Origin of the sequence: Pseudomonas sp. dw_612 (assembly GCF_018449725.1) — a bacterium.
Taxonomy (GTDB): domain Bacteria; phylum Pseudomonadota; class Gammaproteobacteria; order Pseudomonadales; family Pseudomonadaceae; genus Aquipseudomonas.
The window spans coordinates 1-55741 of the sequence record NZ_JAAVVC010000017.1 but is presented as its reverse complement, the minus strand read 5'-3'; the positions used below and the strand labels follow the sequence as shown (position 1 = coordinate 55741).

Annotated in this window: 58 protein-coding genes and 1 pseudogene (1 of these 59 cut by a window edge); 29 read left to right on the top strand and 30 right to left on the bottom strand. The window is 59.6% G+C overall.

From position 1 onward, the window contains the following. Positions 1 to 410, top strand: the final stretch of a protein-coding gene (locus HB680_RS23005; protein WP_123409453.1) for a pyridoxal phosphate-dependent aminotransferase. It extends 802 nt beyond the left edge of the window; only the last 410 of its 1212 coding nucleotides appear in the window; its start codon lies beyond the left edge, outside the window; it ends in the stop codon at positions 408 to 410. Positions 411 to 726: 316 nt separating this feature from the next. Then, a complete protein-coding gene (gene htpX / locus HB680_RS23000) occupies positions 727 to 1614 on the top strand; it encodes a protease HtpX (protein ID WP_213940768.1) in 888 nt (295 codons plus the stop codon). 203 nt (positions 1615 to 1817) lie between these two features. Here htpX and HB680_RS22995 read toward each other — a convergent pair whose 3' ends face one another. Next, positions 1818 to 2471, bottom strand: coding sequence for a thiopurine S-methyltransferase (locus HB680_RS22995; RefSeq protein WP_213940767.1), 654 nt, complete (start codon positions 2469 to 2471; stop codon positions 1818 to 1820). A gap of 103 nt (positions 2472 to 2574) precedes the next feature. Here HB680_RS22995 and HB680_RS22990 point away from each other — a divergent pair, with 103 nt between their 5' ends. Beyond that, complete coding sequence (locus HB680_RS22990) at positions 2575 to 3342, top strand: class III extradiol ring-cleavage dioxygenase (RefSeq protein WP_213940766.1); 768 nt, start codon at positions 2575 to 2577, stop codon at positions 3340 to 3342. Positions 3343 to 3556: 214 nt separating this feature from the next. Here the strand turns inward: HB680_RS22990 and HB680_RS22985 are convergent, their stop codons facing one another. After that, a complete protein-coding gene (locus HB680_RS22985; protein ID WP_054052043.1) occupies positions 3557 to 5230 on the bottom strand; it encodes a DEAD/DEAH box helicase in 1674 nt (557 codons plus the stop codon). A 421-nt stretch (positions 5231 to 5651) separates the two neighbouring features. On the opposite strand from HB680_RS22985, the gene HB680_RS22980 reads away from it, so the two are divergent. After that, a complete protein-coding gene (locus HB680_RS22980; RefSeq protein ID WP_213940765.1) occupies positions 5652 to 6443 on the top strand; it encodes a crotonase/enoyl-CoA hydratase family protein in 792 nt (263 codons plus the stop codon). Between the two features lie 128 nt (positions 6444 to 6571). Here HB680_RS22980 and HB680_RS22975 read toward each other — a convergent pair whose 3' ends face one another. Next, the gene (locus HB680_RS22975) at positions 6572 to 7327 is read right to left on the bottom strand and encodes a spermidine synthase (protein WP_213940764.1); all 756 of its coding nucleotides are present in this window, start codon (positions 7325 to 7327) and stop codon (positions 6572 to 6574) included. 146 nt (positions 7328 to 7473) lie between these two features. On the opposite strand from HB680_RS22975, the gene HB680_RS22970 reads away from it, so the two are divergent. After that, entirely contained in the window at positions 7474 to 8820 is a 1347-nt protein-coding gene (locus tag HB680_RS22970) for a 3-deoxy-7-phosphoheptulonate synthase class II (RefSeq protein ID WP_213940763.1), read from the top strand. An 88-nt stretch (positions 8821 to 8908) separates the two neighbouring features. On the opposite strand, the gene HB680_RS22965 is transcribed toward HB680_RS22970, so the two are convergent. Next, positions 8909 to 10096 (bottom strand): winged helix-turn-helix domain-containing protein, encoded by a 1188-nt coding sequence (locus HB680_RS22965; RefSeq protein WP_256735610.1) that lies wholly within the window; start codon positions 10094 to 10096, stop codon positions 8909 to 8911. A 106-nt stretch (positions 10097 to 10202) separates the two neighbouring features. Next, positions 10203 to 10418, bottom strand: a complete 216-nt coding sequence (locus HB680_RS22960; RefSeq protein ID WP_213940849.1) for a DUF1127 domain-containing protein — start codon at positions 10416 to 10418, stop codon at positions 10203 to 10205. Positions 10419 to 10514: 96 nt separating this feature from the next. Here HB680_RS22960 and HB680_RS22955 point away from each other — a divergent pair, with 96 nt between their 5' ends. Next, positions 10515 to 11369, top strand: a complete 855-nt coding sequence (locus HB680_RS22955) for a LysR substrate-binding domain-containing protein (protein ID WP_213940762.1) — start codon at positions 10515 to 10517, stop codon at positions 11367 to 11369. Here the strand turns inward: HB680_RS22955 and HB680_RS22950 are convergent. Then, the gene (locus HB680_RS22950) at positions 11359 to 12108 is read right to left on the bottom strand and encodes a TSUP family transporter (protein ID WP_213940761.1); all 750 of its coding nucleotides are present in this window, start codon (positions 12106 to 12108) and stop codon (positions 11359 to 11361) included. The genes HB680_RS22955 and HB680_RS22950 overlap by 11 nt on opposite strands. Positions 12109 to 12218: 110 nt before the next feature. Between HB680_RS22950 and HB680_RS22945 the strand changes: the two genes are divergently transcribed. The 4 genes from HB680_RS22945 to HB680_RS22930 all read left to right on the top strand — a co-directional run bounded on the left by HB680_RS22945 (position 12219) and on the right by HB680_RS22930 (position 15512). After that, on the top strand, positions 12219 to 13175 hold the full coding sequence (locus HB680_RS22945) for a LysR family transcriptional regulator (protein WP_213940760.1): 957 nt from the start codon (positions 12219 to 12221) through the stop codon (positions 13173 to 13175). Positions 13176 to 13243: 68 nt separating this feature from the next. Beyond that, the gene (locus HB680_RS22940) at positions 13244 to 13705 is read left to right on the top strand and encodes a MarR family transcriptional regulator (protein WP_213940848.1); all 462 of its coding nucleotides are present in this window, start codon (positions 13244 to 13246) and stop codon (positions 13703 to 13705) included. 340 nt (positions 13706 to 14045) lie between these two features. Then, a complete protein-coding gene (locus HB680_RS22935; protein ID WP_213940759.1) occupies positions 14046 to 14465 on the top strand; it encodes an organic hydroperoxide resistance protein in 420 nt (139 codons plus the stop codon). A 33-nt stretch (positions 14466 to 14498) separates the two neighbouring features. Continuing rightward, entirely contained in the window at positions 14499 to 15512 is a 1014-nt protein-coding gene (locus tag HB680_RS22930; protein WP_213940758.1) for an alpha/beta hydrolase, read from the top strand. A 155-nt stretch (positions 15513 to 15667) separates the two neighbouring features. Here the strand turns inward: HB680_RS22930 and HB680_RS22925 are convergent, their stop codons facing one another. Together HB680_RS22925 and earP are read right to left on the bottom strand one after the other, a co-directional pair. After that, a complete protein-coding gene (locus HB680_RS22925; protein WP_032626910.1) occupies positions 15668 to 16237 on the bottom strand; it encodes an elongation factor P in 570 nt (189 codons plus the stop codon). A gap of 48 nt (positions 16238 to 16285) precedes the next feature. Then, entirely contained in the window at positions 16286 to 17443 is a 1158-nt protein-coding gene (gene earP, locus HB680_RS22920) for an elongation factor P maturation arginine rhamnosyltransferase EarP (protein ID WP_213940757.1), read from the bottom strand. A 124-nt stretch (positions 17444 to 17567) separates the two neighbouring features. Between earP and HB680_RS22915 the strand changes: the two genes are divergently transcribed. Together HB680_RS22915 and HB680_RS22910 are read left to right on the top strand one after the other, a co-directional pair. Further along, positions 17568 to 17975: a hypothetical protein gene (locus tag HB680_RS22915; protein WP_213940756.1), complete on the top strand. Its 408-nt coding sequence runs from the start codon at positions 17568 to 17570 to the stop codon at positions 17973 to 17975. Positions 17976 to 17989: 14 nt separating this feature from the next. Beyond that, entirely contained in the window at positions 17990 to 18472 is a 483-nt protein-coding gene (locus HB680_RS22910; RefSeq protein ID WP_213940755.1) for a GreA/GreB family elongation factor, read from the top strand. 6 nt (positions 18473 to 18478) lie between these two features. On the opposite strand, the gene cysB is transcribed toward HB680_RS22910, so the two are convergent. From cysB to HB680_RS22885, 5 genes are all read right to left on the bottom strand, one after another. After that, positions 18479 to 19453 (bottom strand): HTH-type transcriptional regulator CysB, encoded by a 975-nt coding sequence (gene cysB, locus HB680_RS22905; protein WP_054052018.1) that lies wholly within the window; start codon positions 19451 to 19453, stop codon positions 18479 to 18481. Between the two features lie 113 nt (positions 19454 to 19566). After that, positions 19567 to 20070 carry a universal stress protein gene (locus HB680_RS22900; protein WP_213940754.1) on the bottom strand — a complete coding sequence of 168 codons (504 nt, stop codon included), beginning with the start codon at positions 20068 to 20070 and terminating at the stop codon, positions 19567 to 19569. A gap of 94 nt (positions 20071 to 20164) precedes the next feature. Then, a complete protein-coding gene (locus tag HB680_RS22895; protein ID WP_213940753.1) occupies positions 20165 to 21070 on the bottom strand; it encodes a 5'-nucleotidase in 906 nt (301 codons plus the stop codon). Positions 21071 to 21094: 24 nt separating this feature from the next. After that, entirely contained in the window at positions 21095 to 22048 is a 954-nt protein-coding gene (locus HB680_RS22890; RefSeq protein WP_213940752.1) for a putative 2-dehydropantoate 2-reductase, read from the bottom strand. Further along, a complete protein-coding gene (locus HB680_RS22885) occupies positions 22045 to 22431 on the bottom strand; it encodes a thioredoxin (protein WP_213940751.1) in 387 nt (128 codons plus the stop codon). Before HB680_RS22885 ends, HB680_RS22890 begins: the two co-directional genes overlap by 4 nt. Here HB680_RS22885 and HB680_RS22880 point away from each other — a divergent pair. Both HB680_RS22880 and HB680_RS22875 read left to right on the top strand, forming a co-directional pair. Next, complete coding sequence (locus HB680_RS22880; protein ID WP_054613925.1) at positions 22430 to 22873, top strand: PilZ domain-containing protein; 444 nt, start codon at positions 22430 to 22432, stop codon at positions 22871 to 22873. The genes HB680_RS22885 and HB680_RS22880 overlap by 2 nt on opposite strands. A 129-nt stretch (positions 22874 to 23002) precedes the next feature. Next, on the top strand, positions 23003 to 24079 hold the full coding sequence (locus tag HB680_RS22875; protein ID WP_007899930.1) for a 3-deoxy-7-phosphoheptulonate synthase: 1077 nt from the start codon (positions 23003 to 23005) through the stop codon (positions 24077 to 24079). A gap of 77 nt (positions 24080 to 24156) precedes the next feature. Here the strand turns inward: HB680_RS22875 and HB680_RS22870 are convergent, their stop codons facing one another. Next, entirely contained in the window at positions 24157 to 24444 is a 288-nt protein-coding gene (locus HB680_RS22870; RefSeq protein WP_020800382.1) for a GNAT family N-acetyltransferase, read from the bottom strand. A 644-nt stretch (positions 24445 to 25088) separates the two neighbouring features. On the opposite strand from HB680_RS22870, the gene oprI reads away from it, so the two are divergent. Beyond that, positions 25089 to 25340 carry an outer membrane lipoprotei OprI gene (gene oprI / locus HB680_RS22865; RefSeq protein WP_002553018.1) on the top strand — a complete coding sequence of 84 codons (252 nt, stop codon included), beginning with the start codon at positions 25089 to 25091 and terminating at the stop codon, positions 25338 to 25340. Between the two features lie 123 nt (positions 25341 to 25463). Here the strand turns inward: oprI and HB680_RS22860 are convergent, their stop codons facing one another. The 3 genes and pseudogenes from HB680_RS22860 to HB680_RS22850 form a co-directional block, all read right to left on the bottom strand. Next, entirely contained in the window at positions 25464 to 26435 is a 972-nt protein-coding gene (locus tag HB680_RS22860; RefSeq protein ID WP_213940750.1) for a L,D-transpeptidase family protein, read from the bottom strand. A gap of 230 nt (positions 26436 to 26665) precedes the next feature. Next, positions 26666 to 26959 carry a hypothetical protein gene (locus tag HB680_RS22855; protein ID WP_054051999.1) on the bottom strand — a complete coding sequence of 98 codons (294 nt, stop codon included), beginning with the start codon at positions 26957 to 26959 and terminating at the stop codon, positions 26666 to 26668. A 56-nt stretch (positions 26960 to 27015) separates the two neighbouring features. Continuing rightward, a pseudogene (locus HB680_RS22850) lies at positions 27016 to 27180 on the bottom strand (arylesterase); the annotation flags it as partial. Between the two features lie 141 nt (positions 27181 to 27321). Here HB680_RS22850 and hxsA2 point away from each other — a divergent pair. The 4 genes from hxsA2 to hxsC are packed head-to-tail and all read left to right on the top strand — an operon-like array spanning position 27322 to position 30517. Next, positions 27322 to 27606 carry a His-Xaa-Ser repeat protein HxsA2 gene (gene hxsA2, locus HB680_RS22845; RefSeq protein ID WP_213940749.1) on the top strand — a complete coding sequence of 95 codons (285 nt, stop codon included), beginning with the start codon at positions 27322 to 27324 and terminating at the stop codon, positions 27604 to 27606. Position 27607: 1 nt separating this feature from the next. Beyond that, complete coding sequence (gene hxsD, locus HB680_RS22840) at positions 27608 to 27910, top strand: His-Xaa-Ser system protein HxsD (RefSeq protein ID WP_213940748.1); 303 nt, start codon at positions 27608 to 27610, stop codon at positions 27908 to 27910. Next, the gene (gene hxsB, locus HB680_RS22835; RefSeq protein WP_213940747.1) at positions 27903 to 29360 is read left to right on the top strand and encodes a His-Xaa-Ser system radical SAM maturase HxsB; all 1458 of its coding nucleotides are present in this window, start codon (positions 27903 to 27905) and stop codon (positions 29358 to 29360) included. The genes hxsD and hxsB overlap by 8 nt, the downstream gene beginning before the upstream one ends. Further along, positions 29354 to 30517 (top strand): His-Xaa-Ser system radical SAM maturase HxsC, encoded by a 1164-nt coding sequence (gene hxsC, locus HB680_RS22830; protein WP_213940847.1) that lies wholly within the window; start codon positions 29354 to 29356, stop codon positions 30515 to 30517. Before hxsB ends, hxsC begins: the two co-directional genes overlap by 7 nt. Positions 30518 to 30535: 18 nt before the next feature. Here the strand turns inward: hxsC and HB680_RS22825 are convergent, their stop codons facing one another. After that, positions 30536 to 31141, bottom strand: a complete 606-nt coding sequence (locus HB680_RS22825) for an arylesterase (RefSeq protein ID WP_213940746.1) — start codon at positions 31139 to 31141, stop codon at positions 30536 to 30538. Positions 31142 to 31151: 10 nt separating this feature from the next. On the opposite strand from HB680_RS22825, the gene HB680_RS22820 reads away from it, so the two are divergent. From HB680_RS22820 to HB680_RS22805, 4 genes are all read left to right on the top strand, one after another. After that, entirely contained in the window at positions 31152 to 31835 is a 684-nt protein-coding gene (locus HB680_RS22820) for an ABC transporter ATP-binding protein (protein WP_213940745.1), read from the top strand. After that, complete coding sequence (locus tag HB680_RS22815) at positions 31835 to 34339, top strand: ABC transporter permease (RefSeq protein ID WP_213940744.1); 2505 nt, start codon at positions 31835 to 31837, stop codon at positions 34337 to 34339. Before HB680_RS22820 ends, HB680_RS22815 begins: the two co-directional genes overlap by 1 nt. A gap of 34 nt (positions 34340 to 34373) precedes the next feature. After that, a complete protein-coding gene (gene greB / locus HB680_RS22810) occupies positions 34374 to 34871 on the top strand; it encodes a transcription elongation factor GreB (protein ID WP_213940743.1) in 498 nt (165 codons plus the stop codon). A 135-nt stretch (positions 34872 to 35006) separates the two neighbouring features. Further along, positions 35007 to 35873 (top strand): hypothetical protein, encoded by an 867-nt coding sequence (locus HB680_RS22805; protein ID WP_213940742.1) that lies wholly within the window; start codon positions 35007 to 35009, stop codon positions 35871 to 35873. A 19-nt stretch (positions 35874 to 35892) separates the two neighbouring features. Here HB680_RS22805 and HB680_RS22800 read toward each other — a convergent pair whose 3' ends face one another. The 3 genes from HB680_RS22800 to HB680_RS22790 all read right to left on the bottom strand — a co-directional run bounded on the left by HB680_RS22800 (position 35893) and on the right by HB680_RS22790 (position 38409). Next, complete coding sequence (locus HB680_RS22800; RefSeq protein ID WP_213940741.1) at positions 35893 to 36201, bottom strand: class I SAM-dependent methyltransferase; 309 nt, start codon at positions 36199 to 36201, stop codon at positions 35893 to 35895. A gap of 248 nt (positions 36202 to 36449) precedes the next feature. Further along, positions 36450 to 36884: a DoxX family protein gene (locus tag HB680_RS22795; protein ID WP_213940740.1), complete on the bottom strand. Its 435-nt coding sequence runs from the start codon at positions 36882 to 36884 to the stop codon at positions 36450 to 36452. 103 nt (positions 36885 to 36987) lie between these two features. After that, positions 36988 to 38409, bottom strand: coding sequence for a transglycosylase SLT domain-containing protein (locus tag HB680_RS22790; RefSeq protein WP_213940739.1), 1422 nt, complete (start codon positions 38407 to 38409; stop codon positions 36988 to 36990). A gap of 234 nt (positions 38410 to 38643) precedes the next feature. Between HB680_RS22790 and HB680_RS22785 the strand changes: the two genes are divergently transcribed. The 3 genes from HB680_RS22785 to HB680_RS22775 all read left to right on the top strand — a co-directional run bounded on the left by HB680_RS22785 (position 38644) and on the right by HB680_RS22775 (position 41752). Beyond that, positions 38644 to 39453: a TatD family hydrolase gene (locus HB680_RS22785; protein WP_213940738.1), complete on the top strand. Its 810-nt coding sequence runs from the start codon at positions 38644 to 38646 to the stop codon at positions 39451 to 39453. Between the two features lie 226 nt (positions 39454 to 39679). Beyond that, positions 39680 to 41164, top strand: coding sequence for a methyl-accepting chemotaxis protein (locus tag HB680_RS22780; protein WP_213940737.1), 1485 nt, complete (start codon positions 39680 to 39682; stop codon positions 41162 to 41164). A gap of 225 nt (positions 41165 to 41389) precedes the next feature. Beyond that, positions 41390 to 41752 carry a terminase gene (locus HB680_RS22775; RefSeq protein WP_213940736.1) on the top strand — a complete coding sequence of 121 codons (363 nt, stop codon included), beginning with the start codon at positions 41390 to 41392 and terminating at the stop codon, positions 41750 to 41752. A gap of 1 nt (position 41753) precedes the next feature. Here the strand turns inward: HB680_RS22775 and HB680_RS22770 are convergent, their stop codons facing one another. The 3 genes from HB680_RS22770 to HB680_RS22760 form a co-directional block, all read right to left on the bottom strand. Next, positions 41754 to 42551 carry an acyl-CoA thioesterase domain-containing protein gene (locus tag HB680_RS22770; RefSeq protein ID WP_213940735.1) on the bottom strand — a complete coding sequence of 266 codons (798 nt, stop codon included), beginning with the start codon at positions 42549 to 42551 and terminating at the stop codon, positions 41754 to 41756. Positions 42552 to 42783: 232 nt separating this feature from the next. Beyond that, positions 42784 to 43551, bottom strand: coding sequence for a CHAD domain-containing protein (locus HB680_RS22765; RefSeq protein WP_213940734.1), 768 nt, complete (start codon positions 43549 to 43551; stop codon positions 42784 to 42786). A gap of 89 nt (positions 43552 to 43640) precedes the next feature. Next, positions 43641 to 43919 (bottom strand): hypothetical protein, encoded by a 279-nt coding sequence (locus HB680_RS22760; protein WP_027925691.1) that lies wholly within the window; start codon positions 43917 to 43919, stop codon positions 43641 to 43643. A 222-nt stretch (positions 43920 to 44141) separates the two neighbouring features. Here HB680_RS22760 and HB680_RS22755 point away from each other — a divergent pair, with 222 nt between their 5' ends. Next, positions 44142 to 45179 carry a patatin-like phospholipase family protein gene (locus HB680_RS22755; protein WP_213940733.1) on the top strand — a complete coding sequence of 346 codons (1038 nt, stop codon included), beginning with the start codon at positions 44142 to 44144 and terminating at the stop codon, positions 45177 to 45179. 135 nt (positions 45180 to 45314) lie between these two features. Here HB680_RS22755 and HB680_RS22750 read toward each other — a convergent pair whose 3' ends face one another. The 6 genes from HB680_RS22750 to kdpF form a co-directional block, all read right to left on the bottom strand. Then, complete coding sequence (locus tag HB680_RS22750) at positions 45315 to 46013, bottom strand: response regulator (RefSeq protein ID WP_213940732.1); 699 nt, start codon at positions 46011 to 46013, stop codon at positions 45315 to 45317. 48 nt (positions 46014 to 46061) lie between these two features. After that, positions 46062 to 48713, bottom strand: coding sequence for a sensor histidine kinase KdpD (locus HB680_RS22745; RefSeq protein WP_213940731.1), 2652 nt, complete (start codon positions 48711 to 48713; stop codon positions 46062 to 46064). Positions 48714 to 48835: 122 nt separating this feature from the next. After that, a complete protein-coding gene (gene kdpC, locus HB680_RS22740; protein WP_213940730.1) occupies positions 48836 to 49381 on the bottom strand; it encodes a potassium-transporting ATPase subunit KdpC in 546 nt (181 codons plus the stop codon). Positions 49382 to 49638: 257 nt separating this feature from the next. Further along, positions 49639 to 51696 carry a potassium-transporting ATPase subunit KdpB gene (gene kdpB / locus HB680_RS22735; protein WP_213940729.1) on the bottom strand — a complete coding sequence of 686 codons (2058 nt, stop codon included), beginning with the start codon at positions 51694 to 51696 and terminating at the stop codon, positions 49639 to 49641. Between the two features lie 10 nt (positions 51697 to 51706). Beyond that, positions 51707 to 53401, bottom strand: a complete 1695-nt coding sequence (gene kdpA, locus HB680_RS22730) for a potassium-transporting ATPase subunit KdpA (RefSeq protein WP_213940728.1) — start codon at positions 53399 to 53401, stop codon at positions 51707 to 51709. A gap of 8 nt (positions 53402 to 53409) precedes the next feature. Beyond that, the gene (kdpF, locus tag HB680_RS22725) at positions 53410 to 53499 is read right to left on the bottom strand and encodes a K(+)-transporting ATPase subunit F (protein ID WP_007899818.1); all 90 of its coding nucleotides are present in this window, start codon (positions 53497 to 53499) and stop codon (positions 53410 to 53412) included. Positions 53500 to 53905: 406 nt separating this feature from the next. On the opposite strand from kdpF, the gene eat reads away from it, so the two are divergent. Both eat and HB680_RS22715 read left to right on the top strand, forming a co-directional pair. Next, positions 53906 to 55270: an ethanolamine permease gene (gene eat / locus HB680_RS22720; RefSeq protein WP_054051961.1), complete on the top strand. Its 1365-nt coding sequence runs from the start codon at positions 53906 to 53908 to the stop codon at positions 55268 to 55270. Between the two features lie 239 nt (positions 55271 to 55509). Continuing rightward, entirely contained in the window at positions 55510 to 55677 is a 168-nt protein-coding gene (locus HB680_RS22715) for a DUF2897 family protein (protein ID WP_213940727.1), read from the top strand. The last annotated feature ends 64 nt before the right edge of the window (positions 55678 to 55741 follow it).

Sequence of the window (55741 nt, the reverse complement as noted above, 5' to 3'; positions counted from 1 at the left end):
ACATGCTGGCCAACATGCGCCTGTGTGCCAACGTGCCGAGCCAACACGCGATCCAGACCGCACTCGGCGGCTATCAGAGCATCAATGATCTGGTGTTGCCTCAAGGTCGCCTGCTGGAACAACGCAATCGCACCTGGGAATTGCTCAACGACATTCCCGGCGTGAGCTGCGTCAAACCGATGGGCGCGCTGTATGCGTTCCCGCGGATCGATCCGAAGGTGTGCCCGATCCACAACGACGAGAAATTCGTGCTCGACCTGCTGCTCTCCGAGAAGCTGCTGGTGGTGCAAGGCACGGCGTTCAACTGGCCATGGCCGGATCACTTCCGCGTCGTCACCCTGCCCCGGGTCGACGAACTGGATCAGGCCATCGGCCGGATCGGCAACTTCCTCAAGACCTACCGCCAGTAAGCGGGCGGTCACCGTGCGGCGCGGGTCCGTGTCGCACGGTGATTGATTCAGCAACACATCTCTATATCTTGCCGCACCCCCCTGTTGCCGCCGCTGCCTGATGATGGTATTTGCGCTCGCGTCTAACAAAGACGGGGGCTACGCGGTTAATCGTCTGTCAAACTCTTCCTGCGTCCGCGTCGGAAACGCCCTGCACGCAGCTAAACTATTGCTGTAGGACACAGTTTGAAATAGTCACCCGGTTGAATAGCACGGTGCAGCACCTTATATACCCCGCAGTACGCTACATCTTTAGCATGAGGAGATTTCTACAACCATGATGCGCATCCTGCTGTTTTTGGCCACTAACCTGGCGGTCGTGCTGATTGCCAGCATCACCCTGAGCCTTTTCGGCTTCAACGGGTTCATGGCGGCCAACGGGGTTGATCTCAACCTCAATCAGCTGCTGATTTTCTGTGCGGTCTTTGGTTTCGCCGGTTCCCTGTTCTCGCTGTTCATCTCCAAGTGGATGGCGAAGATGAGCACCAGCACCCAAATCATCAGCCAGCCGCGCACCCGTCACGAGCAATGGCTGCTGCAAACGGTCGAGCAACTGTCCCGGGAAGCCGGGATCAAGATGCCTGAAGTCGGGATTTTCCCGGCCTACGAGGCGAACGCCTTCGCCACCGGCTGGAACAAGAACGACGCACTGGTCGCGGTCAGCCAGGGCCTGCTCGAGCGGTTCTCGCCGGATGAAGTCAAAGCCGTGCTGGCCCACGAGATCGGGCACGTAGCCAACGGCGACATGGTCACCCTGGCCCTGATCCAGGGCGTGGTGAACACCTTCGTGATGTTCTTTGCGCGGATCATCGGCAACTTTGTCGACAAGGTGATCTTCAAGAACGAAGAAGGCCAAGGCATTGCCTACTACATAGCGACGATCTTCGCCGAACTGGTGCTGGGTATCCTGGCCAGCTCGATCGTCATGTGGTTCTCGCGCAAACGCGAATTCCGCGCTGACGAAGCCGGCGCACGCCTGGCCGGCACCGGCGCAATGATCGGCGCCCTGCAACGCCTGCGGGCCGAACAAGGGCTGCCGGTGCACATGCCGGACACCTTGAACGCCTTCGGCATCAACGGTGGCGTCAAACAGGGCTTCGCCCGCATGTTCATGAGCCACCCGCCGCTGGAAGAGCGTATTGACGCGTTGCGTCGTCGGGGCTGAGTTGCTCGGCACTAAAAGAAAAGGCCCGCAGTGAATGCGGGCCTTTTTTTGTCTGCTTGTTTTGCGGTGTTCAGTCGGGCCTTATCGCGAGCAAGCTCGCTCCCACAGGTTGACCGGGTTGAATCACAATTTTGTGATCGACATCGATCCACTGTGGGAGCGAGCTTGCTCGCGATGAGGCCAGCACGACCAGCACAAATCCATCAGCTGGAAACCCGATAAACCCGCTCTTCAAGCCGCGTTACACCGCTTTCGACAAACTTCCAGCTCTCACCCAACACATCCTGGTCTTCCAGAACCTTCAACCCCCAGGCTGCACCGAACAACCGCTGCACCTCATCATCCAGCACGGCAAACGGCGGGCCGTCCTTTTGTGCCTGCTCGTAATCCAGGGTAATCAATAGCCCCAGGGAATCCTTCGGCAGGATCCGCTTCAGGTGCTCAGCGTATTGCTCGCGCATTTTCGGCGGCAAGGCTATCAGCGCCGCGCGGTCGTACAACGCGCTGCAATCAGCCACATCACCGGCGGTCAACGCGAAGAAATCGCCGCACCAGATTTCGATCGAACCCGCGCGATAGACGGTGAAGGGGCCCTGATCGCTGACGTCCGGGTCGAATTGATGCTCATGGAAAAAGTCTTCCACGGCTTTTTCCGACAATTCGACGCCCAACACCTCGTGGCCGCATTTCGCCAGCCATAGCAGGTCCAGGCTTTTCCCACAGAGTGGCACCAATACCCGCGCGCCCTCTTCCAGGCCCAGCTGCGGCCAGTACCGTTGCAGATATGGATTCACTTCAGGCAGGTGAAAGCCGATCTGATTCGACGTCCACCGCTTGTGCCAAAACTCCGGCTGCATAATTAATCCCGAAAATTCGATCAAAAGACCCTAAAACTTATATTAGATTTAGATCAATGATCTGACTGAAGATGACGCCATCTTACCCCTCAGGAGCTCTTTCATGTTCCCCAGCCTGTACATATCCCATGGTTCGCCCATGTTGGCACTGGAACCAGGCGCCAGCGGCCCGGCCTTGGCGCGTCTGGCCGCAGAAATGCCGAAGCCCAAAGCCATCGTGATTGTGTCTGCGCACTGGGAAAGCAACGAGTTGCTGGTCAGCGGCAACCCGCAACCCGAAACCTGGCACGACTTCGGCGGCTTCCCAAAAGCGTTGTTCGATGTGCAATACCCCGCGCCCGGTAATCCACAGCTGGCGACCGAGGTGGTCGAGCTGTTGAAAGTTGGTGGCCTGCCGGCGCGCATCGACGCCAAGCGGCCGTTCGATCACGGAGTCTGGGTGCCGTTGTCATTGATGTACCCGCAGGCCGACATTCCGGTGGTGCAAGTCTCACTGCCGACCCGCAGCGGCCCGGCGCTGCAAACCCGAGTCGGCCATGCGCTGGCCAGCCTGCGTGAACACGGCGTGCTGTTGATCGGCTCTGGCAGCATCACCCACAACCTGCGCGAACTGGACTGGCATGCCGGCCCGGAAAGCGTCGAGCCATGGGCCAAGGCGTTTCGCGACTGGATAATTGAAAAGCTCGCTGCCGATGACGAGGTCGCACTGCATGATTATCGTCAGCAGGCGCCGAATGCTGTGCGCAACCATCCGAGTGATGAGCATTTGCTGCCGTTGTACTTTGCTCGCGGGGCTGGAGGTGAGTTCGGGATTGCGCACCAAGGGTTCACCATGGGGGCGCTGGGGATGGATATTTACCGGTTTGGCTGACAGTCAGACCGTGTCGCGCCCTTCGCGAGCAAGCCCGCTCCCACAGGGCATCTCTGGGATGCACAGATATTGTGCTCACTGGAGATCTACTGTGGGAGCGGGCTTGCTCGCGAATGGAGGCAACTCGGTCCCCAGCCAAGCACAAACCGCAGGCAAAAAAATCCCCGAACCAGTCGGGGATTTTTTATGTGCGATCAATCAGCCCGAGAGCGGATCAATCTTCGCGATAGCGACGCAGCTTCAACTGCTTGCCAGCAACGCGAGTGTCCTTCAGTTTGGTCAGGAGTTTTTCCAGACCATCTTCCGGCAGTTCGACGAGGCTGAAGCTGTCACGCACCTGGATGCGACCGATTGCTTCGCGAGCCAGGCCGCCTTCGTTCAGGATAGCGCCCAGCAGGTTCTTGGCAGCGATGCCATCACGCGCACCCAGCGCGGTACGGCAGCGAGCACGGCCTTCAGCCAATGGAACCGGAGCACGACGCTCACGATCACCACGGTCCGGACGATCACCGGTACGCTCTGGACGATCGCCACGCGGTGCGTTGTTCGGCACCAGTGGACGTTCTTTCTCGATTGCAGCCAGGGTCAACGCCTGAGCGTTGGTGGCTTTGCGCAACAGAGCAGCGGCCAGGGCACGCGGGGTGCAACCGATGTCGGCGGTCAGGCGATCGAGCAGATCACCGTGAGTCGATTCGGCATCAGCCACCAGCGGCGACAGGCTGTTGGTCAACTTCTTGATGCGAGCATCGAGAACAGCTTGTGCGTCCGGCAGGCGAACTTCGGCAACCTTTTGACCGGTTACACGCTCGATCACTTGCAGCATGCGGCGCTCACGCGGAGTCACCAGCAGCAGCGCACGACCTTCGCGACCGGCACGGCCAGTACGGCCGATACGGTGAACGTAGGACTCTGGATCGTACGGCATATCAACGTTGAACACGTGAGTGATACGCGGGACGTCCAGGCCACGGGCAGCAACGTCGGTCGCCACAACGATGTCCAGACGGCCATCCTTGAGGGATTCGATCACGCGCTCACGTTGGTTCTGGGCAATGTCACCGTTCAGCGCAGCGGCTTTGTAGCCTTTGGCTTCCAGGGCACTGGCCAGGTCCAGGGTCGCTTGCTTGGTGCGCACGAACATGATCAGGGCGTCGAAGTCTTCAACTTCCAGCAGGCTCAATACAGCCGAGGTCTTCTGGTCAGCGTGAACCAACAGGTGAGCCTGTTCGATCGCGGTAACGGTCTGAGTCTTGGTCTGGATTTTCACGTGCTGCGGATCACGCAGGTGACGCTCGGCAATGGCACGGATCGACTGCGGCAGGGTCGCCGAGAACAATACGGTCTGACGGGTTGGCGGCAGAGCCTTGAAGATAACTTCGAGGTCGTCCATGAAACCCAGTTTGAGCATTTCGTCCGCTTCGTCGAGAACCAGGTGGTTCACGGTCGACAGGACTTTTTCGTCACGACGCAGGTGGTCGCACAGACGACCCGGAGTGGCGACAACAATCTGTGCGCCATTACGGATTGCTTTCAGTTGTGGGCCCATAGGGGCGCCGCCGTAAACGGCCACAACGGTAACGCCCGGCATTTGCTTGGCGTAGGTTTCGAAAGCGGTTGCTACTTGCAGCGCCAACTCACGGGTTGGCGCCAGGATCAGGGCTTGCGGCTCGCGCTTTGCAGGATCGATGCGATGCAGGATAGGCAGGGCGAACGCGGCGGTTTTACCGGTACCGGTTTGCGCCTGGCCAATCATGTCGTGGCCGGCCATGATGATCGGGATCGATTGCTGCTGAATAGCCGAAGGCTCTTCGTAGCCGGTCGCAATGACGGCTGCAAGAATATTCGGATTAAGATTAAAAGCGGCGAAGCCGCCGGTTTCCTGGGTCATGGGTCTGCCTCTAAGTGCATCCGCAAAGACCCATGCTCCAAAGCTGCGCATGCCGTGTAAGACTCAAGAGTCGCCCTGGCTGCTTTGTCGGCGGGGATTTGCGAAAACGAATGAATGAAAAAGATTCGTCAAGGGAGAGTCCGCTGTGCGGACGTGCAGCCGAAGCTGACTTCGGGGAATTGCGCTACCTAAACGCGGCCCGGTTAAAGGCCGGCGCGCACTATACCGGAATTCGCCCAAAAAGGGAGCATTATTTGTCGGAAAACTGACGTATATACCGTTGTGTCACAGGCTTTGCGGATAATCGTGCAACGGTCTATTTTTCAAAGGCCCGGCCCTGCTGGTGATGGCGCTAAAACGGTTCACCCTTGTGACGCAGACCTTCGGTCTGACCTCTCCTTCCCGCCCGAGGAAATGCCCCATGAATCAGACCGTTTCCAGTCGTGTCAGCCGTGAGCAGCGTGGTCATGTCCTGTTACTTGGCCTGGACCGGGTCGCCAAGCGCAACGCCTTCGACCTGGATCTGCTCAACGAACTGAGCCTGGCCTATGGCGAGTTCGAGGCCGACAGCGAGGCGCGGGTGGCGGTGGTGTTCGGCCATGGCGAGCACTTCACCGCCGGGCTCGATCTGATCAATGCCAGTGCCGCCCTCGCCGAAGGCTGGCAGGTACCGCCCGGCGGCTGTGATCCGTGGGGCGTGTTCGCCGGGCCAAGGGTCAGCAAACCGGTGATTGTTGCGGCGCAAGGTTACTGCCTGACCATCGGCATCGAGCTGATGTTGGCCGCCGACATCAACCTCTGCGCCAGCAACACCCGTTTCGCCCAGAAGGAAGTGCAGCGCGGAATCTTCCCATTCGGCGGCGCCACGTTGCGTCTGCATCAGGTCGCCGGTTGGGGCAACGCCATGCGCTGGCTGCTGACCGGCGACGAATTCGATGCCCATGACGCGCTGCGCCTGGGATTGGTACAGGAAGTCATGGCCAGTGAGGATTTACTGCCCCGGGCGATTGAACTGGCGGAGCGCATTGCCCGGCAGGCGCCGTTAGGGGTTCAGGCGACGTTGATGTCGGCGCGACAGGCGCGTTATGAAGGGGAAACCGCGGCGGCGCAGGGGTTGCCGGCGATGGTGAAGAAGTTGTTGAACAGTGAGGATGCCAAGGAAGGTGTGCGGTCGATGATCGAGAAGCGGCCCGGGGTTTTCAAAGGGGTTTGAGAGATGTATCGGCAGTTAGAAAGCCATCGCGAGCAAGCTCGCTCCCACATTGAAATGCATTCCTCTGTGAAAACACATATCCCTGTGGGAGCGAGCTTGCTCGCGATGAGGCCCTGACAGGCAACAACTTATGTCGCCGGCCGAATCGCCTTGATCAACGACAACAACGAATACCCCAACCGCGGCGCCAGCCCTTCGGCCCGGGCGACCAGGCCTTCCATGTCCAGTTCCTGATCCAGCTCCGACGGCACGATCAAAATCACGTTGCCCTCCTTCACCGGAAGTTCCCAGTAATGCCGATGATAGAGCCCGCGAAACAACGCCGCCCCCAGCGGTTTACCGTCGTCGGTGGCCCACTGATTGATCACCAGCCAGCCACCCGGATTCAGACGTTTCTGACAGTTTTCAAGAAAACTCCAGGCCAGATGCCCGACGCCCGGGCCGACGTCGGTATAGAGGTCGACGAAAATCAGGTCCGCCGGCTCTGCCGTCTCCAGCAACTCCAATGCATCGCCAACGCGGATGTACAGTCGGGGATCGTCATCCAGCCCGAGGTATTCGATGGCCAGGCGCGGTACGTCCGGGCGCAGTTCGATGGCTTCGACGTCTTCCAGCGGCAGGAACTTGAGGCAAGCCTGGGTCAACGTGCCGGCACCGAGGCCGAGGAACAGCGCGCTTTCCGGCTGTTCATGGCACAACGCACCGATCAGCATGGCGCGGGTGTAGTCGTACTCCAGCCAGCTCGGGTCGGCGGTGAACACGCAGCTTTGCTCGATGGCATCGCCAAATTCGAGAAAGCGGTAATCGGCCACTTCCAGCACGCGAATCACGCCGAACTCATCCTGTACCTCGGCGAGCAGATGCTCGACGCGCTCCTCAGTCATTTCGTCTCCAGATCGTCACCGGGCCCGGCAACCAATACACCGCAACATGAAGCGGCAAAGGCGCGATTGTCCGCGAAGCGACGGGAACAGGTCACGCACTAATTGCTGATAACATAAGCGCCCGTGCGTAAACACTAGAGACCGTGATGAGCCAACCCTGGAGCCCTGACAGCTGGCGTGCCTTGCCGATCCAGCAACAACCCCGCTACCCCGACGCTGCGCATTTGCAGCACGTCGAGCAAACCCTGGCCAGCTATCCGCCGCTGGTGTTTGCCGGTGAAGCCCGGGAATTGCGCCGTCAGTTTGCCGAAGTGACCCAGGGTCGCGCGTTTCTGCTGCAGGGCGGCGACTGCGCCGAAAGCTTCGCCGAGTTCTCCGCCGCGAAAATCCGCGACACCTTTAAAGTGCTGCTGCAAATGGCGATTGTCATGACCTTCGCCGCCGGTTGCCCGGTGGTCAAGGTCGGACGCATGGCCGGCCAGTTTGCCAAACCGCGTTCGGCCAACGACGAAACCATCGACGGCGTAACGCTGCCGGCCTACCGTGGCGACATCGTCAACGGTATCGGTTTCGACGAAAAAAGCCGCGTGCCGGATCCGGAACGCCTGCTGCAGTCCTATCACCAGTCCACCGCCACCCTGAACCTGCTGCGCGCCTTCGCCCAGGGCGGTTTTGCCGACCTGCATCAAGTGCACAAGTGGAACCTGGACTTCATCGCCAACTCGGCCCTGGCCGAGAAGTACAGCCACCTGGCTGATCGCATCGATGAAACCCTGGCGTTCATGCGCGCCTGCGGCATGGACAGCTCGCCGCAACTGCGCGAAACCAGCTTCTTCACCGCCCACGAAGCGTTGCTGCTGAACTACGAAGAAGCGTTCGTGCGCCGCGACAGCCTGACCAACGATTACTACGACTGCTCGGCCCACATGCTCTGGATCGGCGACCGCACCCGTCAGCTCGACGGCGCACACGTTGAGTTCCTGCGTGGGGTGAACAACCCGATCGGCGTGAAAGTCGGCCCGAGCATGAACCCGGAAGACCTGATTCGCCTGATTGACGTGCTCAACCCGGACAACGATCCGGGCCGCTTGAACCTGATCGCGCGGATGGGCGCGAACAAGGTCGGCGATCACCTGCCGCAGTTGATCCGCGCGGTCGAACGCGAAGGCAAGAAAGTGCTGTGGAGCTCCGACCCGATGCACGGCAACACCATCAAGGCCAGCAGCGGCTACAAGACCCGCGACTTCGCGCAGATCCTCGGCGAGGTGAAACAGTTCTTCCAGGTGCACGAAGCGGAAGGCACTTATGCCGGCGGTATCCACATCGAAATGACCGGGCAGAACGTCACCGAGTGCATTGGCGGCGCGCGGCCGATTACCGAGGATGGGTTGTCGGACCGATATCACACCCATTGCGATCCGCGGATGAATGCCGATCAGTCGCTGGAATTGGCGTTTTTGATTGCTGAGACGTTGAAGCAAGTACGGCGTTAAATCGCGTCGCGCCCTTCGCGAGCAAGCCCGCTCCCACATTTGGAATGCGTTCCCCTGTGGGAGCGGGCTTGCTCGCGAAGGCGTCCGCTCAGACACCACCCAACTGAGCAAATGCCACCCGCAACCTATCCGCACTCACCCGCTGACAATTCAACTGCACCCGCTCCAACCCCAGCCAATCCGCCATCTGCCGCAAATTCACCGCCAATGCCAGCATCCCCGCCTCGTCCAGCCCCGGCTCTTCCTCATGCACCGCGTGCACCGCCAAGCGACCCAACGCCCGTTCGGCCCGCAAATCCACTCGCGCGGCAATCCGTTGGTTGTGCAAAAACGGCAACACGTAATAGCCGTAGACCCGTTTGCCCTGCGGCGTGTAAATCTCCAGCCGATAACGGAAATCGAACAAGCGCTCAGTACGGCTGCGTTCCCAGATCAGCGAATCGAACGGCGACAGCAAGGCACTGGCCTCGACCTTGCGCGGCACCTTGGGCTCGGGCAGGCAATAGGCCGGTTGGCGCCAGCCTTCGACTTCGCAAGTCAGCAATTCACCAGCCTCGACCAATTCGGACAAACGCGGGCGGGCATCACCGGGGTTCAAACGAAAATAGTCCCGCAGGTCCTTTTCCGTCGCCACGCCCAAGGCATTCGCGGCATGCAGCAACAAACCGCGCTGGGCTTCGGCTTCCGTGAGCAAGGGCTGGTGCAGAATGGCCGAGGGAATCACTCGCTCCGGCAAATCGTAAAGTCGCTCGAAGCCGCGCCGGCCGGCGACGGTCACTTCGCCGGCGGCAAACAACCATTCCAGTGCATGCTTTTCAGCGCTCCAGTCCCACCACGGGCCGGCCCGTTCTTGACGGGTCGATAAACTGCCTGCGCCCAGCGCCCCCAGTTCCTGAACCGAAGCCAGCACCCGGCGAATTGTGTCCTGCTGTTCACGGCCAAACAGCGCCAATTGCTGATAGATGTCTTCGCCACGGGTCGCACGCTGCATGCGCCAGCGCATCAACGGGTACATGGATAACGGCAACAGCGACGCTTCATGGCCCCAATATTCGAATAATGTGCGTCGCCGGCCTTGACTCCAGGCTGCCTGGTCGAGCAAGTCGGACGAATAATTACCAAGACGGGAAAACAACGGAAGGTAGTGCGAACGCACTAATGCATTGACTGAGTCGATCTGCAAAATGCCCAGGCGTTCGATCAGCCGATTGAGTTGAACCGGTTTGATCGCCGCTGGCGGCTGGCGCCCGTTGAACCCTTGGGCAGCCAGTGCCAGACGTCAAGCCTGTTTATTGGAAAAGGACAGCGTTGCGGGCATGAGCATCTCCTTGTCTGCTCGCAACCTACCTCACCAGAGAGGGGTTTGTGTAGCAATGGACTCATCATTTATGCATCGGGTCGTCCCAGAATGGCCGGATCGATTCGTGCTCGACATCCGCACGGCTCACACCGATGTCCTTCAGCGCTTCATCGCTCAGACTCGCCAGCAGCTCGCGTTCGCGGTGAAGATCGTACCAGCGACTAAACTTGTGCAGCAGATCCGAAACCGCATGGATTGAGAATTTTTCTGACGTTACATGCTCGTGTTGACCTTTCATCATGTTGCCCTCCTTTAGGGATGGCTCAAGTCTCGCGCTGGAGCTAAGATCAATCCAACGAATGTTTCTGATGGTATACATCTCGGAGATTGATGAATGTCGGCGTTCCCCAGTATCGATACCGATGTACTGCGCACCTTTGTCGCCATCGCCGACCTGGGCGGCTTCACCCGTGCCGGCGAAATGGTCAACCGCACGCAGTCTGCGGTGAGCATGCAGATGAAACGCCTGGAAGAAGACGTGTTGCAGCGCCAGCTGTTTGAACGCGACGGACGCCAGGTCAAGCTGACCGCCGAAGGCCAGGTGCTGCTCGGCTATGCGCGGCGCATCCTCAAGCTCCACAGCGAAGTATTCAACACCCTGCGCGAGCCGCACATGGTCGGCACGGTGCGCATCGGCACGCCGGATGATTACGTGATGCGGTTTCTGCCGGGGATCCTGTCGCGCTTCGCCAAGTTCTATCCGTTGATCCAGATTGAAGTGCACTGCGAATCGACCAAGCAGTTGTTGCAGCGCCAGGACCTGGACCTGTCGATCGTCACCCGCGAACCGGGCACCGAGATTGGCCAGTTGCTGCGCAAAGAGCGTTTCGTCTGGGCCGAGGCGCAATGTTTCAGCGCCCACGAGCAGACGCCGTTGCCCCTGGCGATGTTCAACAGTGATTGTTTCTGCCGGTTGTGGGCGTGCAATGCCCTCGACGCGATGGGTCGTGATTACCGTATCGCCTACAACAGTTCGAGCTTGTCAGCGTTGATGGCGGTGGTCAGCGCCGGCCTGGCGGTGACCGCACAATTGGAAAGCCTGATCACCCCGGACCTTCGCATCCTCGGCGCCGCCGAAGACCTGCCGCTGCTGCCCGAAGCCTGCATCATGCTCGTACGCAACCTGCACAATCCGTCGCCGATCACCGAATGCCTGGCCGAGCACATCGTCGAAGGCTTCAAACTTTAGAGGCAAGAATCACGGCACAGAACACCAGGTAGCCACAGAACAGCCCGCGCAACAGGCGCTCCGACAGGGCGTGGGCGATCTTCACCCCCCAACTGATACTCATCAGACCGCCCACTGCCAAGGGCAAACCGATCATCCAGTTCACCTCGTGGTGCACCGCGTAAGTCACCAAGGTGACCCCGGTGCTCGGCAACGCCAGGGCCAGAGACAAGCCTTGGGCCACCACTTGGGTGGTGCCGAACAGGCTGGTCAACACCGGCGTCGCCACCACCGCTCCGCCTACGCCAAAAAAACCGCCAATGGAACCGGACGCCGTGCCCAACACGCCCAGCCACGGCCACGAGTAATGCATGTGCGAAGACGCTGGCGCACTGGCAGTGAACATCCGCGCCAGGTTGTAGGTCGACAGCGCCACCAGGAACACGACAAAACCTATGCGCAGGCTTTGCGGGTCAATGCCCACCGCCCAGATCGAACCGATCCAGGCGAAACAGAATCCCATCGAGGCCAAAGGTAAAGCGTGACGCAATTCGATGCGGTTGCGCTGGTGGTAGCGCCACAGCGCCAGCATCACGTTGGGCACCACCATCACCAGCGCAGTGCCTTGGGCCAGTTGCTGGTCGAGGCCGCAGAGCACGCCCAGCAACGGAATCGCCACCAGACCACCACCGATGCCGAACAAACCACCCAGGGTGCCCAAGGCCACGCCAAAAATCAGGTACAACAAAAACTCAATCACAGGCCAATTCCCTCTCGTCAGACGTTTCATCCTACGCAGTCGGCCCTAGCAGGGAAACGCACAGCAACGCACAATGGCTGTGCCGATTTCGCACAGGCGCTGGTGAAACCATGAATCCCAATCAATTGACCGACCAACTCGGACTGTTCCTTGATGTGCTGGAAACCGGAAGCTTTTCCGCCGCGTCCCGGCGTCATCCGCTGACGCCTTCGGCGGTGGCGCGGCGTATCGACAGCCTGGAAAGCGCAGTCGGCAGTCAGTTATTCCTGCGCAGCACCCACGCGGTGCGCGCGACGCCAGCGGGTTTGGCGTTTGCCGAACGTGCACGGCGGATCGTGGCCGAGTTGCGACTGGCCAGGGCTGAAGCGGTGTCCCTGAGCAGTGCGCCCGAAGGCTTGATTCGGGTGGACGCGCCCGCGGCGTTCGGCCGCCGACACCTGGCACCGGTCATTGCTGACTTTCTGATGCTGTATCCCGGCCTCGACGTGCAATTGCACTTGATCGACAGTTTTGTCGACATGCAGGGTTTGAACCTGGGCAAAGTCGACCTGGTGTTGCGCGCCGGGCAAATGGCCGATACCCGACTGGTGGCCACGCCGCTGGCGAACATGGTGCGCATCGCTTGCGCCAGCCCCGACTATTTGAAGCGCCGCGGTGTGCCGACCGATCCGTCGCAGTTGAGCGAACACGATGGCCTCGACTGGGACGGCCTGGCCCCGCCCTTCGCCTGGCGCTTTGAACAGGACGGACGCATGCAACTGCACCGCCCGGCGCGCATCCGCATGAGTGCCAACAATGCCGAAGCGCTGGTCTGCGGCGCACTGGCCGGGCTCGGTATCGCGCACTTGCCGACGTGGCTGGCCAGCGAATACCTGCTGCGCGGCGAACTGCTGCCGCTGTTCTGCGAAAACGGCCTGCCAAAACCGGAAACCTCCGGGATTTACGCGCTGCGCCTGGAGCAACAGGCCAGCTCCCGCAGTCGCCTGTTGCTGGAATACCTGAAGACCCGTTTCAGCCCGATTGCCCCGTGGGATCTTGCCCTGCAAGGCAATCTGGCCGGGTACTAGCCATAATTATCTGGCGCATTAAAGATTCGCCCGCTAGATTCATGAAGATCACTGATCAAGGCTTTGACATGACCACCGAACGCAACACCCCGGACAACTGCGACGACCTGCTGCTGGACAATCAGGTCTGCTTCGCCCTGCACTCCACTTCGCTGCTGATGACCAAGGTCTACAAACCCTTGCTGCAAGCACTGGGCCTGACCTATCCGCAGTACCTGGCGATGATGGTGTTGTGGGAAAAGGATGGTTTGACGGTCGGTGAAATCAGCACTCGTCTGCTGACCGATCCGGGCTCATTGACGCCATTGCTCAAACGCCTGGAAGTCGAAGGACTGCTCAGCCGCACCCGCAGCCGTGAAGATGAACGGGTGGTGATTGTCGAGCTGACCGAACAGGGCCGCGCGTTGCGGGACAAGGCTCGGGATATTCCGCAGTGCATCCTGGGTGCCAGCGGGAAGACGATCGAGCAGTTGAAAAAGCTGCAAAATGATCTGCAAGAGCTGCGTAGTCACTTGCAAGACAGCCTCTAACCCCAAACCACCACACATCCCCTGTGGGAGCGGGCTTGCTCGCGAAAGCGGTATGACATTCAGCATTGATGTTGACTGACACACCGCTTTCGCGAGCAAGCCCGCTCCCACATTGGTTTTTGCGGCACCTTCAAAAAATAATTCCCCCCCTGACACCCCCTAACAAACCGCTCTAACTCAACACTCTCCCCACCAGTCAGTCGCCTGCTCACTCGCCGCCATCGAACTTTTTCAAAAATTTATCTTGCGCGCTAAATATTCGCGAGCTACATTTATCTCGCAGCTACTTAGCGCGCAAATATTTAGCGCGACACACCCAAATCCGAATGAGGCTCACACCATGCAAACTCTCTACACCGCAATCGCAACTTCCACCGGTGGCCGTGACGGTCGTGCGGTTTCCAGTGACAACATCCTCGACGTCAAACTCGCCACCCCGAAAGAACTCGGCGGTGCTGGCGGCGCAGCGACCAACCCTGAGCAACTGTTCGCAGCCGGCTACTCCGCCTGCTTCATCGGCGCGCTGAAATTCGTCGCCAGCCAGACCAAACGCAGCATCCCGAACGACGCCTCGATCACTGCCCATGTCGGCATCGGCCAGATCCCTGGCGGTTTCGGTCTGGACATCGACCTGAACATCAACCTGCCGGGTCTGGAACAAGCCGATGCGCAATCCCTGGTCGATGCAGCTCACCAGGTCTGCCCGTACTCCAACGCCACCCGTGGCAACGTCGATGTGCGCCTGCACGTTACCGTCTAACCGCCGATTCCCAGGCCCGAACAGGAAATGACCATGAATACTTTCAGCAAAGTCTTGACCGGCACCCTTCTCGCCCTGTCCGTCCACAGCGCCTTCGCAGGTGACGGGGTCGAACACAACACCCAGGCATTCCTCGATGTACTGAATGCCGGTACCGGCAAACCGATGGAACAGCTCACGCCTAAAGAAGCCCGCGCGGTGCTGGTGGGTGCGCAAGCCGGGGTGAAACTGACGCTGCCAAAAGCCGATGTCAGCCAGAAGACCATTCAAGTCGATGGCCAACCGATCAGCCTGACCATCGTCCGGCCGGCCGGGGTCAAGGGCGAGCTGCCCGTGTTCATGTTCTTCCACGGCGGCGGCTGGGTCCTGGGAGATTTCCCGACCCACGAACGGCTGGTTCGGGACTTGGTGGTGGGTTCGGGTGCGGCGGCGGTGTTCGTCAATTACACGCCGTCGCCGGAAGCGCATTACCCGGTGGCGATCAACCAGGCTTACGCCGCGACCAAATGGGTGGCCGAGCACGGCAAAGAGATCAACGTCGACGGCAAACGCCTGGCGGTAGCCGGCAACAGTGTCGGCGGCAACATGGCCGCGGTGGTGGCGCTGATGGCCAAAGACAAAGGCACGCCGGCGATCAAGTTCCAGGTGCTGTTGTGGCCGGTGACGGATGCCAGCTTCGAAACCGCGTCCTACAACCAGTTTGCCGAGGGGCACTTCCTCACCAAAAACATGATGAAGTGGTTCTGGGACAACTACACCACAGACGCCAATCAGCGTAACGAGATCTACGCCTCACCATTGCGGGCGACCACGGCTCAGCTCAAAGGCCTGCCGCCGGCTCTGGTGCAGACCGCTGGCGCCGATGTGCTGCGCGATGAAGGCGAGGCCTATGCGCGCAAACTCGACGAGGCTGGCGTGCCGGTCACGGCGGTTCGCTACAACGGCATGATTCACGACTATGGTTTGTTGAACGTGGTGAGTCAGGTGCCGGCGGTGCGTTCGGCGATGCTTCAGGCTTCTGAAGAACTCAAGCAACACCTGAAATAAAGCAAAAGATCGCAGCCTCGTTTCACTCGACAGCTCCTACAGAGGTTTCTCATTACCCTGTAGGAGCTGTCGAGTGAAACGAAGCTGCGATCTTTTAATCTGACGACAAAAAAGCCCGACTCAATGGTCGGGCTTTTTCATTCCTGAGGCTGTGCTTATTTAGCACGGCCTTTGTAGGAACCGCCTTCGCGGGTGTCGATTTCGATGCGATCACCGATTTCGATGAAGTCAGCAACTTGCAGCTCAGTACCGTTGCTCAGCTTGGCAGGCTTCATGACTTTGCCGGAAGTGTCACCGCGCGCGGAACCTTCGGTGTAGTCAACTACGCGAACGATAGTGGTCGGCAGTTCTACGGAAACCAGACGCTCTTCGAAGAAGATCGCTTCGCAAACATCGGTCATGCCTTCTTCAACGAAAGGCAGAACGGCTTCGATGTCTTCAGCGTTCAGCTCGTACATGGTGTAGTCAGTGGTGTCCATGAACGTGTAGGTGTCGCCGCTGATGAAGGACAGGGTCGCTTCTTTGCGGTCGAGGATTACGTCGTCCAGTTTGTCGTCAGCGCTGTAAACGATCTCGGTCTTGTAACCGGTCAGAAGGTTCTTCAGCTTGGTCTTCATGATCGCGCTGTTACGACCGGACTTGGTGAATTCAGCTTTCTGAACCAGCCAAGGATCGTTTTCGAGACGGATCACGGTACCGGGTTTCAGTTCTTTACCAGTTTTCATTGCGAATATCCGAATTTGGATGGGATTTACAAAAATCTAGGCCGCGTATCATATCCAATTTACATAAAACTGTACCAGCGCTGCGGCAAGATCCGCCTGCAAGGCTTGTTCCAGACACCACGCCTCGGCATGTTTTTGCAGCTCCGGCCAGTGTTTACGGGTCGCCAGCCATTGGTCGGCCATGTCTTCACCGGCATTCCACACCCGCCAAAGTCCGCTGATTGCCTCTGCCGCAGGCGCCGACAAGCCTTTTGTATAGAGCGCGAGGAAGGCTTCGAGCTTGTCGAGGTGGATGTCTTCGTCCTGCTGATAGATGTGCCAGAGCAGCGGCCGCCCTGCCCATTGGGCACGAACAAACGAGTCTTCGCCGCGCACGGCGTTGAAATCGCAGCACCACAGCAAGTGATCGTATTGATCCTGTCGGACGAACGGCAGCACCTGAACGGTCAAGGCATCGCGCACATGCAGCGCCCCGGCCACCAGCCCGCTCACGCCGAGCCAGCGTTCGACATCACCGAGAATCCGCCCTTCCGGCACCAGCAGGTGCGTGGGTTCGGAGCCGGACGCCAATGTGTCGAGCCAACTCGCCAACCCGGCATTTTCGTAGGCAAACAGTGAGATCAATTGCGCAGCGGGCGCACGATCAATCCCCAATCCTTGCAGGAATGCTCGCTGGGATTCGGGGTTTTGCTGAAATTGCCGACGCCGCTCCAGCAATCCGCTTTCACGCAACAAGCCCCCGGTGCCCTTCTGGAACCCCGGAAAAAAGAAGAACTTCTGCACGCTCTTGTATTTCACCGACGGCAGACCATGACAGCCGATGACCCAATCTTCGGCGCTCAGGTAATCCAGGTTCATCCACAGCGGCGGCTTTTGCCGCTCGGCCATGGCGTCCATGTACGGGCTCGGCAGTTGGCAGGCGAACGCGGCGATCACCACGTCGGCGGCCTCCACGGGTTGCCATTCGGCCGGCCATTGCCGCACTTCGACACCCTGCTGCCATTGCCGGGGTGCGTGAATGTCGATCTCCGGACACAGGCGCTCAAAAGCCCGCAGGTCGTCGACCCACAGACGAACGTCCACAGAGTGCTCGGCCACCAGTTGACGGGCCAGACGCCAGGTCACGCCGATGTCGCCAAAGTTGTCGACCACGGTGCAAAAAATATCCCAGCGCCCGCGGTTTTTCATTTGAGGCAGTTCAGGCATTTATGGCTCCCGTTGGCAAAGGCGCCGATTGTCCGCATAAATTACCCCGTGCAGAAGGGCCGACGACGATTAATCTTCGTGCGACAATCGCCATCCGCCCGCGACCACCCGCCAGGAGGCAGCCATGCCCTACCGTCCCAACCCGCGCCGCCCGTTGCCGATCCGCCTCAATGCCCTGCAATTGACCGGCAGCATTGCCCTGGGTCTGTGGCTGGGGTTTCTGGCCATCGCGCTGACGTGCTGGCTCGCCTCGCGATTTGTGTTCCCGGAGCAATTGGCACCGCTGGCCCAAGCCGTGCAGCAACTGGCGCAACCGCCGGTGATGCAACCTGTGCCGGACATTCCGCCGCAGAGCCCGTTGTTCGAGCAGTACAAAGAAAACCTGCGCAAGAACGAGCAACAGCAATTCCTCGATCAGGCCCGCACCAATAACCGCAACCTGTCGAACCCCAAATGCCAGTTCTGGCTGCAACAGGACCAGACCGCGCCAAGCGAAAAAAGCCGCGCCAACGTCCAGCAATTCTGCGATTGATCAAGAAGCTCTCTATGCACAAGCCGACCGTCCACCAACTGATTCTCGACAAGCTGCGCATCGATCTCGACATCGCCGAACGCGCAGCGCAAACCGCATACGAAACCGCGACCCACGAAGAAAACATCGCCGAAAACAAATACGACACCTTGGGTCTGGAGGCGTCGTACCTCGCGGCCGGGCAGGCGAAACGGGTCGAGGAAATCCGTCATTCACTGGCGTTGTGCCAGAACCTGACATTGCGTCCGTATGACGAACAGCGCGGTATCGAGGTGGGCGCCCTGCTCGGTCTGGAGGACGAAAAGGGACGTGAACAGTGGTTGTTCCTGGCGCCTGACGCGGCGGGTTTGAAGGTCGATCTGGTGGGGCAGATGATCACCGTCATCACCCCTCGCTCGCCGCTGGGCAAAAGCCTGCTGGGCAAGTTCGAAGGGGACGAAGTGGAGATTCTGGTGGCGGGCGCTCGGCAACAGTTTGCTGTTACCGAGGTGATTTAACGCAGATTAATGAACCGGCAGTTCGACGCCGTCGAACAGTTCTTCCAGTTCCTGCTTGTTATGACACTGGATCGCCTTGGCCATGACTTCACGGGTCAGGTGCGGGGCAAACTTCTCGATGAAGTCGCACATGAAGCCACGCAGGAAGGTACCGCGACGGAAGCCGATCTTGGTGATGCTGGACTCGAACAGATCGCTGGCATCGAGCATCACCAGGTCGCTATCGAGTTTGGCGTCGACCGCCATTTTCGCGACGATGCCCACGCCCAGGCCCAGGCGCACGTAAGTCTTGATCACGTCGGCGTCGGCGGCGGTGAACACCACTTTCGGCGTCAAGCCACGATGGCTGAAGGCTTCGTCGAGTTTCGAACGGCCGGTGAAACCGAACACGTAGGTCACGATCGGGTATTCGGCCAGGGCTTCGAGGGTCAGCTTCGGCAGCTTGGTCAGCGGGTGGCCCTGGGGCACGACCACGCAACGGTTCCAGCGGTAGCACGGCATCATCACCAAGTCACCGAACAGCTCCAGGGCTTCGGTGGCGATGGCGAAATCCACGGTGCCGTCAGCGGCCATTTCGGCGATCTGCATCGGCGAACCCTGGTGCATGTGCAACGCAACGTCCGGGTACTGCTTGATGAAGTTGCTGATCACCGGCGGCAACGCATAACGCGCCTGGGTGTGGGTGGTCGCGATCGACAGGGTGCCTTTCTTCTCGTTGGAGAATTCCTGGGCAATCTGCTTGATGCTTTCAACCTTGCGCAGGATTTCGCCGGCGGTGGTGATGATGCGTTCGCCGGCCGGGGTGACGCGGGTCAGGTGCTTGCCACTGCGGGCGAAGACCTCGACGCCCAATTCGTCTTCCAGCAAACGGATCTGTTTACTGATGCCCGGCTGCGAGGTGTAGAGACTTTGGGCGGTAGCGGAAACGTTGAGGTCGTGGTGCGCCACTTCCCAGATGTAGCGCAGTTGTTGAAGCTTCATATGAATCCCTCAAAGCAGGTAGACGCCACGGGCATCAGCGACGGTATATAACTATATTAATGGTTTGAAGAATAAATCTAGAACTTTTTTATCAAAACGCCATTATTCGTGTTCTACCGGTCCCCCTCACGCCGACGCTCCACCAATGGCACCAGATAGACCGGCACCCGGGCCAACTGCAAGACCCGCGCTGCCGTGCGGCCCAGCGGGGTTTCCGCACCGGCGCGATGGCTATGACTACCTACGATCAGCAAATCCACCGAGAGTTTCTGCACCTGGTCGAGAATCACCTGCGACGGATCGCCCTGAAGCACCCGCACCGCTTTGATCCGTTCCAGATCCTGCTCCCCCTCATCCCCCAGTTCTTCACGAAAGCTTTCCAGTACCCGCCGTTCGATATTGGCGATGACCGTGTTCAGGCCCTGACTGTGAAACTCGTTCAATGCCTGTTCGTCGAGGTAGCTCTGAAGCACTGACTCGGCAAACAACCCCATGGGTTCCACCGCGTGCACCACATACAAATCGGCATTGAATGTTCGCGCCAGCGCCAAGGCGTGCTGCATCACCAAAGGTGCGTACAGGCCGAGGTCGGTGGCATACAGCATGGAACGAATCATATGACCTCCTTGCGTGCCGACATGGCGGAGATTGATTCAGCTTAGCAGTGCCTTGCCGAGTACGACGTGCCGCGTAACACCTTGAAGCAGGGGCTTAAACTTTCTGCTCGTTGCTTATGCCATGTGGCACGTGACCGGTGGCGACCACTTCGCGCGCCAGTTCGCAATGACCGGCCTGATCGTCGAAAAACACGTCGGCGGCAAAGGCTTCCAGAAACGCCGCTTTGGTCAGGCCGCCGAGAAACAGCGATTCGTCCAGACGAATGTCCCACTCGCGCAACGTGCGGATCACCCGCTCGTGGGCCGGTGCCGAACGCGCGGTGACCAGCGCGGTGCGGATCGGGCAGGCGTCTTCGGGAAACTCACGCTGCAACAGATTGAGCGCCGCGAGGAAGCCTTTGAACGGTCCACCGCGCAACGGCTCACGGGCCGCTTCGCGTTCGCTGGCCTGAAAGGCTTCCAGCCCACCGGCCTGATAGACCCGCTCCGACTCGTCGGAAAACAGCACGGCATCCCCGTCGAAGGCAATGCGCAGTTCATCACTGGCGGCACGGCTCGCACCGCCGGAGAGAATGGTCGCTGCAGCAAAACCGGCGTCCAATGCGCTGCGCACATCTTCGGCGTGGGTCGAGAGAAACAGGTCGCAACCAAAGGCCTTGAGGTACGGATACGGACTGCGCCCACCGACAAATGCCGCGCGGGAAATCGCCAGGCCGTAGTGATGAATCGAGTTGAACACCCGCAGACCAGTATCAGCACTGTTGCGCGAGACCAGCACCACTTCGACCCGGGCACGACCCAGGCTGGCGTTGAGGTTCAGCAGTTTTTCCACCAGTGGGAACGCATCACCGGGCGCGAGAACTTCGTCTTCGTGCTCGATCTGGTATTGCCGATAAGCCTCGACCCCGTCCGACAGATAGACCTTGTGGCTTTCGCTCAGGTCGAACAGTGCGCGCGAAGAAATCGCCAGCACCAATTTGTCATCTATGTCCTTGGCCATGCCTTTCCCCTCTGGTGGATCGACTCAAACGTTACGTCGATCGATAAAACCGAGCGCCCGATACAAGGCCTCGATGCGTGGCAACTCACATCCCGCCGCTTTCGCCGCCGCCAGTGGCCGGGCGTAAATCGCCTCCAGTTCCAGCGGTCGTTTGTGCAGGAAATCGTGGTACATGCTCGGCCAATAGTCAGGCATTTTCTCGGTCATCATGAACAGGTAGTCGGCATAACCGAGTGGCATGTCATGACCGCAGGCCTTGGCGCCCTGCACCACTTCGGCCATCAACGCCTGGATCAGCGCCCGGCTGTCGGCATCGGCCATCAACGGTGTGGTGCTCGCCCCGAGTAGCACCGACAGACCGTTGTAAGGAATATTCCAGACCAGTTTCTGCCAGCGCGCCTGATGCAAATTGGGCATGACCTGGGAATCGATGCCGGCGGCGCGGAACAGCCCGGCGCCCTCCTCGACAATCCACATGCGCGCCGCCTCATCGCTGGCCGGGCCGCTGTGGTAACCGACATTCACTGTGCCCAGGGCCTGATGGGTAATCACGCCGGGCCCTTCGCGGTGGACGCAAATCAGGCACAGCCCACCGAGCAGATGCAGCGAATCCGGTAGCGACTCGCGCAGACTGTCTTCGACATCCAGGCCATTTTGCAGCAACAACACTTTGGCGCCCGGCGCGGCGGCTTCAATGATGATCGGCGCGAGCCCCGGGCTAGTGCTTTTCGCCGCCACCAGTAACCAGTCACAGGGCGGCATGTCTTCGGCCGATGAGTAAGCCTGGACCGGATTCAACGTCACCGCGCCATGCACGGCGCTATTGAGTTGCAAGCCGCGCTCGGCGACCGCTGAAAATTCGCTGCGCAACAGAAAATGCACATCGAAACCGACGCGCGCCAGCATCCCGCCATAAAAACCACCGATTGCGCCAGTCCCGATAATGCCGATTGTCGGCTTGGCAACTGCTCCCATCATGGCAACTCCTCAGCAATTCGACTCAGCGCCTGGCCCACCGCCTGATTCAGTTCGGTGTCGGTAAGGCGCGCCTGTACTGCCCCAAAGAACTCACCGTCGCGCACCACAAACAGCGCCGGCAAATGAAAAACCTCATAACGTTCCACCAACCCGCCGTTGTCGGCGGCGTCGATCCAGCACAACCGATCGACCGCCAGATCGAGCCTGGGCAATTGCTCCCGGGCAAAACGGCAACTGGCGCAGCCGACACTGGTGAAAATCACCAGGGAAACGCCGCTCATCGCCAGCAGCCGTTGGTCGGCGTCAAAATCGGTCAGTTCCGATTCGACCACTATACTGGGGGAAACAATGTCAAATGGGCGACACAGGGAGTCCGTGTTCATGGGACGTTTTCTTCCTCATCCTGACGATGTGCCCGTGGAACTTACGCTGCTCAAACATGAGTGCATTTCACGGCAACGGCTGCACACTATCAGCCTCGGCGGCATGGCTTGCAATTACCACCGCGCCTGGCGCCACGGCACGGCGCTGGAAGTGCGCATGCCGACCTTGAACCCCGACCTGCGTTTTTTGGGCTACGTCGCCTGGTGCCTGCGCCGAAAGCGCGGCTATCTGGTGGGCATTGCGTTTGTCGATGAGCAGATGCTGTTCAGTGCGCGGATGGGCGAGCAGGTATGCCAGATCGAGCGTTATTGCCGCCTGCATGATGCCCATGATGATCTGCAGGAAGCTCAAGCCCTGGCCCTCGAATGGGTCCAGCAGCATGCCGATGAGTTCTCCCACGACACGGTTCGCAAGGCTTTTGCGCAGCCTGTGCTGGATTAAACAGCCGTCTGCCCATTGTCGAGTCACGGTGTAACGCGCTAAGGTTCGGGTCCCCCGACGCGCTTAATTTGCTGTGCTCCGCCGCGCGGGTTCGCTGGCGGCCGGCACCCGTGACCTGACGAGTAAACGATGGCTGATTTACCGATCAACGACCTAAACGTCGCTTCCAACGAAACCCTGATCACTCCCGATCAGCTCAAGCGTGATATCCCTTTGAGCGACGCTGCCCTGCGCACCGTGACCAAGGGCCGCGAAGTCATTCGCAACATTCTTGATGGTACCGACCACCGCCTGTTCGTGGTGATCGGGCCGTGCTCGATCCACGACATCAAGGCTGCCCACGAATACGCCGAGCGCCTGAAAGCCCTGGCGGCCGAAGTGTCCGATACCTTGTATCTGGTCATGCGCGTGTATTTCGAGAAGCCACGTACCACCGTCGGCTGGAAAGGTCTGATCAACGATCCGTACCTGGACGACTCGTTCAAGATCCAGGACGGCTTGCACATCGGTCGCCAGTTGCTGCTGGACCTGGCCGAGATGGGCCTGCCGACCGCCACCGAAGCCCTCGACCCGATCTCCCCGCAATACTTGCAGGACCTGATCAGTTGGTCGGCCATCGGCGCGCGCACCACCGAATCCCAGACTCACCGTGAAATGGCGTCCGGCCTGTCTTCGGCCGTCGGCTTCAAGAACGGCACCGACGGCGGCCTGACCGTGGCGATCAACGCCCTGCAGTCGGTTTCCAGCCCGCACCGTTTCCTTGGCATCAACCAGGAAGGTGGCGTGTCGATCGTCACCACCAAGGGCAACGCCTACGGTCACGTGGTACTGCGCGGTGGTAACGGCAAGCCGAACTACGATTCGGTCAGCGTTGCGCTCTGCGAGCAAGCGCTGAACAAGGCCAAGATCAAGCCAAACATCATGGTCGATTGCAGCCACGCCAACTCCAACAAGGACCCGGCCCTGCAACCGCTGGTGATGGAGAACGTCGCCAACCAGATCCTCGAAGGCAACCAGTCGATCATCGGCCTGATGGTCGAGAGTCATCTGAACTGGGGCTGCCAGGCGATCCCGAAAGACCTCGCCGACCTGCAATACGGCGTGTCGATCACCGATGCCTGCATCGATTGGACTGCCACAGAAAACACCTTGCGCAGCATGCACGCCAAGCTCAAGGATGTGCTGCCGAAACGCGATCGCAGTTGATTGCAGCTTCGGAAACAAAGAACTCGGGCACAAAAAAAACGCCGGGCTGAAACCCGGCGTTTTTTTATGCGTTGTGTTTACTGGCTCAGCTTGGCCGCGTGCCGCTGATGACGTTCCATGTAGCGCTCCACGTAGGAGCACGATGGAATCACCGTGTAGCCCATTTCTTCGGCGTATTGCAGGGCCTGCTCGGTCAATGCCGCCGCAATGCCACGGCCACGCAATGCGTTGGGCACGAAGGTGCGATAGATATCCAGGGTTTGTTTCCCCAGATCCATATAGGTCAGGTAGGCACGATGACCGTCCACATTGGTCTCGAACTGATGACCAGCCTGGTCATGGTGGATGGACAACGCCTCGCTCATCACTACTCCTCGCGGGTCTTGGATTCTGACCCCTACCTTACCGATGTTTTTCCGGCGAAGGAACATCTACGCCACCCTGTGCCTGAATGGGCACCGAGAAGAGCGACACCGATCTCGCGCAACCTGGGCACGTATCAAATAGTAGGCACCATTGGCGAAAATGCTCAAGGTACGCTCGTCATCATGCCGAGGGAGGCTGCGGGGTGCTGCTCCGGGTGATGCAGGGACGGCTCGACCGAAGATCTTCCCGGGTCGAAGCCTGAACATTGCCGGATGTTGAGACTTAAGACGAGCGCCCTTTGTTAAAGTCACCTGAACATGCAGAAAGATATGAGAGGCGCTGCGCAAAATTCGAACAAAAGTGTAGACGAAAGCATGTAGACAGACTTTAACAAAGACCGGAAATACTGCCTTCGGATTAGGGAACTTTTCTCATGCGGCTCGCTCATCTCGGGCCTTGCAGCTGGGTATTTTTTATCCAGAGCAGTTAAAAGTTGCTCGAAAAAGAATCAACGCCTACAATTTTTTTTGCTTCTTGCTTTACGTCAGTTTACTTACGACAAGTAATGGGTAGTATGTACGCCGGCTATTTCCTCACTCTGAGGAGACAGCTACTTAATAGAAAGTCCTTGAAGGGGAACACGATGAACAACGTTCTGAAATTCTCTGCTCTGGCTCTGGCCGCAGTTCTGGCTACCGGTTGCAGCAGCGTATCGAAAGAAACCGAAGCACGTCTGACCGCTACTGAAGACGCAGCTGCTCGCTCCCAGGCTCGTGCAGACGAAGCTTACCGTAAAGCTGATGAAGCTCTGGCTGCTGCTCAAAAAGCACAACAGACTGCTGACGAAGCTAACGAGCGTGCTCTGCGCATGCTGGACAAAGCTAGCCGCAAGTAATAATCCTTCGGGGTTGTTATCAAGCCGATCCATTTATGGGTCGGCTTTTTTTATGCCCGGCGTTTAGTACCGGCCATAAAAAACCCGCCGACGGCCAACGTCGGCGGGTTCCTTTTTGCGTGCTTACTGCTGCAGATCGACCGGCACGCTCGACACCATCGGCGCGGACGAATTCGGCACGGCGATTTCCACCGGCAGGCCATCTTCGGCCGCCACCACATCACGCACCACATCCCAGTTCATGCGCAGGTTGTTGGTGATGTCTTCACGCTTGAGCATCGCGTTGATCACGGCGGTGTGCTTGTCGACCACCGACGGATTGCCGTTGTCATCCAGCGGCGTGTGCGCCTCGAGATAAACCTTGCCGCCACTCACGCCGAACTTGTACGGGTCGTTGATGATCCGCACCGACGTGCCGACCGGCACCATGCCCGCCATTTCCAGCACGTTGTTGTTGAACATGCGGAAGCAACCGTGGCTGGTACGCATGCCGATACCAAATTTCTTGTTCGAGCCGTGAATCAGGTAGCCCGGGGTGCCCAGGCTGAACTTGAACGGCCCCAGCGGGTTGTCCGGGCCGGCCGGCACTACATTCGGCAGCGGATCACCGTCGGCGAGATGCTCGGCCTTGATCGACGCTGGAGGGGTCCAGGTCGGGTTCGGCGTTTTCGCCGTGATGGTGGTGTGGGCGATTGGCGAACCCCAACCTTCACGACCGATCCCCAGCGGGAAGGTGTAGACCACGTTCCGGCCTTTCGGGTAGTAGTAGAGGCGGTACTCGGCTAGGTTGATGACGATGCCTTCACGCGGACCCGGCGGCAGGATGAAGCGGGTCGGCAGAATGATTTCGGTGCCGGCGCCCGGCAGCCAGGCGTCGACGCCCGGGTTGGCCGCAACCATTTCCGAATAGCCCAGATCGTAAGTGGTGCCAAGGTCGGCGAAGGTATCTTCGTACTTGGCCTTGATCACTTGCACCTGACCGATGATGTCTTCACCAGGGGGCGGTAGAGGCAGCTCTAGTGCTGAAACTGGACCCGCCACACAGAGGGCGGCGAGGGTCAGGCAGCGGGTGACGGCAGGAAAGCGCGGCAACATCCGGAAAATCCTTCGCATGATCGACAAGGGTATAAGAACGGGATTGTACACCGACGCCCGTAAATTCGGGGAGGTCGAGAACATTGCAGGCGATACATGACGTTTTTTTCATGTAGGGACCGCGAGGAGATCAAATGTGGGAGCGGGCTTACTCGCGAAAGCGATGCACCAGTCGACACAAACGTTGAATGTTAATCCGCTTTCGCGAGCGAGCCCGCTCCCACACAGATCTAAAGCTCGAAGCGCAATTCCGGCCAGATCGGCGAGGTGCCGCGTTTCTGCGACTCAAGGATGGCCCGGCACAGCGAGCACAAACGCTGGTCCTGAAACACCGTGCGATTCACGCTCGACCAACGCGGCTGCGCCGGCAGCAGGCTGCCGCACAGCGTCCGGTCCGCCGAACCACCGAGCTCCAGCTGACGCGCCACCAGATGCACCCGCACTTCCTGGCAGGCGAACAGATCCAACTGCTCGTCAGGCTCGATCAGTTGGTAGGCAAAAAGGGACCAGGCAGGACGCGGCATCGGGGGCTCCAAATCGGGGGCGCCACCTTAGCCGAAACACCGCCACTAGAAAAGCGTCAAAGCAGCGGTTTCAGCGTCGGCCAGACATTTTCCAGCAACTTGTCCTGAGCCGCTGCTGCCGGGTGCAGGCCGTCGGCTTGCATCAGCTCCGGATGACCGCCCACCCCATCGAGGAAAAACGGGACCAGCGGGATTTTTTTCTCGGTAACGAGGCTACCGAAACCCCGAACTTGGGCAGCCAAAGGTACGTCTGTCGGATTTAAGGGGTGGGAAGAGCTTCGCCACTAATTCCATATTGACATCATGGCTATCCGCCAGTGACACTCGGCGAATACCCACACCGACGATAAGGAAATCCAATAATGAAAAAGCGCTCCTTTCTGGTACCAATGGCAACGCTGGCTGCTGCAGTAGCTACCGAACAGGCCTCGGCTCTAGCCACCCACGAGATCGTCGAACCCAGCACCGACACCACCATTACATTCAAATCGGCTCCTCAAAGCGAAAACCTTTCGGTTCGCGGCGGCAATGATCTTTTTGCGTTTGTCCTGAAACGTGGAGATCACGGTCAATTCATGGCTTACCACACCTCTCATAGCTCGCACGCCTCACACAGCTCACATAGTTCCCACCACTCGGGATCCTGAAATGGAACGCGCGACGACGCTCGTCTTTGATGAGCGGCTTTATGACGGACAGGTTCTGCAAAAAGCCGCTTACCGCTCGATGAACTCACTGACAACCGATATCACATGCGCCGATGGAAAATTTATCTGCGCCTTGTCCTCCAATATCGGCATCGATGAATCTTCGTTTCTGTCTGCCATTCAAGAATTCAAAAAGGATGTACTCGACTACCAGCTGCGGCATCAGCTGAACGCTGAGACTCTACCGATCAGGAATCTGATCCTTGGGCTGGCCTTCTCAAAAACCGGACTGACCAGTGAGTAAATTCCAAAAGCTGGAATTTTATGCAGAGCAACGTCCCTACGAGTTGCTTCCATTCAAATTTGATCGACTGAATGACGACGAGTACGTCATCACCAACATGGCAGGCGAGTTTCACGTTATACCGATACCGATGCTCGAACCGCTGATAAGCAAAACGCTCCCGATCTCATCGGAGCTGATACCTACGCTCCGGTCGAAGCAGTTCATCCGATTTTCCGATGAGCATGCGCCGCTTCAGCTTCTGGCACTCAAGATTCGCACGCGATTCTCTAGACTGGCCCAGTTCACCAATCTGCATATCTTTGTCGTAACCCTTCGCTGCGACCACAGTTGCCCGTATTGCCAGGTATCACGGCAATCGGAGAGCAAAGGTGCATTCGACATGACGACGGAGATGGCTGAAAAGTCGTTGGATTTTGTTTTCAGGTCTCCGAATCCAGCGATCAAAATAGAGTTTCAGGGTGGCGAGCCACTGCTGAATTTCGAGATGGTGAAGTACATCGTTCTTGAGGCGAAAAAACGCAATTTCAAGGAAGGTCGAGATCTTCAGTTCGTCATTGCAACCACGCTATCGCTACTGACAGATGAGATGCTCGCCTTCTGCAAGCAGCACAACATCGTGCTTTCTTCTTCTCTCGACGGGCCAATGGATCTCCATAATGCGAACCGCCCCCGCCCCGGACGAGACAGTCATCAGCGCTTCGAGGAAGGTCTGAAGAAAGCCCGTGCAGCTCTAGGCTACGACCAAGTGTCGGCGCTGATGACGACTACCGATAAAAGCCTGCCACGAGCGCGTGACATCATCGATGAATACTTGCGTCTGGGTTTTGACGGGATTTTTCTCCGTACACTTTCCCCCTACGGCTTTGCAATCAAGACCAAGAAATTCATGTCGTATGACTCGGAGCGTTGGCTGGAATTTTACAAGGAAGGTCTTGAGTACATCATTGAGCTAAACAAGTCCGGGGTACGGTTTGTCGAGCAGTACTCCTCGCTTGTGCTGACAAAAATGCTGACCTCAGGGGATCCCGGCTTTGTTGATTTGATGAACCCCGCTGGCGCAGGTATCGCCGCCATCGTGTTCAATTACGATGGGGCCGTCTACGCCTCCGATGAAAGCCGGATGCTTGCCGAGATGGGCGATCATACGTTCAGGCTGGGTAACGTTCTTGAGCATTCCTATGAGGAGATCATCCTCTCCGATCAGCTTCTGGATGCACTGGAAAACTCCTTCACCTTAAGCGCCCCTATGTGCTCTGACTGTGCGTTTGAGCCTTACTGTGGCGCAGAGCCCGTCTACCATCACGCCATGCATAATGACCTGGTAGCGAGAAAGCCAGAATCCTCGTTCTGCAAGCGCAACATGGCGATTTTCAAGCATCTCATTGAACTGATGGAAAGCGACGAACATACGAAACGGATTTTTATGGGATGGGCCAATCGATGCTGAAGCTCAGCGGCAAGGTTATCCGTATCCACGCGGTTAATGTTTACAAGGACCTCACGCTGATCAAGGTTTCGACTAACCGGAACCTGCCTGAAGTCTTACGCCGGGAACTGGCCTATCTGATTTCCGATCATCAGATCCCCAGCGGATTCGCCCACTACCTGCTGACAGAGCAACATCAAAAGCTAGCCAAAGAACTGCCTGTCGGTTCCGATTATTCGATCCTGCCGGATGACTACAGCTACATCGGTGACAATGACGTTATCCGACTTTCCGCTGATCGTCAGAGCATCCGAGTTTTGTTTCGTGCATCGTCACCGAACAACAGCATTCTGCTAACCGAGCAGTGCAACAATTACTGTCTTATGTGCTCGCAGCCACCGAAAACAGCCGATGATTCATGGCTACTCGATGAAATCGAGAGTTTGATTCCGTTGGTCCCCAAAGAAACCCGGGAGCTAGGGTTTACTGGAGGTGAACCAACGACGAACAAAGAACGCTTTCTCAAGATTATCCGTCTGACCAAAAGCTATCTGCCGAGGACCGCAATTCACATCCTATCGAACGGTCGAAGCTTCAAAGACCCAGCGTTTGCAGAAGAATATGCAGCGATTGAATTGTCCGACGCGATGATTGGAATCCCGGTCTACTCAGACGATCCGACCCTGCATGACTACATCGTCCAGGCGCAAGGAGCATTCGACGAAACCATTCAGGGCATTCTTAATCTGAAGCGCTTGGGTCAGAGGGTTGAGATCCGAGTGGTCATACACAAGCTCTCGGTGCAGCGACTTCCTGAACTGTGTGAGTTCATCGCCCGCAACCTGCTTTTTGTTGATCAAGTGGCGCTGATGGGCCTTGAAATGATGGGCTTCACCCGAGCCAATCTTGACGAATTATGGATCGACCCCATCGAGTACAAAGACACGCTCAGCAAGTCGGTTGGTATTCTCTCCAAGTACGGCATGAACGTCTCTGTCTACAACCATCAGCTGTGCCTGGTGAACCCGGATATTCTTCCCTACTACCGGAAATCGATCAGCGATTGGAAGAACGAGTTCGCCCCCGAATGCCAGAACTGCAAAAAACAGCGCGAGTGCGGGGGCTTTTTCGCATCAGGTGTCAAATTTGGGTATAGCAAACAGCTTTCTCCCTTCTGACACCTCCGAGAAAATATTTCAAAGCAGCGGTTTCAGCGTCGGCCAGACATTTTCCAGCAACTTGTCCTGAGCCGCTGCTGCCGGATGAAGGCCGTCGGCTTGCATCAGCTCCGGATGACCGCCCACCCCATCGAGGAAAAACGGGACCAGCGGGATTTTTTTCTCTTGCGCCAGCGTGCCGTAGACCTTCGCAAAGGCCTCGGTGTAACGGGCGCCGTAGTTGGGTGGCAATTGCATCCCCAGCAACAGCACCTTCGCACCGCTGGCGCGGGAGCTGTCGATCATCGCCGCAAGGTTTTGTTGCAATTGTGTTGGCAGCATTCCGCGCAAGCCGTCGTTGCCTCCCAATTCGAGGATGACCAGCTCCGGTTTATGCTCTGCAAGCAGCGCCGGCAGGCGTGCCTGGCCTCCGGCACTGGTGTCGCCGCTGATGGAGGCGTTGATCACTTTATCGTCGAAACCTTCGCGCTTGAGCCGTTGCTCAAGCAGCGACACCCACCCCAAACGTGTATCCAGTCCGAAACCGGCGCTGATACTATCGCCAACGATCAGGACTGTACCCGCCGCTGCGTTCTGGGCCATGCACATCAAGGCCAGGCCAGCACTCAAAAACCAAACACGCATCGGATTCTCCATGGGCGCAAGCATTCTCACCGCGAAGAACCTCAGCAAAGTGGTTCCCAGCGCGGAAGGTGAACTGACTATCCTGCACGAACTCAGCCTGGAACTGAACAAGGGCGACAGTTTGGCCATTGTCGGCGCCTCCGGTTCCGGCAAATCCACCCTCCTCGGCCTGCTGGCCGGCCTCGATCTGCCGAGCAGTGGCGAAGTCACCCTCGCCGGGCAAGCCCTGAGCAATCTCGACGAAGACCAACGCGCACGCATCCGCGCCGAGCACGTGGGATTTGTTTTTCAATCGTTTCAACTGCTCGACAGTCTCAACGCGCTGGAAAACGTCATGCTGCCGCTGGAACTCGACGGACGAAAAGACGCCCGGGCGCGCGCCACCGAATTGCTGCAACGGGTGGGCCTGGGCCAGCGCCTGACCCACTCGCCGCGCCAGCTCTCCGGCGGCGAACAGCAGCGCGTGGCGATCGCCCGTGCGTTTGCCGCCGAACCCGACGTGCTGTTCGCCGACGAGCCCACTGGCAACCTCGACAGCCACACCGGCGAGCGCATCAGCGACCTGCTGTTCGAACTGAACAAGGAACGCGGCACGACCCTGGTGCTGGTAACCCATGACGAACGCCTGGCACATCGTTGCCGGCGCCTGATCCGCCTTGAAGCCGGCCTGCTGGTCGCCCCTCTGGAGCCTTGATGGCACGCTTGCCGCTATTGCGCCTGTTCAGCCTCGCCATCCGCCAACTGCTGCGCGACGCCCGCGCCGGTGAGCTGCGGGTGTTGTTCTTCGCTTTGCTGGTGGCCGTGGCGGCGAGTACCGCCATCGGCTATTTCGGCGCCCGCCTCAACGGCGCCATGATGTTGCGCGCCACCGAGTTTCTTGGCGCCGACCTGTTGCTCGAAGGCAGTTCGCCGGCGCGACCCGAGCAGATCAGAAGTGGTACCGAGCTCGGGCTCGAACACGCCCAGGTGGTGGAGTTCTCCAGTGTCATCGCCACCGACAACGGCATCCAGCTGTCCAGCATCAAAGCGGCCGACGAGGTTTATCCGCTGCGCGGCGAACTAAAAAGTGCCCCCGCCCCGTTTGCCCCCGAAGAATCCGGGGGCGGGCCGAAATCGGGTGAAGCCTGGGTCGAGGCACGACTGCTGACGGCGCTGGACCTGAAGATCGGCGACAGCATCGACGTCGGCATGAAAACCCTGAAGCTGACGCGAGTGCTGACTTATGAGCCGGACCGCGCCGGCAATTTCTACAGTTTGACGCCGCGGGTGTTGATCAACCTCAACGACCTCACCGCCACTGGCGTGGTGCAGCCCGGCAGCCGGGTCAGTTACCGCGAGCTCTGGCGCGGCAAGGCCGAGGCGCTGGAAACCTATCGCCAGTTGATCAAACCGGGACTGGCCGCCAACCAGCGCATCCAGGATGCCCGGGACGGCAACCGGCAAATCGGTGGCGCCCTGGGCAAGGCCGAGCGCTACTTGAACATGGCCAGTCTGGTCGCCGTTTTACTGTCGGGTGTAGCGGTGGCGCTGTCGGCGACCCGCTTCGCCACACGCCGATTCGATGCCAGCGCCTTGCTGCGTTGCCTGGGTCTGTCCCGCCGGGAAACCATGGTGCTGTTCAGTTTGCAGCTGACGGTGCTCGGCCTGCTCGCCAGCCTCAGCGGCGCCCTGATCGGCTGGCTCGCCCAACTTGGGCTGTTCGCGCTGTTGCATGACTTGTTGCCCACCGACGTCCCACCGGGCGGCTTGCTGCCGGCAATCGCCGGGATCGGCACGGGGCTGGTAGCACTGGCCGGTTTTGCCCTGCCGCCGCTGGCCGCACTCGGGCGGGTGCCGCCATTGCGGGTGTTACGTCGGGACATGCTGCCGATTCCGTCCAGCACCTGGATGGTCTACGGCGCGGCGTTGGGTGCGCTCGGGCTGATCATGTGGCGTTTGAGCCTGGACCTGGTGCTGACCTTCGCGCTGCTGGGCGGTGGCGTGATCGCCGCCGTGGTGCTCGGTGGTTTGCTGCTGTTGCTGCTCAACAGCCTGCGCCGGATGCTGGCCCGCGCCTCGCTGCCATGGCGTTTGGGCTTGGGCCAGTTGCTACGCCACCCGCTGGCGGCCGCCGGCCAATCCCTGGCCTTCGGCTTGATTCTGCTGTCCATGGCACTGATCGCTTTGCTGCGCGGCGAATTGCTCGACACCTGGCAAAACCAGTTGCCTAAAAACGCGCCGAACTATTTCGCCCTGAACATTCTGCCTGCGGACAAACAAGCGTTCACCGATCGCCTGATCGAGCTGTCGGCACAATCGGCGCCGCTGTACCCGGTGGTGCCCGGCAGGCTGATCAGTATCAATGGCGAAGCGGTGCAGGACATCGTCAGCAAGGATTCAGCCGGTGACCGGGCGATCCAGCGAGACTTGAGCCTGACCTGGGCGGCGGACCTTCCGGCGGGCAACAAGCTCACCTCGGGCAAGTGGTGGAGCGAACAGACCCCGGATGAGATTCCTGGCGTGTCGGTCGAAGGCAAGGTTGCCGAAAGCCTGAAACTCAAGTTGGGTGATCATCTGGTGTTCACCGTCGGCGGGGTCAATCGCGAAGCGAACGTCACCAGTCTGCGGGAGATCAACTGGGACAACTTCCAGCCGAACTTCTTCATGATCTTCCAGCCCGGCACCTTGAAGGACCTGCCGGCGACCTACCTCACCAGTTTTTATCTGGCGGCGGGTCACGACCAGCAGATTGTCGACCTGTCCCGGGCGTTCCCGGCAGTGACCATCCTGCAGGTCGAAGCCTTGCTGGAACAGCTGCGCAGCATTCTCGCCCAGGTCACCCTGGCGGTGGAGTACGTGTTGTTGTTCGTGTTGGCGGCGGGGATGGCGGTGCTGTTCTCCGGCCTGCAAGCCACGCTGGATGAACGGATTCGCCAAGGTGCGCTGTTGCGTGCGCTGGGGGCCGAGCGGCAATTGCTGGTCAAGGCCCGGCGGATCGAGTTCGGCCTGCTCGGCGCGGTCAGCGGTTTACTGGCGGCACTGGGTTCGGAGTTGGTCAGCCTGGTGCTTTACCGCTACGCCTTCGACTTGCCCTGGCATCCGCATCCGTGGCTGCTGGTGTTGCCGCTGATCGGCGCCGTGCTGATCGGTGGTGCCGGTGTGTTCGGCACCCGTCGTGCCTTGAATGCCAGCCCCCTGACAGTCTTGCGCGAGGGTTGATAGACTCAAGCGCTCACTATCACAAGAAGTCACCATGAGCCGTTATCGCCCTCCCCGCACCGCTGGCACCGCGCTGATCACCCCCGAGGGTGAAGCGCGGATGCGTGCCGAGTTTCACGAGCTTTGGCACGTGCGCCGCCCGCAGGTGACGCAATCGGTCAGCGAAGCGGCAGCCCAGGGTGATCGTTCGGAAAACGCCGAGTACACCTATGGCAAAAAAATGCTGCGCGAGATCGACAGCCGCGTGCGGTTTCTCACCAAGCGACTGGAAGCGCTGAAAGTCGTCAGTGAAAAACCCAGCGATCCGAACAAGGTGTATTTCGGCGCCTGGGTCACCATTGAAGCTGAAGACGGCAAGGAATCGCGCTATCGCATCGTCGGCCCGGATGAACTGGACTTGAAACTGGGCCTGATCAGCATTGATTCGCCATTGGCACGTGCGTTGATTGGTAAAGCACTCGACGCCGAAGTTCGAGTACAAACACCGACGGGCGAACAATTGGTTTATATAGTTGACATTGCCTATCCATAAAAACCACGCAGCAATATCTAGCGAAATATATACAACTCAAAAACTTTGACAGCTTAACGTCCTTGAATGAAATTAATAAGGCGCCCATCATTGCGCACTTATCAAACTCAAAACTTATTCAAGGACGAATAAATCATGGCAAGCAGCATCGAAGGTCTGGATCGTTGGATGGACAACACGCTATACCTCAATAAACTTCGCATCGACGAACTTATATTACCTGGCACCCACAACTCTGGCGCCGACAAGAAAGCGTCCATACTTAACTTCCCTCAGCAAATCACCCAGGATGTACCAGCGTCGGAACAAATCAAAGCCGGTATCCGAGTGCTGGACCTGCGAGTGAGATTTGAGCCAGGAGAAGCGGATGGCAGCCCCAAGCGCTTCGCGCTCTATCACGGAAACTCCCTGAATCGCTTCGTCGGCACCGACATCCTGGACGTGCTCAATGAATTCTATGAGACGTCTTCAAGCAAAGCCGCCAGAGCCAAAGAACTGATAATACTGAACTTCCATCAATTCGATAACTTCACGGAGGCCGCGCATGAAGAACTGCGGCTATTGATTGACAGGAAAATTGGCAACCGGACCATCCCTTCCAGTTTCAGGTACTCGACCGTCGAGCATATCTGGAACACCCTCCCCGGGAGAACAGTTGTCATCTCCTACAATCAATACCGTTACAACTCCGATTACTGGAATGGCGTTGAACAGCAATGGAGTGGCGAAAACTATATCTCCACTGACACCCTGAAAAAGTTTATGGATGAAGCCTCTTCCCAGCCAAAACAGTTTTATCAACTTCGTTCGATTCAGTGCGCCAAATACACAGGCCTGTTTGTGCCCGATGACTTCAGCGACAAAATCGATGAATGGTTTCATTCAAGGGATGGCAATAGTTACATCCAGCGTTTCAACATCATTAATACCGACTGGTCGACACGCAGTGGCATCGTAATCAATTGCCTATTGGCCAACCAGTTCAGAGGCCGAAACAAATGACTCAGCCACGCCGGTAGCTTCAACGCCGGGTAATCAACCCCTGACGGGCAACCCGGGTCAGTTGCCTGATCACTTCCGGTGCATCTTCAAGCGTGGGCGACTGAATCACCGCCAGATCAAAACTGTCGTTGGCGAAACGCGCCAGGGACTCGCCGTCTTCGACAAACTGGATCAGGAATGCGGCGGGACCGCCGGTGCGACGTGGCCAGCCATCGAGGTAACGCAGGAGCGTCGGCTGATGTTTGCCGCCAAGCAGGATTTTTGGATTGCGCTGGGTGAGATGTGCCGTGATCGGCGCGGGACGTATAACGGGGCTTAATGCATTCATTGGGTCGTGTCTCTGCCTCGAAAGTCTGCATGGCAGGTGAGAGGCAACACCGAACCAGCGCTTTAGCGGTATTTCGAAGCCTGCTCCAGGCTTCTGTCGGCAACCGAATGAGTCACCTGGCGCCCCGCAAGTAGCTGTTTAAATCGGCGCATGGGCAGCATCCTAGAGAACCTGACCGGACAGTGTCAAGAATGACGCGCAACAAAAAAGGCCCGCACAATGCGGGCCTTTGCGTTGAGCCAGAGCAGTCAGCCAGCGATGGCGCGGTCCGCCGAAAGCTTGCCGGCACCTTCGATCAGCACCGCGACGCTACCGCCAAGCAAGGCCAGGGCGAACTCATAACCGTTGTTGGCCATGAACAAACCGTTGCTGATGTGCACCGTGAAGATCGCCACCAGCGACAGGAAGATCAGCCCGAATGCCGCCGGGCGCACCAGCAGACCGATGATCAAGGCCAGGCCAGCGAAGAACTCGGTGCCACCGGCCAGGATCGCCATCAGGTGACCCGGTGCCAGGCCCAGGCTTTCCATGTACTGCGCGGTACCGGCAATCCCGTAGCCACCGAACAGGCCGAAGAGTTTCTGCGAACCGTGGGCAGCGAAGATGATGCCGACGAAAATCCGCAGAACAGTCAGGCCGTAGCCAGCGCGGGTAAACAGTACCTTGTTGATCAGTGAGCTCATGCTGTGTCATCCATTGATTGTGTGTGTTGGTTGGCCGCTATATTAATCGTTAAATCGAATGGTAAAAGCGCAAATATTCCGCCATAACAATCAGTTTAGTCGATCATTTCCGTGAGGCCACTTTTTGCCCTTGAGGCTCCAACGACTCCCGCTCCCGATCGAACGCCAAGTAATACTTGTTCACGCTATTAACATAGCTGACGGCGCCCATTCCCACCTGCTCCATGGCAATGCGCTCGACCTGAAAGAACCACTGGTTCGGATTCAGCCCCCGACGCCGGGCCTCGGCACGCATTCCTTGAACACGTTCCGGTCCCATGTTGTAGGCCGCCAGCACGAACGCCATGCGCTCACGCTCGTTGAGTTTGGGGCTGGAGAAGAATTTGCGTCGGATCATCGCCAGGTACTTGGCCCCGGCCTGCACATTGGCGTCGAGGTTCTGAATATTGTTGACGCCGACCCGCTGGGCGGCCGACGGGGTGATCTGCATCAGGCCCGTCGGGCCGCCGCTACCGCGCGCCTCGGGTTGCAGCGCCGACTCCTTGAACGCGAGCGCCGCCAGGTTCAGCCAATCCATGCCTTGGGCGTCCGCGTGTTTTTGCAGCACCGGGCGGAGTTTTTCCAGGCGCTGTCGATCCGCCTTGGCCAGCGGATAGTGCACTTGATACAGCCGTCGGTAGATGCGCAGGAACGCCACGTCCTCATCCGACGGCTTTTTGTAAGTGGTCAGGAAGCGATCGATACTCGCGCGCAGCATTGAGGCATCGCGGCGCACGAACCAGTATTCCTCGCCCGGTTCGCTGATCAGCAGTTGTCGATCGAAGCGCAACTTGGGCAGGATCTTGCCCCAGCGCTCGGCGATCGGTTGCTCGACGATGGTCAGGTGAAAGATCCCACCCTGGACCATCTCCAGCACATCCTCGACCGCCAGACTGGGATCGACCCACTCGACCTTGATCGGCGCCAGTTTGTGCAGGGCAAGTTTTTGATTGATCTGGCTGACCGCATCCCCGGCGGCGCTACCGGTCGGCAACGCCAGGGTTTTGCCGGAGAGTTGTTCGAGTTTCGTGTAACGGCGTTCGCCCTTGATGCCGACCAGGATCAGCGGCACGTTGCTGGCAATCGGTTCGCTGGTACTGACGGCATGGCCGGATTGCGGATCGAGCAATTCCCCCGGCGCCACCAGATCGCCCTCCCCGCGCTGTAAGGCGCCGAGCAGTTGGTCCTTGGCTTTGGGGATGATCTTGAGGGTAATTTCCTGGCCGTCGCGGGCGTGGCCGTTGAGGTATTGCTCGAAGGCGCGCAGGCGGTGGTATTCGACACCGATGGCCTGCCCCTGGACTTCACCGGAGCTGTTGCGGCTCTGGTTGACCAGGACTTTCAGCACGCGGCTGCTGCGGATTTCCGCCAGGTCGCGCACCTTGGTGGTCGGCACGGCTTGCAGCGGTCCGGCCAGACGCGCAACCGCCGGCAGCGGCAGCAGCAACGAACAACACAGCAGTAGCAAAACCGAGGGACGTGTCATCCACTCTCCGGAAAGAATACTGGCCGACCTCATGAAAATTCATGACATCGAACGACAGAAACAGAGCGCCTTGAGCGCTGGCAAAGTGCGAAAGACTGGCACAGTGATGGCAGTTTCACCAACCCGACCTGTCTCGCGGCATCAAGAGACAGCTTTAACTCGTTGTAGTTCTTGGCTTTTCTTATAAATCTACAGCTCTGATATGCTTTCCGGCCTTTGGTCCGAGGTAGCACCATGCAACTCATCGATATCGGCGTCAACCTGACCAACCCCAGTTTCGACGATAAACACCAAGCTGTACTCGATCGCGCCTACGCTGCCGGGGTCTGCCAATTGGTGCTCACCGGGACCAGCGTCGACGGCAGCGAACAGGCGTTGGAGCTGTGTCGGCAACTGGACGAAAGCGCACAACGGCTGTTCGCCACCGCCGGCATTCACCCCCATTCCGCCAGCGACTGGAACGCCGACAGCGAACAGCGCCTGCGCAGTTTGCTCAAGGAACCGAACATGGTGGCCGTGGGCGAATGCGGGCTGGATTTCAATCGAGATTTCTCGCCACGCCCGCAGCAGGAAAAGGTCCTGGAACAGCACCTGGCCATGGCGGTCGAGCTGCAATTGCCGGTGTTCCTGCATGAACGCGACGCCAGCCAGCGCCTGCTGGAAATCCTGCGCGACTACCGTGATCAATTGCCGGCCGCCGTCGTGCATTGCTTCACCGGTGAAAAGAAAGCGCTGTTCAGTTACCTCGATCTGGATCTGCACATCGGCATCACCGGCTGGATCTGTGATGAACGTCGGGGCACGCATCTGCATCCGTTGGTGAAGGAAATCAAACGCGGACGCCTGATGCTGGAGAGTGACGCGCCGTACCTGCTGCCGCGCAGTTTGCGGCCGAAACCGAAGAACGGGCGGAATGAGCCGGTGTATTTGACTGAAGTGCTGCGCGAAGTGGCGTTGCATCGTGAGGAGAGCGAAGAAGACCTCGCGGCACACACCACGGCGTGTGCACGGGCATTCTTCAATCTGCCCACAATCCCCCTGTAATCACCCCCCCCTGTGGGAGCGAGCTTGCTCGCGATAGCGGTCTGCCAGACGCTTTGATGTTGGATGTGCCACCGCCATCGCGAGCAAGCTCGCTCCCACAGGGGTGAGTGTTGTCTTCAATATCTGTGTAGCTGTTGTTGACCTGCATCAAAATCCGGACGCCTGCATAGCGGCACAATACTGGCACCTTGCCAATGCTGTTTCCGCTATCAGAGAAGACCTTCCTATGGGTGCCTGGCTTAGCAACATCTCACTGAAATATAAATTCTGGGCGGTCAATGCGGTCGCCTTCGTCACTACCCTGCTGTTGGTGTTGTACGCCGTACAACTCGAACAGCAGGCCCGCAGCCACGCGTCCCAGGCGTCGGCCCAGGCCCAGGCACGGTTGCTCAGCGCCTGGCCCGCCGGGCAGCCGCTGCCCAAGGCCGATAACCTGTTGATCTTCAATCACGGCCAGGCCCCACGGTTGAACGATCAACCGGTACTGGAATTGACCGATACCAACAACGGTTGGGTCGAGATCAATGTCATGCCGCTGTTCGGCGACAACCCATTGATGGGCGCCGAAGTCTTCAGCCGCGCTGATGGCCAGCAAGTCGCGGTGATCGCTTACGGCCCGAGCCTGAGCCAAGTGTTCAGCGAACGCTTCTTCAACTATGCGATGGCCGTGGCGATCCTGATGCTGGCGATGTTGGGTGCTTCGCAATTGCTGATCCGCTTCTTGCTCAGCCAGCTCAACACCTTGAAAGACGTGATGCTGCACGTCGAGAAAACCGGCGACCTGTCGGCCCGCGTGCCCCTGGCCTGCAAGGACGAAGTCGGGCAGATGGCCAATGCGTTCAATGCCATGCAGGCCGGTTATCAGCGGGTGGTCAACACCGTCGCCAATACCGCCCGGCAACTGGATGTCGGCGCGGCGCGATTGGCGGCGAGCATGAACGACGTGCGTCACGGCATGCTCGGCCAGCAAAGCGAAACCGATCAGGCCGCCACCGCGATCAATGAAATGACCGCCACGGTTTATCACATTGCCCAGCACGCCGGCGCCACCCGCGACCTGTCGCAAAGCGCCGACACCCTGGCTGGCAGCGGCCAGGAGGTGGTCAGTCGGGTGCAGAAGTCGATCGCCGGGTTATCCAGCGGCGTGCAGCAGACCGCCGAGATGATCCAGCGCCTGGCCGAGGACAGTCAGAAGATCAACGGCGTCGTCAGTGTGATTCACAGCATCGCCGAGCAAACCAACCTGCTGGCGCTCAACGCCGCCATCGAGGCCGCGCGAGCCGGTGAAATGGGCCGGGGTTTTGCGGTGGTCGCCGATGAAGTGCGCAACCTGGCCAAGCGCGTGCAAACCTCGACCGATGAAATCACCTTGATGGTGTCGGCGTTGCAGGCCGGGACTCGGGACGCTGTGGATTTCATGCAGGAAAGTTCGTTCAAGGCTGATGACTGCGTGCAACAGGCCCAAGAGGCCGGCGTGGCGTTGGCGCAAATCACCAGCGCGGTGGCGCAGATGCGTGAAAGCAACACGCAGATTGCGGTGGCGGCCGAGCAGCAGAGTCATGTGGCGGAGGAGATGAATCGCTCGGTGGTGAGCATTCGCGATGTCACCGAGAACACCGTGCAGCAAACGGTGGATTCGGCGAATACCAGTAATGAGTTGGCGACGTTGGCTGGGGAGTTGAGCAAGGCGATCGGACAATTGAAACTCTAAGGGCGCCATCGCGGGCAAGCCTTGCTCCTACAGGTGTGCGCCGTTCGCATTTTTTGTGAACACCCCAATCCGTAGGAGCGAGGCTTGCCCGCGAAGGCGTCCACCCGGTCAACATCAAATTTGACCATTACCGCTATCACTTCGATAGCCAACCTCGATTCGCCGCCCACCGTCGCCACGCCTATTCTTCAAGCATGTGTTCAACATGGATTGAGGAGTTTCATCATGGGCAAACGTCACCCCAACCTTCCGGCCTGGCAATGGCGGTCGTACCCGCACAATCACCAGCACCCGACCAACCTGGCGTTGCACCTGATTGCCGTGCCGCTGTTCATCATCGGGTTCTTGCTGATTGTGTCCGGGGTGTTCAGCCTGAGCGTGCTGAATATCGTGATCGGCGTAATTGGCATCATCGCCGCCCTGGGTTTGCAGCGTCACGGTCACAGCCTGGAGGCGCAAGCCTCCGAGCCGTTCTCGGATCGCAAAGACGCGATGTCACGTTTGCTGGTCGAGCAATTCCTGACCTTCCCACGGTTTTTCCTCAGCGGCGGCTGGTGGCGCGCCTGGCGCAAGCGCCACCGTCGTTGAGTCAGGCGAAAATCGTCACGGTCTGCCGGCTCATGGCGATCAACTGACCGTCAGCGCTCCACAGCTTCGCCGCCGCGTGACCGTAGCCGTCACGGGCGAGTTCGATGTCTACCAGGTATTTGCACCAGTCCAACGTGCTCAGCGCTAATAGCGGCTGGACGAATTCGATGGTCCAGGTCAGCGTACTGCCCGCCGCCGGTTTGTTCAGGTGCGGCAACAGGGCCGGCGGCCAGGCGTCGACCAGCGCCAGGATATACGCCTCGCTCAGCGCCTCTTCTTTCACATCCCCGCGCAAACGCACCCAACCGCCCATGTCCCGGGATTTGTTGCCGGTGAACGGCAACCCGCCGACGCTCCAGCGCATCGCCAGATGCTTCATGAATTCCGGGGTCACGCCTTTGATGTAGGGCAGTTCCTGGCAGTCGTCCCAGTGTTTCATCTCGGGTGCAGGCTGGGCCTCCACGGCCACTTCGGACGGTCGCGAGGCGCCGAAACTGCCTTGGACCAACGTCACCACTTGCCCCTTCTGCATCACCCGGCCCAGCACTTGGCTGACGGCTTTGCCTTCGCGCAACACATCGACTTCAAAACTCACCGGTACATCGGGCTCGACCGGGCCGACAAAGGTGATCGCCAGGGACCGCACCGGACGATCCGCCGGGACTTTCGCGCGCATGGCCTCGTACTGCAACGCGGCGACCAGGCCACCGAAACTCGCGCGCCCCTGACCCCATTCGGCGGGAATGGACAGCGCCTGCGGCTGGCTGCGGACAGCGTCGAGCAGATCGGAAAAGCGCATGGGAACCTCAGGAATGCGGGAAAAGGATGAAGGGATCTTAACCAGCCTGCGCAGGGGATACAGCGCTTATTCCGGACAAAGAGACTGACAGATAGGACGCAATTCCAAATCCAATAGAGATCCCCTGTGGGAGCGGGCTTGCTCGCGAATGCGGTGGGTCAGCCAATACAAGTGGTGACTGACACACCGCATTCGCGAGCAAGCCCGCTCCCACATTTGATTTGTGGTGGTTTCAGGATTTGAAGCAGGCAGCGCTGAGTTTATCGAGCACCCGATCCGCACGACGTTCAGCCTTGGCCATGGTGGTTTTCCAGACCGCAACACAGGGCAGCAAATCCGCTTCCTGTTCGGCCCGCAGCAGCCACTGCCAGCAGTCGTGCCAATCACCCAACGCAGCCTGGGCCGATTTGAGCCGTGGCATCGCCGCTTTCGGCAAACGGTCCAGTTCGGGATAGGCCTCGATGCCATAACGCACGCGCTTGATCAACAAGCGCAAACGATGGCGATCATGAGCCGGATCGTGCAGGGCCTCATTTAGTTTTTCCCACTGTTTGGCCAGGCGCTTTTCGATGCGTTTACGCAAGCCCGTGAGCAACCCCTGACGCTGGGAGGCCCGCAGGAAGCGCGGGAAAGCGTCGAGGATCATCAGCAGTTGAATGACTTGCGGGCTGGTCGCGACGCTCGGATAAGCCACGTCCATTTGCGCCATACGTCGCCGCGCCGCCTCGGGTTGATGGTGTTCAAGCAAGTACGCCGCCAACACTTCGCGATCACGCAGCGGCGTGGTCAACTCTCCGACGCCGGACGCCGCCACTTCCAGTTGCTCAACCCCGGGCAAGCCACGCAGCGGTCGCAACAGACTGCGCAAGCGCCGAACCGTGGTGCGCAAATCGTGCAGCGCCTCCGGGTCGGTGCGGGCACTCAAGCGTGCCTGGCAGGCCAGCAAACGCACCTCAATGCTCAAGACCTGAGCCACCAACCGGTCAACCAAGGCAGACATCACTTGCTCCCTGAATCGAGTTTTCGTTATTGCGCTCAACGTCATCCTGCCTGCGTCGCAAGGCGCAGGCATTGAGCTACATCATGCGCTTAACGACCGGCGCGGGACTCACGAATATAGAAACGCGCCTTCTCGGCCTTGCTGGTGCAGCCTTCATAGGCTTCGAATTGCTGCTGGGTCTTGGCGCCGGTCAACAGCGACAGGGCTTTAGAGTAGCTGACGGTGCCGGCGAAACCTTCGGCCTTGGCCAGGTCCAGTTCGTGCCACGCCGCATCGATCTGGCTGCCGCAGCTTTCACGGTACGCGGTTTTCCCGGCACAACCGGCCAGCGCCAAGGCAATCAAAGGCACACAGATCCAGGCTTTCATCGATAACACCTCAAAGATAGGTAAACAGTCGTGCAGGTAAGACGGTGCGCCGCGCAAAAAGTGCCTTGCCCCGCCTCTACAAACTATAGCGCTCGCGAGCATACCCATCTGGCGCCACGCAGTGTCGAAAAAACGACGCCCCTGCCCCGGCAAACGACCTTACCGATTGAAGCGCGCCCCTCGATGGGTGCATTGTTGAACCTTGTCAGACGAGGGCGATTCATGAAAAAGCGTGTCGCACTGGTGCTGGGCTCGGGTGGAGCCCGGGGCTATGCCCATATCGGTGTCATTGAAGAGATCGAACGGCGTGGCTACGACATCGCCTGCATCGCCGGTTGTTCCATGGGTGCCGTGGTCGGCGGGATTTATGCCGCCGGCAAACTCGACGAATATCGCAACTGGATCGAAAGCCTGGATTACCTCGACGTGTTGCGTCTGGTGGACGTCAGTTTTCGGTTAGGCGCGATTCGCGGTGAGAAAGTCTTTGGCCAGATTCGCAAAATCGTCGGCGAGATCAATATCGAAGACCTGCGCATTCCCTACACGGCGGTGGCCACCGACCTGACCAACCAGCAGGAAATCTGGTTCCAGGCCGGCTGCCTGCACCAGGCCATTCGCGCCTCGGCGGCGATCCCCAGCCTGTTCACGCCGGTGATGCAGGGCAATCGCATGCTGGTGGATGGCGGTTTGCTGAACCCGTTGCCGATCGTGCCGGTGGTGTCGAGCCATTGTGATTTGATCATCGCGGTCAACCTCAACTCGACCAACCAGCGTCACTATCAACTGCCGGTGATCCCGCGCCCGCCGGCGTTCAAGTCGCGTTTCAACAGCCTGGTCAATTCCCTCGGTTCGAAGATGCCGTTCCGGCGCAAACAGGCCGAACAATTGCTGTTGCTGGAACAGGAAGCACTGAAGGCCGAAGCGGCGGAGATCAACCCGTGGATCGAATCCGCCGAACCCGAAGCCCAGCAACCCGCCGCCGCGCCCCAAGGCGATGGCGCGCCGAAATCCGCCACCGGTTCGTTCATCATCGACAACGTCGGGCCGGCATCTTTGCTGGACTTGATCAACCAGAGTTTCGAGGTGATGCAGACCTCGTTGGCGCAATACAAGATTGCCGGGTATCCGCCGGATGTCCTGATCAACGTGCCGAAGCGAGTGTGCCGGTTTTTCGAGTTTTACAAGGCGCCGGAATTGATCGCGCTCGGGCGGGAAATTGCGCGGGATACGATGGATCGGTATGAGAATGAGCAGAAGTGAGAATTTGAAAGTTCTCGGGTGACTGTCAGGGCCTCTTCGCGAGCAAGCCCGCTCCCACAGGGGATTTGTGAACGACTCAGATCCAATGTGGGAGCGGGCTTGCTCGCGAAGAGGCCCACCCAGACACCACAAAACCTAAAGACTGCCCTCACTCAACAACCGATACCCCACCCCCGCCTCGGTCACGATAAACCGCGGCTGTGTCGGATCATCCGCCAGTTTCTGGCGCAGATGCCCCACCACAATCCGCAGGTAATGGCTGTCCTCGGTATGGGTCGGCCCCCAGATGTCCTTGAGCAATTGCTGCTGGGTGATTACTCGGCCCGGATGCCGCGCCAGTTGCGCCAGCACCGCGTATTCCTTGCGGGTCAACGCGACTTCGGCGCCGTCGAGCAGTACCCGGCGATACGCCAGGTCCACGGTCAAAGGGCCGAACGTCAGCGCCGCTTGCTGGGCTTCACCGGCCGGCGCCTGGCGCAACAAGGCGCGCACCCGGGCAAGGAATTCCTGAATGCCGAACGGCTTGGTCACGTAGTCGTTGGCGCCACCGTCCAGCGCTTCGACTTTCTGCCCTTCGCTGGCGCGCACCGACAACACCAGCACCGGCACCGTCGACCACTCACGAAACTCACGCAGCACTTGCTGGCCGTCCATGTCCGGCAACCCGAGGTCGAGCACCAGCAGGTCGGGTTTGTTCAGCGCCGCTTGCGCCAAGCCTTCGTTGCCGGTGCCGGCCTCCAGCACTTTGTAGCCTTGGGAGGCGAGGCTAATGCGCAGGAACTTGCGGATCTGCGGTTCGTCGTCGATGACCAAAATGGTCGCGGTCTGGCTCATGAATTCACATCAACACAAAGAAGTGGCAAGAGAGTAGCGCAAGCGCGATCAGGCTTCACTTTCAAAGCCTGGCTGCTCCTGCAATGGCAGATGAAGCGTGATGCAAGTGCCACGCCCTTCGATACCGTCGCCAACGCTGATGCGCCCGCCATGGGCGCCGACCATGCCCTGACAGATCGCCAGCCCCAGCCCGGTGCCCTGCCCGCCGCGATCACCGCGAGCAGCGGTGTAGAACATGTCGAAAATCTTTGCCCGCTCGTCTTCCGGAATCCCCGGGCCTTCATCGCTGACCGCAAAAAACAATTCGTTTTCATCGGCCCCGGCGCGTACTTGCAGGCGCCCGTGAGCCGGGGAAAACCGCGCGGCGTTTTCGATCACGTTGACCAGCGCCTGTTCGATCAGCGCCGCATGCACATACAGCAGCGGCAGCTCGGCGGGTACTTCGGTGCTGACCTGCAACGGCGCCAGCACCGCGCGCAGACGATTGAGCGAACTGCCGACGATGTCGGCGGGCGACACCCAGTCCCGGGCCAGTTTCAGCGCGCCGTGACCGAGGCGGGTCATGTCCAGCAGGTTTTGGATGTAACGATCGAGGCGTTCGGCTTCATCGCGGGTGCCTTCAAGCAGCTCGCGGCGATCCTCCAGCGGGATCGCTTCGCCGAGGGCCAACAGGCTGTCGATGCTGCCGCGCATGGAGGTCAGCGGCGTGCGCAAATCGTGTGACACCGAGGCCAGCAACGCGCTGCGCAGTTGCTCGGTTTCGCCGTGCAGCCGTGCCGCTTCCAGGTCTTCGGCCAATTGCGCACGAGCCAGGGCCTGGGCCAGCGGTTGGCTCAGGGCGGTCAGCAAACGCCGACGCTGGCCGCTCAAGGTCTGGCCTTCATTGGCACACACACCGAGCAATCCCAGCGGCCCGTCTTCGACCGACAACGGCCACCACCACCAACGGCCGAACGGCAAGGTGCCCGTGCCGGCGCCTGCCGGTTGATCGTGTTGCCAGGCCCAATCGGCGGCGGCGCGTTCGGCTTCGGAGAATTCCAGTGGGCCACCGGTTTCAACTTTCCAGCCGCCCTGCCCGTCGCGGTTGAGCAGGCACAATTGCAAATCGCTCCAGCCATTCAAGTGCTGAGCGGCGGCGCTGACCACGGCTTGGCGGTCGGTGGCGGCGGTGAGTTTGCGCGACAGGTCGAGCAGTTCGGTGGTTTCTTCCTGGGTGTCGCGCAGGGCCTGCAACTGTCGGCGCTGGCGCGCGGCGAGGTTGCCGGTGAGCGCCGCCATCAGCAGAAAAAACAGCAAGGTCAGTACGTCTTCTTCGCGCTGGATGCTGAAAGAAAAATTCGGCGGAATGAATAAAAAATCGTAGGTCAGAAACGACAGCGCCGCACAGGCCAGCGCCGGGCCGAGGCTGCTGCGCACCGCCACCAGCAACACGGCCGCAAGGAACACCAGAGATATATTCGGCAGCGGCAACACACTCGCCACCGCCCAGGCCAAAGCACTGGCCAAAATAGTCGCCACCAAGGCGAGTGCGTAATCGAACCAAACCAACGACCGAGCCGAACGCTGACGCGGTGCGTGGGTTTCGTGGTCGCTGTCGAGGACGTTGATTTCCAGCCCACGGGCATCGCGCAACAAGCGTGACGCCAGACCGCCGCCGAGCAAGCGCCGACGCAATCGCGGGCGGGACTGGCCGACCAACACCAGACTGGCTCGGCGTTCGGCAGCGTGCTGAATCAGGGTTTTCGCCACCTCACCCGCGCGCAGCAAAACGACTTCGCCACCGAGGCGTTCAGCCAATTGCTGGGCACTTTGCAGGCGCAGGCGCGATTGCTCGTCGCGCACGCTGCCGTTGTCCACGTGCACCAGGCTCCACGGCAAATGCCGACGCTGGGCGACGCGGCTGGCATGACGCACCAGGCGCTCGGCCTGGGCATCACCGTCAACGCCGACCAGCAAACGACCGCGCACGGCCGGTGCCGCTTGGCCGAGCTGTCGATAACCTTGGGCGAGGTCATCATCGACCTGGGCCGCTGCAGTTTGCATCGCCATTTCCCGCAGGGCGGTAAGGTTGGTCTGGGTGAAAAACGCATCGATGGCCGCCCGCGCCTGCTCCGGTACGTAGACCTTGCCGTCGCGCAGACGCTCCAGCAGCTCCCGGGGCGGCAGGTCGATCAGCAGCAGTTCGTAGGCTTCTTGAAGGACCCAGTCCGGCAGGGTTTCGCGGACCTGCACGCCGGTAATGCCGCGCACTTGATCGTTGAGGCTTTCCAGGTGCTGGACGTTGACCGTGGTGTAGACGTCGATGCCGGCGGCCAGCAGTTCCTGGATGTCTTGCCAGCGTTTCGCGTGACGACTGCCGGGGGCATTGCTGTGGGCCAGTTCGTCGACCAGCACCAGTTTCGGCTTGGCTTTGATCAGGCCGTCGAGGTCCATTTCTTCGAGCATGACGCCACGGTATTCCGAGCGCACCAACGGCTGTTGCGGCAAGCCACCGAGCAGCGCTTCGGTTTCGGCGCGGCCGTGGGTTTCTACCACCCCGGCGAGAACTTTTACGCCCTGGCGCAGTTGGGTGTGGGCCGCTTGCAGCATGGCGTAGGTCTTGCCGACACCGGGCGCGGCACCGAGGAACACCTTGAGCCGGCCACGGCCGTCGCGGGGCAGGTCTGCTAACAATGCGTCGGCGCGGCCGGAATCGCTCATCTGTTATTGCCTTGTTCGACTTGGAATTGGGGTGTTGCCTTTAAAAGATCGCAGCCTTCGGCAGCTCCTACATTGGACGGTGTACACCCTGTAGGAGCTGCCGCAGGCTGCGATCTTTTGATCTATAGCTTTTCCAGTGCAATATTCAATGCCAACACATTCACCACCGGCGGCCCCACCAGCGGCTGTTCGATGTTGGCGTTCAGCAGTTGCTGAAGCGTCGACACCGGCAAGTTACGCGCCGCCGCAACACGCGCCAGTTGATAGGCAATCGCCGCCGGTGGCAAGTGCGGATCGAGGCCGCTGCCGGAGGTGGTCAGCATCGCCAATGGCACCGGACCTTGCCCCGGCACCAGCAGTTTATTGGCATCATCGATCACCCGCGTGGCCAGCGCCGGGTTGCTCGGCGAGAGGTTGCTGGCGCTGCTCGACACGGTGGCAAACGCCCCGGCCGATGGCCGTGGGTGGAACCAGGCGTCACCGACAAAATCCTGGGCAATCAGCGACGAACCACGGACCTTGCCCTCGGCGTCGCGCACCAGGCTGCCATTGGCCTGGTCCGGGAACGCGACTTGCGCGACACCGGTGACCACCAAGGGATAGGCGACGCCGGTGATCAGGGTCATCAGCACCAGCAGGCTCAGGGCCGGACGTATCATTGTGGACATTTCAGAATCCTCGAATTTGGGGAATGCAAAAAACTGTGGTGTGTCAGGGGGATCTACCCCTCACCCCAGCCCTCTCCCCAGAGGGGCGGGGGGAAAGGGGGCCGATCTTTGTGCTTCTCAAAACCTGAGTTCGACTCGGTTTTTCAGGTCGATGTAGCTCCAAGAACCCCCCAATCAGTCCCCTCTCCCTTCTGGCGAGAGGGTTAGGGTGAGGGGGCGATCTCAAGCCCTACACAGATTCGAAAAACACCTCCCACCTAAACCAAATGCAACGCCGTCAACAGCATGTCGATCGCCTTGATGCCCACGAATGGCACCAGAATCCCGCCCAACCCATAGATCAACAGATTGCGTCGCAACAACGCCGCCGCACTCGCCGCTTGCACGCGCACACCGCGCAACGCCAACGGAATCAGCACCACGATGATCAAAGCGTTGAACACAATCGCCGAGAGGATCGCGCTCTGCGGGCTGCTCAGGTGCATGACGTTCAGCACGCCGAGTTGCGGGTAGATCGAGGCGAACAGCGCCGGCAGGATCGCGAAGTACTTGGCCACGTCGTTGGCGATGGAAAAGGTCGTCAGCGCGCCACGGGTCACCAGCAATTCCTTGCCGATCTGCACCACGTCCAGCAACTTGGTCGGGTCGCTGTCGAGGTCGACCATGTTCGCCGCTTCCCGGGCCGCTTGCGTACCATCGTTCATCGCCATGCCGACGTCGGCCTGGGCCAGCGCCGGGGCGTCGTTGGCGCCGTCGCCGCACATCGCGACCAGACGCCCGTCGTTTTGCTCGTGGCGAATGCGCGCCAGTTTTTTCTCCGGGGTGGCTTCGGCCAGTACGTCATCCACGCCCGCTTCAGCAGCAATCGCCGCAGCGGTCAGCGGGTTATCGCCGGTGACCATCACGGTGCGGATGCCCAGTTTGCGCAACTCGGCGAAACGTTCGCGAATGCCAGGCTTGACCACGTCCTTGAGGTGGATTGCGCCGAGCAATTTACCGTCAACGCAGACCAGCAACGGGGTGCCGCCGCTTTGGGCAATCTTGTCGATTTCCCGGGACAGGGACGGTGCCAGGTCCGCACGTTTCAGGCCGACGAAGGCCAATAGCGAATCCACCGCGCCTTTGCGATACACGCGGCCCTGGTAGTCGACGCCAGACAGACGGGTTTCGGCGCTGAACGGCACGGCGGTCAGCAACTCGGCGGACGGCTCGGGCTGTGGCTGAGTCCCGCGCAAGTACTCGACAATGGATTTACCTTCAGCGGTGTCGTCGGCCAAGGACGCGAACAACGCGCCCTCCGCCAATTCCCTCGCGTTGACACCCGGCGCCGCATGAACAGCGGTGCAGCGACGGTTACCGAAGGTGATGGTGCCAGTCTTGTCCAGCAACAGAACGTGCACGTCCCCCGCCGCTTCCACGGCACGACCGGATTTGGCGATTACGTTCAACCGAACCAGACGATCCATCCCGGCGATACCAATGGCCGACAACAGGCCACCGATGGTGGTCGGAATCAGCGTGACCAATAACGCCACCAGGAACACCAGCGGCAGGCTGCCGTTGGCAAAGTGGGCGAACGGTTGCAAGGTCACGACCACCAGCAGGAAGATCAGCGTCAAGCCGATCAGCAGGATGTCGAGCGCGACTTCGTTCGGGGTTTTCTGGCGTTTGGCGCCTTCGACCAGAGCGATCATGCGGTCCAGGGTCGACTCGCCGGGGTTGGCGGTGATGCGCACCAGCAGCCAGTCGGACACCAGTCGAGTGTTGCCGGTGACGGCCGAACGGTCGCCGCCGGATTCGCGAATCACCGGTGCGGACTCACCGGTAATCGCCGCTTCGTTGACCGCCGCGATGCCCTCGATCACCTCGCCGTCACCGGGGATCATTTCCCCGGCTTCGACGCGCACCACGTCATCCTTGCGCAGGCTGGTGGCGGGTACGACTTGAAAAGTACCGTTGGAAGTCCGGCGGCGAGCGCTCAAGCCTTCGCTACCGGCCTTGAGGCTGTCGGCGCGAGCCTTGCCGCGACCTTCGGCCAAGGCTTCGGCGAAGTTGGCGAACAACACGGTGAACCACAGCCACAACGCAATCTGCGCGGCGACGAAGGTCGGTACGGTGCTGTCGGGTATAAAGCAGAGCACGGTGGTCAGCACGGCGGTCAGTTCGACCACCAGCATCACTGGCGCGCGCTGCAATTGCCGTGGGTCGAGCTTGACGAAGGCTTGCACCAGCGCCGGCCGCCACAGGGCCGAGATCGCGGTTTTCGGTTGTTCCGGGGCTTTGACAGTCGCCGGTTTAGTTGCGGGCATATTCATCATCTAATCCTCAGAAGCCCATGCTCAGATGTTCAGCGATTGGGCCCAGCGCCAGGGTCGGCAGAAAGGTCAGGCCACCCACCAGCAAAATGGTCACGGTCAACAGCGTCACGAATAGCGGGCCATGGGTCGGGAAGCTGTTCTGGCCGATCGGTGCGGTTTTCTTCATCGCCAGGCTGCCGGCCAACGCCAGTACCGGGAGGATGTAACCGAAGCGACCGATCAACATGCCCAGCCCCAACATCAGGTTATGGAACGGAGTGTTGGCGCCGAAGCCGCCGAACGCCGAGCCGTTGTTGGCACTGGCCGAGGTGTAGGCGTAGAGCAACTGACTGAAACCGTGAGCCCCCGGGTTACTCACCGCCGCGACCGGACCCGGCAGGCTGGCGGCAATCGCGCCGAGTACCAGCACGCCGACCGGCATCACCAGCAAGGTCACCACCAACAGTTGCACTTCCTTGGCCTGCAATTTCTTGCCGAGGTATTCCGGGGTGCGACCGATCATCAGGCCGGCGAGGAACACCGCGATCAACACGTTGAGCAACATGCCGTAGAGCCCGGCGCCGACGCCGCCGAAGATCACTTCGCCGACCATCATGTTGACCAGCGCGACCATGCCGGTCAGCGGGTTAAGGCTGTCGTGCATGGCGTTGACCGAACCGTTGGACGCCGCCGTCGTGGTCACCGACCACAGCACTGTGGCGGTGGTGCCGAAGCGTGCTTCCTTGCCTTCCAGCGGCGCGGTCTGTTCGACGGCAGCGTTAGCGAGGGTCGGGTTCGGTTGATACTCGGCCCACAGCGACGTCGCGCCGCCGATCAGGAACAGCGCAAACATGCAGGCGACAATCGCCCGGCTCTGACGCAGATCTTTCACGTAGTGGCCGAAGGTGAACACCAGGGCGACCGGGATCAGAATGATCGCGCCCATTTCGAACAGGTTGCTCCACGCCGTCGGGTTCTCGAACGGATGCGCCGAGTTGACGCCGAAGAAGCCACCGCCGTTGGTGCCCAGTTGCTTGATCGCAATCTGACTGGCGGCCGGGCCGAGCGGAATGACCTGATCGACACCTTGCATCGTCACCGCATTCACGTACTGCGCGAAGGTTTGCGGCACGCCCTGCCAGACCAGGTACAGCGCCAGCAACAGGCACAGCGGCAGCAGGCCGTAGAGGGTGGCGCGGGTCATGTCGACCCAGAAGTTGCCCAGGGTCTTGGTGGACTTGCGCCCGATACCACGGCACAAGGCAACCAACACGGCGAGGCCGGTGGCGGCGCTGACAAAGTTCTGCACGGTGAGGCCGGCCATCTGACTCAAGTAGCTCAGGGACGCTTCACCGCTGTAGGCCTGCCAGTTGGTGTTAGTCATGAAACTGACGGCGGTGTTGAACGCCAGCGTCCACTCCTGGCCCGGCAGGTTCTGCGGGTTGAGCGGCAAGTGGTCCTGGAACAACAGGATCGCGAACAACAGCAGGAAACCCGCCAGGTTGAAGGCGAGCAAGGCCAGCGTGTATTTCTGCCAGCTCTGTTCTTCCTGCGGGTCTACGCCAGAAATTCGATAACAGCCGCGCTCGACCGGGCCGAAGATCGGCGACAGCCACGTGCGCTGGCCTTCCATGACCTTGTAGTAGAAACGCCCAAGGAACGGTGCCGGAATCAGCACCACGGCGAAGAAGGCCAGGATCAGCCAATAGTCATAACTGTGCATAGCCGCTCCTAGTTCCGGTCCGCGCGCAACAGCGCAACCAACAGATAAATGAACAGCCCCACTGCCAATAGCAGTGACACCCCGTCCAGAACGCTCATGGAAGTTCTCCGTGTTACGGCGTATTGCCGCGTGTGGAGTCATTGTCGGAAGGAAGGCTGTAAAGGAACGAGAGCGAGGGGTGTGGCGGGGCATAAAGAAAGCGTAAAGAGTGGGTTTATGCCGGCGTTACAGCGAGGGTTTGCGGTGCATGGACCGGCTTCTTCGCGAGCAAGCCCGCTCCCACATTGGTTTTGCGTCGTTCACAAATCCCCTGTGGGAGCGGGCTTGCTCGCGAAGGCGGCATAACAGGCGACACTGCTCTCAACTGGCGCACAAAAAGCAGCCATCCAGCGCCGATCATCCCCGATACGACAGCTTTAACCGCTTTACGACGCCCAAATACAAAATGGCACGCCCACTGCAATGCCCTCCCCCGAGCTTTCCAAACCGTTCAGGGAGCAACGCATGAACACACAACTCAAACCCACGTTGGGCACGCTGCACCTGTGGGGCATTGCGGTCGGGCTGGTGATTTCAGGGGAGTACTTCGGCTGGAGTTATGGCTGGGGCGTGGCAGGGACATTGGGCTTTCTGGTGACTTCTTTTATGGTCGCCACCATGTACACCTGCTTCATCTTCAGTTTCACCGAGCTGACTACCGCGATTCCCCATGCCGGCGGTCCCTTTGCCTACAGCCGCCGCGCCTTTGGCGAAAAAGGTGGATTGATTGCCGGGCTAGCGACCCTGATCGAATTCGTCTTCGCCCCGCCCGCCATCGCCCTGGCGATTGGTGCTTACCTGAATGTGCAGTTTCCGGCGCTTGATCCGAAACACGCGGCGGTCGGCGCCTACATCGTATTTATGGGGCTGAACATTCTCGGGGTGAAGCTTGCGGCCACCTTCGAGTTGATCGTCTGCGTATTGGCCGTGGCCGAACTGCTGGTGTTCATGGGCGTGGTCGCCCCGGCGTTCAGCTTCAGCAACTTCGCCCTCAATGGCTGGGCCGGCTCCGATGTGTTCGGCGCACCGGCGATTGCCGGGATGTTTGCGGCGATTCCATTTGCGATCTGGTTTTTCCTGGCCATCGAAGGCGCGGCCATGGCCGCCGAAGAAGCCAAGGACCCGAAACGCACGATTCCGAAGGCTTACATCAGCGGCATCCTGACGCTGGTGCTGCTGGCCATGGGCGTGATGTTCTTTGCCGGCGGCGTCGGTGACTGGCGCACCCTGTCGAACATCAACGACCCGCTGCCCCAGGCGATGAAAACCGTGGTCGGCGAAAGCTCCGGCTGGTTGCACATGCTGGTATGGATCGGCCTGTTTGGCCTGGTGGCGAGTTTCCACGGGATCATTCTTGGCTACTCGCGACAGTTCTTCGCCCTCGCCCGGGCCGGTTACCTGCCCAAATCCCTGGCCAAGTTGTCGCGCTTCCAGACGCCGCACCGGGCAATCATTGCCGGTGGCCTGATCGGCATCGCCGCTATTTACAGCGATGGCTTGATCAATCTCGGCGGCATGACGCTGACCGCAGCGATGATCACCATGGCGGTGTTCGGCGCCATCGTGATGTACATCATGAGCATGCTCAGCCTGTTCAAACTGCGCAAAACCGAGCCGAACCTGGAACGCACCTTCCGCGCGCCGTGCTATCCACTGGTGCCGATGATTGCCTTGGTGCTGGCGGTGGTGTGCCTGGTGGCGATGGCCTGGTTCAACGCCTTGATCGGGCTGATCTTCCTCGGTTTCATGGCGGTGGGTTTCGTGTACTTCATGCTGACCGCGCAATTGCGCGCCGATGCACCGGCGGATGCAATGTTGACCGGGTTATAACGCCATACGACCCGTAGGAGCTGCCAAAGGCTGCGATCTTTTGATCTTCAGCGATCGTGATGACGCCAGGATCAAAAGATCGCAGCCTTCGGCAGCTCCTACAGGGGTGTTTGATACCAAGCAGGTGAACCAGGCATAACAGGCATAGAATGGAACCACTGCGAAAATGAATCGCTCAAAGTGGTATGCACGATCGGTTGGCGAAATCCGCCCACCGGCCTGCCCTCAAGGAGAGCCCTATGCCCTGGTATGCCTGGTTGATTCTGGTCGTTGCAATCGGCTCGATCGTTGGCGGTTTGATGATGTTGCGCGACACCGCCACCAAGGTCGAACTGACCGACGAGCAACGTAAACGCGTCGCCGAACGCAATGCGGAAATGGATGCCAAGGAAGCGCAGGACCGCTAGATCGCAAAAGATCGAAAGATCGAAAGATCGAAAGATCGAAAGATCGAAAGATCGAAAGATCGAA

Coding starts and splice junctions, on each gene's coding strand:
- htpX (WP_213940768.1), top strand. CDS start 727: ATGATGCGCATCCTGCTGTTTTTGGCCACTAACCTGGCGGTCGTGCTG.
- HB680_RS22995 (WP_213940767.1), bottom strand. CDS start 2,471: ATGCAGCCGGAGTTTTGGCACAAGCGGTGGACGTCGAATCAGATCGGC.
- HB680_RS22990 (WP_213940766.1), top strand. CDS start 2,575: ATGTTCCCCAGCCTGTACATATCCCATGGTTCGCCCATGTTGGCACTG.
- HB680_RS22985 (WP_054052043.1), bottom strand. CDS start 5,230: ATGACCCAGGAAACCGGCGGCTTCGCCGCTTTTAATCTTAATCCGAAT.
- HB680_RS22980 (WP_213940765.1), top strand. CDS start 5,652: ATGAATCAGACCGTTTCCAGTCGTGTCAGCCGTGAGCAGCGTGGTCAT.
- HB680_RS22975 (WP_213940764.1), bottom strand. CDS start 7,327: ATGACTGAGGAGCGCGTCGAGCATCTGCTCGCCGAGGTACAGGATGAG.
- HB680_RS22970 (WP_213940763.1), top strand. CDS start 7,474: ATGAGCCAACCCTGGAGCCCTGACAGCTGGCGTGCCTTGCCGATCCAG.
- HB680_RS22960 (WP_213940849.1), bottom strand. CDS start 10,418: ATGAAAGGTCAACACGAGCATGTAACGTCAGAAAAATTCTCAATCCAT.
- HB680_RS22955 (WP_213940762.1), top strand. CDS start 10,515: ATGTCGGCGTTCCCCAGTATCGATACCGATGTACTGCGCACCTTTGTC.
- HB680_RS22945 (WP_213940760.1), top strand. CDS start 12,219: ATGAATCCCAATCAATTGACCGACCAACTCGGACTGTTCCTTGATGTG.
- HB680_RS22940 (WP_213940848.1), top strand. CDS start 13,244: ATGACCACCGAACGCAACACCCCGGACAACTGCGACGACCTGCTGCTG.
- HB680_RS22935 (WP_213940759.1), top strand. CDS start 14,046: ATGCAAACTCTCTACACCGCAATCGCAACTTCCACCGGTGGCCGTGAC.
- HB680_RS22930 (WP_213940758.1), top strand. CDS start 14,499: ATGAATACTTTCAGCAAAGTCTTGACCGGCACCCTTCTCGCCCTGTCC.
- HB680_RS22925 (WP_032626910.1), bottom strand. CDS start 16,237: ATGAAAACTGGTAAAGAACTGAAACCCGGTACCGTGATCCGTCTCGAA.
- earP (WP_213940757.1), bottom strand. CDS start 17,443: ATGCCTGAACTGCCTCAAATGAAAAACCGCGGGCGCTGGGATATTTTT.
- HB680_RS22915 (WP_213940756.1), top strand. CDS start 17,568: ATGCCCTACCGTCCCAACCCGCGCCGCCCGTTGCCGATCCGCCTCAAT.
- HB680_RS22910 (WP_213940755.1), top strand. CDS start 17,990: ATGCACAAGCCGACCGTCCACCAACTGATTCTCGACAAGCTGCGCATC.
- cysB (WP_054052018.1), bottom strand. CDS start 19,453: ATGAAGCTTCAACAACTGCGCTACATCTGGGAAGTGGCGCACCACGAC.
- HB680_RS22900 (WP_213940754.1), bottom strand. CDS start 20,070: ATGATTCGTTCCATGCTGTATGCCACCGACCTCGGCCTGTACGCACCT.
- HB680_RS22895 (WP_213940753.1), bottom strand. CDS start 21,070: ATGGCCAAGGACATAGATGACAAATTGGTGCTGGCGATTTCTTCGCGC.
- HB680_RS22890 (WP_213940752.1), bottom strand. CDS start 22,048: ATGATGGGAGCAGTTGCCAAGCCGACAATCGGCATTATCGGGACTGGC.
- HB680_RS22880 (WP_054613925.1), top strand. CDS start 22,430: ATGGGACGTTTTCTTCCTCATCCTGACGATGTGCCCGTGGAACTTACG.
- HB680_RS22885 (WP_213940751.1), bottom strand. CDS start 22,431: ATGAACACGGACTCCCTGTGTCGCCCATTTGACATTGTTTCCCCCAGT.
- HB680_RS22875 (WP_007899930.1), top strand. CDS start 23,003: ATGGCTGATTTACCGATCAACGACCTAAACGTCGCTTCCAACGAAACC.
- HB680_RS22870 (WP_020800382.1), bottom strand. CDS start 24,444: ATGAGCGAGGCGTTGTCCATCCACCATGACCAGGCTGGTCATCAGTTC.
- oprI (WP_002553018.1), top strand. CDS start 25,089: ATGAACAACGTTCTGAAATTCTCTGCTCTGGCTCTGGCCGCAGTTCTG.
- HB680_RS22860 (WP_213940750.1), bottom strand. CDS start 26,435: ATGTTGCCGCGCTTTCCTGCCGTCACCCGCTGCCTGACCCTCGCCGCC.
- HB680_RS22855 (WP_054051999.1), bottom strand. CDS start 26,959: ATGCCGCGTCCTGCCTGGTCCCTTTTTGCCTACCAACTGATCGAGCCT.
- hxsA2 (WP_213940749.1), top strand. CDS start 27,322: ATGAAAAAGCGCTCCTTTCTGGTACCAATGGCAACGCTGGCTGCTGCA.
- hxsD (WP_213940748.1), top strand. CDS start 27,608: ATGGAACGCGCGACGACGCTCGTCTTTGATGAGCGGCTTTATGACGGA.
- hxsC (WP_213940847.1), top strand. CDS start 29,354: ATGCTGAAGCTCAGCGGCAAGGTTATCCGTATCCACGCGGTTAATGTT.
- HB680_RS22825 (WP_213940746.1), bottom strand. CDS start 31,141: ATGCGTGTTTGGTTTTTGAGTGCTGGCCTGGCCTTGATGTGCATGGCC.
- HB680_RS22820 (WP_213940745.1), top strand. CDS start 31,152: ATGGGCGCAAGCATTCTCACCGCGAAGAACCTCAGCAAAGTGGTTCCC.
- HB680_RS22815 (WP_213940744.1), top strand. CDS start 31,835: ATGGCACGCTTGCCGCTATTGCGCCTGTTCAGCCTCGCCATCCGCCAA.
- greB (WP_213940743.1), top strand. CDS start 34,374: ATGAGCCGTTATCGCCCTCCCCGCACCGCTGGCACCGCGCTGATCACC.
- HB680_RS22805 (WP_213940742.1), top strand. CDS start 35,007: ATGGCAAGCAGCATCGAAGGTCTGGATCGTTGGATGGACAACACGCTA.
- HB680_RS22800 (WP_213940741.1), bottom strand. CDS start 36,201: ATGAATGCATTAAGCCCCGTTATACGTCCCGCGCCGATCACGGCACAT.
- HB680_RS22795 (WP_213940740.1), bottom strand. CDS start 36,884: ATGAGCTCACTGATCAACAAGGTACTGTTTACCCGCGCTGGCTACGGC.
- HB680_RS22790 (WP_213940739.1), bottom strand. CDS start 38,409: ATGACACGTCCCTCGGTTTTGCTACTGCTGTGTTGTTCGTTGCTGCTG.
- HB680_RS22785 (WP_213940738.1), top strand. CDS start 38,644: ATGCAACTCATCGATATCGGCGTCAACCTGACCAACCCCAGTTTCGAC.
- HB680_RS22780 (WP_213940737.1), top strand. CDS start 39,680: ATGGGTGCCTGGCTTAGCAACATCTCACTGAAATATAAATTCTGGGCG.
- HB680_RS22775 (WP_213940736.1), top strand. CDS start 41,390: ATGGGCAAACGTCACCCCAACCTTCCGGCCTGGCAATGGCGGTCGTAC.
- HB680_RS22770 (WP_213940735.1), bottom strand. CDS start 42,551: ATGCGCTTTTCCGATCTGCTCGACGCTGTCCGCAGCCAGCCGCAGGCG.
- HB680_RS22765 (WP_213940734.1), bottom strand. CDS start 43,551: ATGTCTGCCTTGGTTGACCGGTTGGTGGCTCAGGTCTTGAGCATTGAG.
- HB680_RS22760 (WP_027925691.1), bottom strand. CDS start 43,919: ATGAAAGCCTGGATCTGTGTGCCTTTGATTGCCTTGGCGCTGGCCGGT.
- HB680_RS22755 (WP_213940733.1), top strand. CDS start 44,142: ATGAAAAAGCGTGTCGCACTGGTGCTGGGCTCGGGTGGAGCCCGGGGC.
- HB680_RS22750 (WP_213940732.1), bottom strand. CDS start 46,013: ATGAGCCAGACCGCGACCATTTTGGTCATCGACGACGAACCGCAGATC.
- HB680_RS22745 (WP_213940731.1), bottom strand. CDS start 48,713: ATGAGCGATTCCGGCCGCGCCGACGCATTGTTAGCAGACCTGCCCCGC.
- kdpC (WP_213940730.1), bottom strand. CDS start 49,381: ATGTCCACAATGATACGTCCGGCCCTGAGCCTGCTGGTGCTGATGACC.
- kdpB (WP_213940729.1), bottom strand. CDS start 51,696: ATGAATATGCCCGCAACTAAACCGGCGACTGTCAAAGCCCCGGAACAA.
- kdpA (WP_213940728.1), bottom strand. CDS start 53,401: ATGCACAGTTATGACTATTGGCTGATCCTGGCCTTCTTCGCCGTGGTG.
- kdpF (WP_007899818.1), bottom strand. CDS start 53,499: ATGAGCGTTCTGGACGGGGTGTCACTGCTATTGGCAGTGGGGCTGTTC.
- eat (WP_054051961.1), top strand. CDS start 53,906: ATGAACACACAACTCAAACCCACGTTGGGCACGCTGCACCTGTGGGGC.
- HB680_RS22715 (WP_213940727.1), top strand. CDS start 55,510: ATGCCCTGGTATGCCTGGTTGATTCTGGTCGTTGCAATCGGCTCGATC.